This is a genomic window from Burkholderia sp. SCN-KJ, from assembly GCF_024656005.1.
Taxonomy (GTDB): Bacteria; Pseudomonadota; Gammaproteobacteria; order Burkholderiales; family Burkholderiaceae; genus Burkholderia.
In genome coordinates, this window is the sequence record NZ_JANKOG010000021.1 from 1 (window position 1) to 57,671 (window position 57,671).

A 57,671-nucleotide genomic window follows, 5' to 3' on the forward strand; every position below is an offset into this window, starting at 1 on the left:
AAGCGACCTCTTGCGTATCCAGGCCTGCACCGCGCAGGATGCCGGAGCGTGGAGAGAAATTGAAGAACATCGGCAGCGTCGCGGCGCCGATCGCGCCGGCGTCGGCGCCGAACGAGCCGCGCACGAGTTCCGGCGCGCTGCGGGCTTCCGGCGTGATGTCGGCGAGCGCCACGCCCAGGCGTTGCATGAGCGTGTCGAGCAGGCCGGCGTCAACGTCCGAATCAAGGACGACGACCGGCAAATCGAGTACGGATAGCGCCCCGCGCAGCGCGAACGCGAGCGCATCGACGCAATCGTCGATCCATTCGTCGACGGCCGGCACGTTGCGTGCGATGCAGTCGTTGAGATCCGCGCGGTTCTCGACCTTCTCGCCGCAATGGCGGAGATGGCGAATCAGCGCGCTCAACGACGCACGCGTCAGGAGGATGTCCCAGGCGCCGTGCGGCGCGGGCGCCGAGGGCAGGCGGCTCGGGTGTACGGGCATCACGGCGAAATCGCCGGCGTTGCCGGTGCGGCCGTGCAGGCAGTCGCCGTCGATCGCGATCCCGCCGCCGATCACCGGTCCGAGGAACAGATAGACGAAATTGTCGCGTTGCCGGCCGCAGCCGTAAAAGAGCTCGGCGATGGCGGCCGCATTGCCGTCGTTTTCGCTGAACACCGGCAGCGGAATGACATTGGCGAGTTCCCGGGCCAGGTCGATCTCGGCCCACGCGCGGAAGGCTTCGGCCGGCAGGCCGAGTTCGCGCAGCCAGCTCCCCAGGTTGAACGGGTGAGCCACGCCGACGCCCGCCAGCCGGTCGCGATCCTGCGCGGGCAGCAGCCGTTGCATCGCTTCGATGTCGCTGCGAACCAGTTCGAGCACGGTCGCGGGCGGAGGGAGCAGGGTGTCGTGGGAGCGGCAGCCGATGATCTCGCCCGCGAAGTTGACCAGCGCCGTTTCGATGCGCATGCGGTCGATGCGGACGCCGATGCCGAATGCGCCGCGCGGATCGAGGCGGATCAGCGACGCCGGCTGGCCGCGCTGGCCTTCGGTGCGGCCGGCGAATTCGATCAGTTTCGCGTCGGCGAGCGACGCGATGATGCCGCCGACAGCCGCACTCGTCATGTTCGCGTGGCGGGCGAGGTCGGCCTTCGACGCGCTGCCGGTACGGCGCAGCGTCTTCAGCAGCAGGCGCTCGTTGTAACGGCGCACGTTGACCGAGTTGCTGCCCTGGCCGATGTGCGGGCTTCGCATGGCGTCTCCCTCCATGTGGCGCCGCTTTCGGCGCATTAAATAAATCAAGTTGATTTATTTAAGCATGCGCTCGGCGTCCAGTCAGTTAGGTAAACCCCGGAAAGACATGCTTGCGGAAGATGGCGGGTGCCAGGTCTTGATCGGTCAGGTGTTTACCGGCACAAATTCTGCTTTATGGGGCCGGATTGGAATGCCTTACGGGCATTGGCTCACGGCACAGGCGCGATGCAAAGACCCACGCTGTCCAGTGCGATCTCTGCCGACCCGAGCCTGATGTTGTCCGGGGCGCCAACAAAAAAGCTTGACGATGAGAGCATATGCTCCTAACCTTCGTCTCAAGGGAGCATATGCTCTCACTTTCGAACGGAGCGAAGCGATGAACGAGCCTGAGATTCTTGTGAGCGGTGCAACCGGACGCACCGGCGGTATTGCCATTGACGAGCTGCTCAAGATGCACAAACGCGTGCGGGCCTATGTGCGCACGGACGATGATCGGGCGGCAGTCCTGAGGCAGCGCGGCGTCGATGTCGCGGTCGGGGACTTCACCGACATCGACGCCATTCGGGCAGCGATGGAAGGCATCCGCTCGGCGTATTTCCTTCATCCGATCGCGCCGGGAATCATCGGGGCCGCGGCCTATTTCGCGCAGGCAGCAAAGGAAGCGGGCGTCACGGCGATCGTCAACATGTCGCAGATTTCCGCGCGCCGGGAGTCACTTAGCCACGCGGCACAGGATCACTGGGTTTCCGAGCAGGTCTTCGATTGGTCGGGTGTCGCGACGACGCATTTGCGCCCGACGTTCTTCGCCGATTGGCTCGTCTATCCGCATTTTGCGCGGGAGATATGGGCCACGAAGAAGATCGAATTTCCGTTTGGCGACGGCCGTCACGCGCCGATTGCCAGCGACGATCAGGGCCGCGTGATCGCCCACATCCTCGCCAGCCCCGAAGGCCACGAGGGCAAGACCTACACGCTCCACGGCCCCGTCGAGATGAACCACGTCGAGATCGCCGCCGCGATGAGCGAGGTTCTCGGCGCCCGGATCGAATACGCGCCGACTTCCATCGAGGCATTCCGAAACAAGATGGAAACCCTTTACCAGTTTCCGCCGTTCCTCACGCAGCATCTGGTCGAAGTCGCGCAGAACTACCACGACGGCATCTTCTCGGGCACCAACGACGTCGTCGAGAAGGTCACCGGAACGCCGCCGCTCTCGGTTCAGCAGTTCGTCGAGAAGTATCGGGCCGCATTCGTGTGAACACGTGCTTGAAACGAATCGGGAGGTTTGAAAATGTCACCCGTCCAACCTGATCGTCATCCGTTTCTCGATGATCTGACGGCCGACGCCGAGCTGGTCAGCTCGGTATTGCGCGCGCCCGTAATCGGGCGCGACGAAATCCGGCTCGCCGTCGACGCCGTCGGGACCTTTTACGTGTCGCAGACGCCAACGTTCGTTCAAGCCGTCGGCTCGCGGCTTTTTCTCGAATACGAGGCCGTTCTGACGAGCGGCGAGACGTTGAGCGCGGTCGTGGTCGCCGATCGCAACGCCGACGGCTCGGTGCCGCGAGTCAGCGTGCGGATGAGCCCGCTTGGCGCCGTGCTGACTCTCGCGACCCGTCTGCGCGAGTCGCTTTCGAAGCAGTTGCCGGAACACGTCTTTCTTTGAACCAGGCACCCGCGCGCTCGTGGCTGGAGTCGACACTCTCCCGGCACGCGGCTTTTAAAAAAGGAGCTTGTCATGGATATCAAGAACGCCGCCGTCTTCATCACCGGTGCCAATCGCGGCCTGGGCCTCGCTTTTGCGCGCGAGGCGCTTCGGCGCGGGGCGGCGAAGGTGTACGCGGGTATGCGCAACACGAGCGGTTTCGACGAGCCGGGCATCGTGCCGGTCAGGATCGATGTCACGGATCCGGCGTCGATCGCCGAGGCGGCGAAACAGGCGGCCGACACGACGCTGCTGATCAACAACGCGGGCATTGCCGCGCTGATCGACGGGCCTTTGTCGGCCGACGTGGAAGCGCAGTCGGCCCGCCTGTTCGATACCAACTACCACGGCGTGGTGCGCGTCACACAGGCCTTCGAACAGATCCTGGCGGCCCGGCCGCATGCCGCGATCATCAACGTGCTTTCCGACATCGTGTGGCTCCCGCGGCCCTATCTGACACCGTATGCCGCGTCGAAAGCCGCCGCCTGGAGCTACACGAACCAGCTTCGTTTTCACCTGCGCGAGCGTGGCATCCAGGTTCTCGGCCTGCACGTCGGGTTCGTGGATACCGATCTGACCAACGGCATCGACGTGCCCAAAGCCAGCCCCGAGGACGTCGTGCGACGGACCTACGACGCGCTCGCCGCCGGCAAGAGCGAGGTCATGGCCGACGAGGGGACAGCGGTGCTGAAGCGCACGCTCGCGGCCGAGATGCCCGGCTACATCACGCCGCCGGCAGGGCTTTGAACACCGCAGTCGACACGGGCCGGATTCGGCGGCGAGCCGCGAGGTGCGCAGATCGTAGGCCAGCGCCGTCGCTCCCGGCTATCATCGATAGCTGCCACCGTAGCTTCGCGCGACGCGCGCGTAGCGTTCGCGCAATCAACCGAAATCAGGAGTGCAACCGATGTTGCCCGTGAACCAGCCGCTCGGCATCGATCAATGCAACTGCTTCGCCGTGAGGAAGGCGAGCAGGCAGATCTCCCGACTCTACGATAGCCATCTCGAGCCGTCGGGTCTGCGCATCACGCAATTCCTCACCCTGGCCGCCCTGCACGAAGTGGGAAGTACCCCCGTCAACGCCCTTGCCGAACGGCTCGATATCGAACGAACGGCGATGGGGAAAATGGTCGGCTTCCTGGAGCGCGACGGCTTCGTCACGATCAGGCCCTCGCCCACCGACGGCCGAAGCCGCCTCGTCGAACTCACCGAGGAGGGCCGGCGCCTGCACGAAAGAGCATCCCCGCTCTGGCAGGCAGCGCAACGGGAGTTCGAGCGACTGAACGGTGCGGAGAATGTTACGGCGTGGCGAGAGCAGTTGAGAGGGGTGCTCGTCGGCGACGTGTCGATGGGATCGTCGCAAGATTGAGGCTTCCCGTCCGTCGCGCTCATGTCCATGTGTCGCCCGCATCGGGCATCCGGCTGCACGCAGTCGATCCCGGCCTTTCAGCGAAGGGCCTTCAAAGGCGGGGCATGCGGTTTGCAGGCTCGCTTGCCGGCCGTGCGCCGGCCGAGACGGTGGCGGACGGCCAGCCCAGGCAAGCCGTCGCGTCGCGGAACGCGTGCGCTCGTGGCAGCCGAGCTGCCGTTGCCGGCCGACCTGGCGCCTCGACGACGATCCCGCTACTTCACTGGCGTGAGAACCGGCGCGCCCTTGTTCTTGATCAGGAACACGACGAATTTCGCCGGCTTCGTGCCGCTGGCGTTTCGTCCGACCGTGTGCACGTCGTCGGGGCCTTCGTGGAACGTGTCGCCCGCGTGCAGCGTGACCGTCTTGCCGCCGTTCAGGCCCATCACGATGCTGCCGTCGAGCACATAGACGAACGCGTGCGCGTCGTGGCGATGAACGGGGTCGACGCTGCCGGGCGGATAATCGACGACGATCATCTCCACTTCCTTGCCCGGATACTCGGGCAGCGGCTCCGTGGTCAGGTGCGTCACCTTGGCCTGCGGCGCGGCGGCAGCCGGCGGAACGGGCATCAGCAGCGACAGCGCAAGCGGTGCAAGCGCGAGCACGATGCGTTTCATGTCGTTACTCCAGGTTGGCCTTGTCGAGACCGAACATCTTGTCGAACGAGCCGGGCACCATCCGGAACGCGACGTTCAGCCGGTTCCAGCAGTTGATCGCGCCGACGAGGACGGTGAGATCCGACAGCTCCTTCTCGGCAAAGTGTGCGCGCACGCGATCGTAGAGATCGTCCGGCACGCCGTGCGGCGAAAGCAGCGTCAGCGCTTCGGTCCATTCGAGCGCGGCGCGCTCGCGCGGCGAGAACAGCGGCGACTCGCGCCAGATCGCGACGTGATGCGCGCGCAGTTCGCGCTCGCCGTGGATCCTGGCCATCTTGATGTGCATGTCGACGCAGAACGCGCAGCCGTTGAGCTGCGACGCGCGAATCTCGACGAGCTCGCGAACCGGCACTTCGATCGAAGTCTTCTGAAGCAGCCCGTCGAGCTCGACGAGCTTCTTCGTCAGCTCCGGCGATTGCTGAAAGTAGTTGATACGTTGCGTCATGATACGTTCTCCTGATTGCTGAAGCATGGCTGTCGGCGCTGCGCATGACCATTCATTGCGCGAGCGGCCTGGCAACCATCGTAATTGCAGGTCCCACGGGCCAGTAGTGCCGGGATGGTGCGCACTCTATTGCCGCTTCGGAACCAATCGTGCGCCGGGTGTGGCGGCGCGCCGCCGACGTTCGTCAGTCCGACACCGCGACAACCCCGCGGATGCCCTGCCGTGCCATCTTCGTATAGGGACACAGGCGCTCCGTATCGCGGACCAGGCGTTCCGCAACCTGCCGGTCCACACCCGGCATGCGGATGGTGACGTTGGCGGCGAGCGCATATCCGCCGTCGACCGGATCGCGGCCGAACGATACTTCGACTGCGACGGTCGTGTCGCGGATGTCGATCCGCTCGCGTTGCGCGAGCAGGCTCAGCGCGCCGTGGAAGCACGCGGCGTAGCCGGCTGCGAGCAGTTGCTCGGGATTGGTGCCGCCGCCCGGGCCGCCGAGTTCGCGCGGCAGGCGCAGATCGAGGGCGAGACAGCCGTCGTCGGATCGCGCGACGCCCGATGCGCGGCCGTGTGCCGTCTTGCCGCCGGACACGGTGACCGTGGTCGTGTAGAGCGCGACGAATTCGTGTCCGCGGTATTTGTCGAGCAGTGTCGGTGACGGAGGCTGCAACCTCTCGTTCTCCATATCCCTCCCGGGTACCTGTATTGACCGACGCGCGGGTTCCGGGCCGTACGTATCGGCGCGGCGCTTGCCCGCAGGTCGTTCCCCATGACCGCCATCCGAAGGATGGTCGTTGCGCACTTGCATGCTAGGCAAAGACGCGTCGCCGGGCCAGATCATTCAGGGATGCATGGTATTGCCCGCTTCGCACCAATGCGGCGAGAACGCCGCGTATCGGTTGCGTCGGCCTTTCCACCGGCTGCAGCGGTGCCGCCGATGGGGCAGACGCGAGCCGCCGACGCGCTACAGCGCAATGACCGTGCGGCCCGACGGATCGCCGGCGCGTTCGCCGAGCATCGCTTTCAGGTCGCGCTCGATCGTGCTGCACAACGTGGAAATGGGCACGTCGTTCGCGCCGCCCTCGAACGGGTTCTCGGTGCTTTCGCCCACCTGCTCGAGCGAGGTATACATCCAGGAAACGGCGACGCTGCACGGCACGACGAGCCAGACCATGTTGCCGTGCATGAAGCCGCTCACGCCGTCGTTCAGCCGGTTGAATTCGTTCAGAAGACCGAACGGAAGCGACAGGCAAAAGAACCGGACGAACAGCGAGCTCACGGTCGCGTACTGGCGCGGATACGGAAAGTTCTTGAACCGTTCCGAGCGGGCCTGGAGATCGATGAAGTCACCGATCGTCCTTTGAAGCTCCATATAAAAATTCGAATTCAGATGGCCGGCCATGTGAAGCGTCCTGAGCGACGTGCCCTGCAGGCTCAGCACGAACGTGGCGACGGAAGCGGAGGCCAGCGCCTGTTCCGTCTCGGCCGGCGACAGGTATTCCGGCAGCAATTCCCGGATGTCCTTTTCCCACTCCGGCACACGATAGAACCGGCGGTACTCCGCGTTGTAGCGTTTGCTCGTGCTTTCCCAGATCAGCGGGCGGCGCAGGTCGTAGCGCAGTGCGGTCAGCCAGGCAAGGTGCCGATAGACCAGCTTCCGGGCGCTCTCGTCGTCGCTGACGAAGTCGCGCGCGAGCTGGCCCCAGCGGCGGCTTTTGCTCAGGATCTCGGTCCAGATTTCCAGCGCGTCCATCGCGCGGTTGTAGGTCTGAACGTTCTTGAAGCCGACGATGAACGACGTCGCGGTGCCGAGCAGCGCCACGATCGTCAGCGGTATCGACAGCCACGTCACGGAGAAGAACTGATACAGCACGACCGGCACGGATCCGAAGATGAGCAGCTCGTAGATTTTCCAGCGCGTCCAGATCAGGAATTCCGAGAGCTTGTACGATTTCCCGAGATGCATGGTTGGCCTCGTCGTCGTATCAGTCGACGACGGTCACGATGTTGACGGTGCCTTGCCGCGCCATCTTTGCGTACGGGCACAAGCGTTCCGCGGTACGCACCCGTTCTTCCGCGACGTTTCGATCGACGCCGGGCATCCGTACCCGGACGTCGACGAGCAACGCGTAGCCGCCGTCCATCGGATCGCGGCCGAACGAAACCTGCACCGCCACAGCGGTATCGGGCGTCTCCAGTCCGGCGCGCGTCCCGAGCAGGTTGAGCGCGCCGTGGAAGCAGGCGGCGAAGCCCGCCGCGAACAGCTGCTCCGGATTGGTCCCGGTGCCGGGGCCGCCGAACTCGGTGGGCAGGCGCAGATCGACGGCGAGATTGCCGTCGTCCGAGCGGACCACGCCGGAGGCCCGGCCGTGTCCCGTTTCGCCGCCGGACACGGTGACGGTCGTGGTGTAAAGCGGTTGGAAATCCTGGCCGCGATACCGGTCGAGGAGCGAAAGCGGCGGGGCCTGCAGCGTGTTGTCATCCATGATGCGTGCTCGAATTCGGCAACGCGCGCCGACCGTCGGTCATTCGATCGTCGAAACGTGCCGCGAAGGGGCAGGACTGCCCGGGCAAAAAAGCGTCTTCAACGAATGACGGGCGCGGTCGATGGCATGAGGAATGCGGCAAGCGTCCGGTGCAGCCCGGCTCCGGGCTCGTCTGCGCGAGAAAGACGCTGCCATGCTAGCGGCGCGCACCGGTGGGCGGTACGGCCGTTCCGTGCGATTGTCTGTTTCCCGTTCGACACCAATCGGACCCCCCATCCGGGATCGGCCGCGCCTGTCGACGCGGCGCACGCCATCGCCGCAAGCCGCACGCCGCACGCCGCGTTTCAGCCGCCGAGGCACGCAAGGAGCGTCCGTGCGTGACGGCGCGCTTCGTCCGCGTCGGCGACGTTCGCGAACCCGATGACGAGGCCGCGCGGCGTTTGCTGCGTATGGCTGTTCGTGTACCAGATCGACAGCGGCACGACCGCGAGCCCCGCGTCGCGCGCGCGTGCGGCGACGGCGACGTCGTCGACCGGCCCGTCGGGGCCGTCGGTGAACCGCACCGCGAACTGGATGCCGCCCACCGGCAGTTCGACGATCATCCGCTTGCCGAACACCTGTCGCAACGCGTTCACGATCAGCGTGCGGCGCTCGCCGTACAGCGTGCGCATGCGTTTCAGGTGCCGGGCGAAGTGCCCCTGTTCGATGAAATCCGCAAGGGCCGCCTGCAGGAGCGTCGGCGAGCCGGCGTTCATGCTGCAGGCCACGCGTTCGACGCGTTCCACCGCACGTTCCGGCACGACCGCATACGCGAGCCGCAAGCCGGGAAACATCGCCTTGCTGAAGGTGCTGCAATAAATCACGTGATCGCGCCGGTCGAGACTCTTCAGCGCCGGCAGCGGGCGGCCGAGATAGCGAAACTCGCTGTCGTAGTCGTCCTCGACGATCCAGCCCGACGTCTTTTCGGCCCAGTCCAGCAGCGCGATGCGCCGCGACAGCGACAGCGTATGGCCGAGCGGGCTCTGCTGCGACGGCGTCACGAGCGCGAAGCGCGCGTGCGCGTCCAGCTGCAGGCCGCGCTCGACGTCGATTCCGTCGGCGTCCACCGGCACCGGGACGAGTTCCACGCCGGTCTCGGACAGGAAGCTGCGTGCGAGCAGATAGCCGGGATCCTCGAACCACACACGGTCGTTCGGGCGCGCGAGGCTGCGCAGCACGAGTTCCAGCGTCGCGCGGTAGCCGCCGGTGACGAACACCTGTTCGGGCACGCAGGTGACGCCGCGCGACAGCCCCAGATAGGTGGCGATGTGCTCGCGTAGCGGCCGGTAGCCGGCCGGATTCGGGTAGCCCAGCAGCGCGCGGTCGGCGCTGCGTGCGCGCAGCGACACGAGCCGGTGCCATACCTTGCGCGGAAACGCGTCGAGCGCGGGCAGCCCGGGCTGCAGCGGGCGCGGCTCGCCGCTCAGCGCGACGGCGATCGGTTGCGCGCGCGGCGGCGGCGGGCTGTCGCGTGACATGCCCGGCGGCTGGGGCCGGCCGGCGTCCTCGGCGTGCCGGGCCGGATCGTCGGCACGCGAGGACGCCGCCCGCGTCACCGATTTCGGCAGCGACGGCGAGACGAACGTGCCGGCCGCGCCGCGCATCTGCAGATAGCCTTCGTCGACCAAGATCGTGTATGCCTGTTCGACGGTGCCGCGCGCGGTGTTCAGTTGCGTCGCGAGGCCGCGCAGCGCGGGCACGCGATCGCCGGGACGCAGGTGGCCCGCGGCGATCGCGGTTCTGAACCGCTCGCAGATCTGCAGATAGATCGGCAACTGATGCTGCCGGTCGATTTCGATGGTCAGGGTGGAGGGTTGCTCAGACATGACGGTCTCGCAGATGACGGGGACCGGCACGGCATGGACCAGTCCGATCGACGATTCTTGGCACTGCTGGATAGGACATGATTCTTCCACAATTGCGCCAAGCGATGGACGGTCATCGCCGCGTTCACCCGATCCGGCAGCCGTCACGCCCCCGTCACATTCCACTGCAGTTCATTCGTCAGGAGATTTTGCGATGAAGATCGTCGTCATCGGCGGTTCGGGCCTGATCGGCTCGCGAGTCGTCACGCTGCTCGAGGAAGCCGGCCACCAGGCGCTCGCCGCATCGCCGCGCACCGGCGTCAATACCATCACCGGCGAAGGCCTGACCGATGCATTGACGGACGCGGACGTCGTCGTGGACGTCGCGAATGCGCCGTCATGGGAGCCGCAGGCGGTGCTCGATTTCTTCCGCACGTCGGCCCGCAATCTCGGCAAGGCCGAAGTGGCCGCGGGCGTGCGCCATCACGTCGCGCTCTCGATCGTCGGCTGCGACCGCATGCCGGAGAACGGCTATTTCCTCGCAAAGGTCGCGCAGGAGCAGGCGATCGAGGCGGCGGGCGTGCCGTACACGATCGTGCGCGCGACGCAGTTCATGGAATTCATCGGCGGCATCGCAGATGCCGGCACGGAAGACGGCACCGTGCGCATCGGCGACGGGCTGTTCCAGCCGATCGCCGCGGAGGACGTGTCGGCCCTCGTCGCGCAGGCCGCGCTCGCCGGGCCGCAAAACGGCACGATCGAAATCGCGGGCCCGGATCGCGCGCCGTTCGCGGAAATCGTCGCGCGCTATCTGAAGTCGGTCGGCGATACACGCGCGGTGGTGACCGATCGCGACGCCCGCTACTACGGCGGCCGTGTCGAGCCAACGTCGCTGGTGCCGCTCGGCGCGGCGCGGCTCGGGCGCATCGGCCTCGACGCGTGGCTGGCAGAGCACTGAATCACGTTCGCACGCAGGCGGTCGGCCGGCGCATGCCGGCGACGCGCCGATCCGTATGAGCAGCATGCTTGGGGGCAGCGGAAATGAATCATTCGGAAACATCGGAGCACGGCGTTCGTCGCGACCTGGCCGGTCGCGCCGATGCGCTGTCGGCGAGCTTCGGTGCGAGCTATGCGGGCATCCTCGCGTTCGTTGCGGTGGCGAGCGAGGGGAGCTTCACGAAGGCCGCCGAACTGCTCGGCGTCGGGCGCCCGGCCGTGAGCCGCAACGTGCAGAAGCTGGAGGCGCAACTGAGTACGCGGCTGTTCCAGCGGACCACGCGCACGACCGAGCTGACGTGCGAGGGCCGGCGATTCTTCGAGAACTGCCATCAGGGCGTGGCGCAGATCGTCGAAGCGATGAACGACATGCTGGAGTTGCGGCAGGGGCCGCCGCGCGGCCTCATCCGCATCAGCTCGGCCGCGGGATTCGGCAGGAAGATCGTGGCGCCGCTGCTGGAGAAGTTCGCGGACGCCTATCCGGACATCATCGTCGATCTGCTGCTCGACGACCGGCCCGTCGACCTGGTGTCCGAGCGGATCGACGTGTCGTTCCGCAACGGGCGCATCGAGGACTCCAGCATCATCGCCCGGCAACTGATTCCGATGCAGATGGCGCTCTGCGCGGCGCCGTCGTATGTGGCGGCGCACGGGCTCCCGCAACGCATCGAGGACCTCGACCGCCACGCGTGCATCAATTTCCGGTTCGCGAGCGGGCGCCTGTTCGAATGGGAATTCAACGTGGACGGCCGCGTGCAGAAGTACCTGCCGACGGCGCGCCGCACGTTCAACGACGCCGACCTGGTGCTGCGTGCGGTGCTGAACGGATCGGGCATCGCGCAGATGGCCGGCTACCAGATCCGCGACCATCTCGCGTCGAACGAACTCGTCGTCGCGCTGGCGCAGCATGTGCCGCAGGATCGCGGCCACTACATCTGCTATCTGAGCCGGCAACACCTGCCGACGCGCATCCGGATCTTCGTCGACTTCATGACGGAGCAGATCCGCGCGCTCGACCTGAACTGCATGACGCGGTTCAATCCGGAGATTCCGGCGGATGCGGCTGCTGCGGTGCAGGGGCTGGCTGCCTGACGATTCGAGGTGGCCGGATGCGCGCCCCGGCGAGTCGACGCATCGCCGAATCGACGCATCGCCGCATCGCCGAATCGCCGAATCGCCGAATCGCGCCCCGCGCCAGCCCGTCGACGCGCCGCGCCGGCCTAGAACGAATACGCCAATGACGCGAACAGGCTGCGCGGCGCGCCAGGCGTGACCCACAGGCTGTTGTACGAGCTGACGTAGTACGTGCGGTTGAACAGGTTGTTCAGCACGACCGACGCGCGCAGGTGCTTATTGACCTGCACGTAGCCGTTGAGCTGCACGGTCGCGTAGGCGGGCAGGTCGAAGCCGTCCTGCGTGTTCGCGGTGTTGCCTGCGCGGCGCCCGACGTAGATCACGCCCGCGCCCGCGCCGGCCTTGTCGACGAGCGGCAGCGCGGTTTCGTACATCAGCAGCGCGCTGCCGCTCAGGCGCGGAATGTCGACGAGGCGCGCGCCCGGCGTCAGGACGGTGTCGCGCGTGACCTGCGCGTCGACGTAGGCGAGGTTGACGATGCCGCGCAAGCCGTGGCCCAGTTCGCCGTTCCATTCGAATTCGACGCCGCGGCTGCGTACTTCGCCGGCCGCACGCGAGAACCCGGCATTCGCCGGATCGGCGGTCAGCACGTTGCGCTTGTTCACGTAGAACGCGGCGACGGTCGCGAGCCAGCGCGTGCCGGCCCACTTCACGCCGGCTTCATAGCCGTGCCCCTTCTCGGGATCGAACGCGCGGCCGTTCGCGTCGGCGCCGTTGTTCGGCCGGAACGAATACGCGGTGTTCGCATACAGCGACAGCGCGGGGCTGGCCTCGTACACGATGCCGAGCCGCGGGCTCAGCGCCGTTTGCAGCTGGCTCGTCGTCACGCCCTTCAGGCGATTATCGACCGACTGGTGAAAGCGGTCCCAGCGCAGCCCGGCGAGCACTTTCCAGTGCGGCCCGAACGCGAGCGTGTCCTGCGCGTACAGGCCCTGGCCGTCGTCGCGCTCGAGCAGGTTCGTCGCGGTGCGCGGCACGGGCGCCGGCTGGCCGTACACCGGATCGAAGATGTCGATCGCATACGGCGCCGCGGCCGTCGGCGTCGAGCGCGCGACGAACTGGTCGTAGTTGAAGCGATACGCATCGACGCCCATCACGAACGCATGGTCGATGGCGCCCGTGCGGGCCTTGCCGGCCACTTCGACGCGCCCCTGCACGTCGTTCGAGTGAAACGCGACCTGCCGGTAGCGGCGCCACAGCGTGCGGCCGTCCGGCTGCAGCGCGAACGCTTCGGACGAGCGGCCGGACAGGTCGGTGTCGCGCTGCGCGAAGCCGGCGTTGACCGACCAGTCGGCATTGAAGCGATGTTCGAGCGTGAACTGGTGCCCCGAGTTGCGCACGTCGTAGTCGCCGTCGCGCGGCTCGCCCAGGAACCGCGACGCCGGCACCGCACCGAGCTGCCCGCCGACCGCGACGACGCCGCGATCGAGCGGCGCGCGCTGGCGCGCGGTCTCGAATTCGTAGTGGAGCGTCGTGTCCGCGCCGATATCCCAGGTGAACGACGGCGCGAACAGGTAGCGCTTGCTCGATACCGTGTCGCGGAAGCTGCCGTTGTCCTCGTTCATCGCGATGAAGCGGTACGCGAGCGACTGCGTGACGGGGCCGGTCGAATCGAGCGTCTCGCGCAGCGCGCCGTAGCTGCCGGCCGACACGCCGATCGTGTTCGAGCGCTTGAACTGCGGCTGCTTCGTCGTGTAGCTGATGAGCCCGCCGGGGTCGCCGCGGCCGTACAGCGCGGACGCGGGGCCCTTGAGGACTTCCATGCGCTCGAGCGTCGCGGTGTCGCGCGGCACGCTGATGCCGCGATTCCACGAGAAGCCGTTGACGAGGTAGTCGGTGCCGGACGTGTTGCCGTCGCCGGCAAAGCCGCGCACCGCATAGTTGTCCCACAGCCCGCCGAAGTTGTTCTGCCGCGCGACGCCCGCGACCCAGTCGTACAGGTCTTCGCCCCGGGTGGCGGCCACGGTCTGGATCAGCTTCGTATCGACGCTGCTGACCGCGAACGGGATCTCCATCACGTCCGCCTCGGTGCGCGTCGCGCTCGTCGAGTCGGGCGCGCGAAACGGTGCCTTCGTGCGCTGCGCCGAGATTTCGACGGCCGGCAGCACCAGCTCCTGCGCATTGGCGACATTCAGCCCGACCGTGCCGACGGCGATGGCCATCGGTGCGGCCGCCCAGTTCTTTCTGCTCATACCCGTCCCTGAGAAATTGGTTCGCGTTCGGGTACCACGAGCCGCGTTGCGCCGGCATCCGTGTTCCAAACGGTACATTTGCGGGCCGGAATTTAATGCAAATGAGATTTATTTTCAATCGTAAGTTTGCGGTTGTTGTGTCCGGGTTGAATCGCGCAGCGACGCCCATCGGCATGACTGACGGATCGGCGGGCGGCGCAGCACCGTGCCGGCATCGCGGCTGACGGCCGGCCTGCGATGCGGCGGGTCGGACGGCTAGTCGGGGGTGACCACGGAATCCCGCGCTCGGCGCGGCCGTCGATCTGCTGAAACGCAACGGCGGCACGGCGCTCCTGTCCGAAACGCCGGAAATTTACGGCGCGGAGCATCTGCCGATCGTGCGCGCGGCTTCGGGCGACGTGGCCGGCCGTCTGGTCGACAGGTTTCAGGTGGGAGCGCTACGTCGCCGACGACGGCGGAGAAAGGAACGACAACCGTTTCCCTCACTGCGGGATTCGTCGACCGCATGACCTGGCAGATCCGCGTACGCGAGCGGCGCTCGCGTGACGCGGTTCAGTCCGGAAGTTCCGGCGATGGCGATGGCGATGGCGGAGACGGCGGCTCGGCCGGCGTGTCGCCGCAGCGCCACGCACGTTCGTCCGCGATCCAGTCGCCGAACAGATGGATCTTCTGCTGCTGTTCGGACCCGCGCGGATACACGAAGTAATAACCCATCCCCGTCGGCAACGCGATGTCGAACGGCATCACGAGCCGGTGCGCGGCCACGCTCTCGTCCACCAGCGTCCGGTCGCCGATCGCGATGCCGTAACCGTCGATCGCCGCGTGTGTGGCGAGATCCAGCGTCTCGAAGCTCAACCCGCGCGTCGAGTCGACGTGCGGCGCGCCCGCATGGTCGAGCCACCGCTTCCAGTCGCGGTGATCGCGTGTCGGATGCAGCAGCGTGTGACGGAGCAGGTCGTCGAGACTCGCGAGCGGTTGCCGGTCCAGCAGGCTCGGCGCACAGACAGGCGTGAGCCGTTCCTCGAACAACGGGATCGCATGCATGTCGGGGCCGGCGCCGGGCGCATAGATCACCGCGGCGTCGAACGGCTCCATGCGAAAATCGACGTGATGCTCCCAGGTAGTCGTGATCTGCACCTGGAGTTCGGGATGCTCGGCCTGGAACCGCATGATGCGCGGCAGCATCCACTGCATCATGCAGGTCGGCACCTTCAGCGCGAGCTCGGTGCGCCTGCGCGACAGGCGCATCGACACTTCCTCGATGCGCGCGAAGCTTTCGCGCACCGTCGGCAACAGGAGCTCGCCCTCGGCCGTCAGCGTCAGCCCCTTGGGCGTGCGCTTGAACAGCGGAAACTGATAGAAGCTTTCGAGCGCGAGGATTTGCCGGCTCACGGCGCCCTGCGTCAGGCACAGGTGCCCGGCGGCGCGCGTGAAGCTGCCGTGACGCGCGACGACGTCGAAGACCTGCAGCGCATTGAGGGAAGGCAGTCGTTTCATCGGGAGCATCGGCGTGGGACGGGCGGCGGCGCGGGATCGCTCAGTGCAGGATTTTCGCGAGGAAGTCCTTCGCGCGGTCCGACTTCGGATTCGAGAAGAAATCGTCCTTGCGGTCGTCCTCGACGATCGCGCCTTGGTCCATGAAGATCACGCGATGGGCGACCTTCTTCGCGAAGCCCATCTCGTGCGTGACGACCATCATCGTCATCCCTTCCTGCGCGAGTTCGACCATCACGTCGAGCACTTCGTTGATCATCTCGGGATCGAGCGCGGACGTCGGCTCGTCGAACAGCATCGCGATCGGGTCCATCGACAGCGCGCGCGCGATCGCGACCCGCTGCTGCTGGCCGCCCGACAGCTGGCCCGGAAACTTGTGCGCATGCGCCTTCAGGCCGACGCGATCGAGCAGCTTGATGCCCTTCTCGGCCGCTTCGTCCTTGCCGCGGCCGAGCACCTTGACCTGCGCGAGCGTCAGGTTCTCGGTGATCGACAGGTGCGGGAACAGCTCGAAATGCTGGAACACCATCCCGACCTTCGAGCGCAGCGTCGACAGGTTCGTCTTCCTGTCGCCGACCGACTGGCCGTTCATGCGGATCTCGCCCTGCTGGAACGGCTCGAGGCCGTTCACGGTCTTGATCAGCGTCGACTTGCCCGAGCCGGACGGGCCGCACACGACGACCACCTCGCCTTTCTTCACCTCGGTCGTGCACTCGGCGAGGACCTGAAACTGGCCGTACCACTTGGAAACGTTGCTGATGGAAATCATGAAAGTCCCTGCATCGTAATGAGGCGCGCGCGGCGCCGGTTCAGCGCGCCTTCGCGACGCGATAGCGGCGCTCGAGCGTGCGCGCATACCACGTCAGCGGGAAGCACATCGCGAAGTACAGCAGCGCGACCATCGCGTAGATCGGAAACGGCTTGAATACCGCGTTGGTGATGATGTTGCCGGTCTTGGTCAGTTCGGTCAGCCCGATGATCGACGTGAGCGCGGTGCTCTTCACCGCCTGCACGAGGAAGCCGACGGTCGGCGCGAGCGCGATCTTCCACGCCTGCGGCCACACCACGTAGCGCAGCCGCTGGGTCCACGTCATGCCGAGGCTGGCCGCCGCGTGCCACTGGCCGTGCGGGACCGCGTCGACGCAGCCGCGCCAGATGTCGGCCAGACAGGCGCTGGCGTTCAGCGTCAGCACGACCGACGCCGCGACCCACGGCGTCACGTCGATGCCGACGAGCGGCAATCCGAAGAAGCCGAGGAACAGTTGCATCAGCAACGGTGTGCCCTGGAACAGTTCGATGTACAGGATCACGAAGCGGCGCAGCGCCGGCACGGGCGAGATGCGCATTGCCAGCAGCGCGAACCCGGCGAGGCCGCCGCCGGCGAACGTGATCAGCGACAGCAGCACGGTCCAGCGCGCGGCGAGCAGCAGGTTCCATGCAATGTCCTGGAAGGTGAATTCGATCATCGCGCACGTTCCGTCGGCAGGTGGGTTTCAGGGGAGCGGGCGCGCCACGTGAAGCGGGCGACCCGCGTGCGCCGCGGTGCGGCAGCCGCGCCGTGGCGCGTGCGACCGGCGAACAGCCGCCGGCCGACGCGATTGAGCAGCATGCGCAGCGCGATCGACAGCAGCAGGTAGATCGCGGTCACGACGATGTAGATCTCGAACGCGCGGAAATTGCGCGACTGGATGAAGTTGGCCGCGTAGGTCAGGTCGGGCACCGAGATCTGCGACACGACCGCCGAGCCTAGCATCACGATCAGGACCTGCCCGAGCAGCGCGGGGTACACGTTCGCGAGCGCCTGCGGCAGCACGACGTGGCCGAACACCTGCCGGCCGTGCAGCCCGAGCGCCCGCGCGGCCTGCACTTGCCCGTGCGGCACCGATTCGATCCCGGCGCGCAGGATCTCGACCGCATAGGCGCCCAGGTTGACCGTCATCGCGAGCACGGCCGCCTGCGCTTCGTCGAGGTGTACGCCGAGCGTGGGCAGCCCGAAGAAGATGAAGAACAACTGGACCAGGAACGGCGTATTGCGGATCAGCTCGACGTAGGACGCGACGAGCGCGCGCGCCCAGCGCGGGCCGGCGAGCGCGATCCACGCGCCGCCGGTGCCGAGCAGGCCGCCGAGCACGGTCGCGGCCGCGGTCAGGCCGAGCGTCACGCCGACGCCGCGCGCGAGCATGCCGGCGTAGAGACCGAAATCGCTGAAGTCGAACACGTAGCTCATCGCGATGCCTTGGGTCGAGCGTGCGGGGCGAAGGCGCGGCGCATCACAGGTCGGCCGGCAGGGCAGCGTGCAGCCACTTCTGCGACAGCGTGTTCAGCGTGCCGTTCTTCTTTGCGCCGGCGATCGCGTCGTTGACCTTCTGCATCAGGCGCGGCTCGTTCTTGTTCAGGCCGACGTGGTCGGGCGAGCTGAACAGCGAGAACTTCTGTTCCGGATCGATCGACGGATGACGCGCGATGATCGTGGCGCCGACGTCGTTGCCGACCACCAGCAGTTGCGCCTGTCCCGACAGGAACGCCGCGATCGCGCCGTTCGGGTCGTCGAAGCGCTTGATCGTCGCGCTCGGCGGCGCGACCTTGCTGATGCTCAGGTCCTCGAGCGTGCCGCGCGCGACCGCGACCGATTTGCCGGCGAGATCGGCGTTGCCCTTCACGGCGAGCGACTTCGGGCCGAACACCGCGAGGTAGTACGGCGCATACGCGTTCGAGAAGTCGATCACCTTCGCGCGCTCCGGCGTCTGTCCGACCGACAGCAGCATGTCGGTCTTGCGGTCGGCGAGATACGCCATCCGGTTGTCGCCGGTGACCTGCACGAGTTCGACCTTCGCGTTGAGCGCCTTGCCGATCAGGTTCGCCATGTCGATGTCGTAGCCCTGCGGCTTCATGTCGGGGCCGATCGAACCGAACGGCGGGTAGTCCTCGAACACGCCGATGCGCACGACGCCCGATTTGGCGATCGTGTCGAGCGCGTCGGCGTGCGCGAGTGGCGCGACGGCGGCCACGCCCGTGGCGCAGGCGCAGAGGAGGGCGGTGCGGGCGAGCAGGCGTCGCACGAGACGGTTGGCTTGGGTCGATGCGTTCATGGCGGGATCCTTGTTGCTGCGTTGGGGAACGAAAGGAAAATCAGGCGCCGCGTGCGGCGATCAGCTTGCATGCGTGTGCCGGCAGTTCGGCGGCAACCGGCATGCCGACGTGCAGGTCGGGCGTCTCGCGCGGCGTCGTCGCGGCCGTCAGCGTGAAGCCGAGGCAATCGATCGTTGCTTCGATCGATGCGCCGACGTCGCGCACGAACGTGATCGTGCCGGCGAGCGTGTTCGGCGTGCCCGACGCCGTCGCGCCCGGTCGCACGCATACGTCCTCGGGGCGAATCAGCAGGCGCACGGCGTCGGGTGCGCGTGGCGTGTCCGGCACGCGCCCGATCGAGAGGCGCTGCCCGCCCGGCAGGACGATCGCGTCGTCGCCGTCGCGCGCGACCGGCAGGATGTTGCCGAGGCCGATGAAGTCGGCGACGAATTCGTTGACCGGGTCGCGATAGATGTCGAGCGGCCGGCCGACCTGCTGGATCCGGCCTTTCTCCATCACGACGATCTCGTCGGCCATCGTCATCGCTTCGCGCTGGTCGTGCGTGACCATGATCGTCGTGATGCCGAGCCGTTGCTGGAGCAGCCGGATCTCGACCTGCATCGCCTCGCGCAGTTTCGCGTCGAGCGCCGACAGCGGCTCGTCGAGCAGCAGCAGGCGCGGCGACGACGCGATCGCGCGCGCGATCGCGACGCGCTGGCGCTGCCCGCCCGACAGCTGCGTGACGAGCCGGTCGGCCATGTGCGGCAACTGGATCAGCTCCAGCAGCTCGGCGACGCGCCGCGCCTGCGCGGCCCGCGCCGTCTTGCGCAGCCGCAGCGGGTACGCGATGTTCTGCGCGACCGTCATGTGCGGAAACAGCGCGAGCGACTGGAACACCATGCCGAAGGCGCGCCGGTTGGCGGGTACGTGCGTGAGGTCGCGGCCGGCGAACGTCACCGTGCCGGAGGTCGGCGTGTCGAGGCCGGCGATGATCCGCATCAGCGTGGTCTTGCCGCAGCCGGACGGGCCGAGAAAGCAGACGAGCTTGCCGTCCGGCACCGACAGGTCGACGTGATCGACCGCACACGCCTGATGAAAGCGCTTGGTCACGTTCTGGAGGATGAGCTGGGTCATGAAGGTTCCTTGCACGGGCGAGGGCGAGGCCGTGCGCGCATCAGAGCGCGACGCCCTTGTCGCCGACGAGTTTTTCGAGCATCCAGATCAGCGCGAAGTCGATCGCGACCGTGAACACGGCGAAGCAGAACACGGTCGGGTCGAGCGACGACACGGTGCGGCTGTAGAGCCAGACCGGCAGGGTCATCGTGTCGATGCTGTACAGGAAGAACGTCACCGTGAATTCGTTGAACGACACGATGAACGCGAACAGCATCCCGGCGAGAATCCCGGGCCGCATCAGCGGCAGCACGACGTCGACGAGCGCGCGCCACGGGCTCGCGCCCATCACGCACGCGGCTTCCTCGAAGTCGGGGCCGATCGACGCAACCGAGGCCGCGCAGTTCTTCACGGTGAACGGCAGCGTCAGGATCACGTGCGCGACCACGAGCCGCACGATGCCGAGCTCGACCGGCAGCGCGTTGAACACGATCAGCAGCGCGAGGCCGAGCATCACGAGCGGATAGACGATCGGCAACGCGACGAGCTGCTCGACGAGCGCCTTGCCGCGGAAGCGGCAGCGCGACAGCGCGTAGGCCGCGGGCACCGACACGGCGGTCGCGATCAGCATCGTCGCGACCGCGACGACGAGGCTGGTCGTCAACGCGGCGCCCATCGACTGCGCGCTGCCCGCATCGGACGACACGAACGTCTGCCAGGCGGCGCGATACCAATGCAGCCTGAACTCGCGCGGCGGGAATTCGAGCGTGCCCGACGCGCCGAACGACATCGTGATCATCGTCAGGATCGGCAGCGCGGCGAGCAACAGCACGAGCGTCGCGAGCGCAGCCGTCGCGCGGCCGAGGCGGCCGGGCAGGGGCGCGCGCAAGAGCAGGGTATTCATCGGCTCACCTCGCCGGCACGTTGCAGGGTGCGCACGAGGCGCTGGGACACCGCCATCACGACGAGCGTCGCGGCCATCAGCACGACGCCCGATGCCGACGCGGCGGGCCAGTTGAGCAGCGGCGCGACCTGGTCGTGCACGAGCACCGCGAGCATCGGCACGCGTCGGCCGCCGAGCAGCAGCGGCACCGCGAATGCGCTGGCGTTGTACGCGAACACGAGCAGCGCGCCGGCGACGAGGCCGGGCATCGCGAGCGGCAGCGTCACGTGCCGCAGCGTCTGCCAGCGGCTCGCGCCGAGCGTCGCGGCGGCTTCGTCGTAGGCGCGGGACACCGCGCGCAGCGCGCTCGACAGCGGCAGCACGGCGAGCGGGAACGCGGTCTGGATCAGCCCGAGCAGCACGCCGTGCTCGCGGTACAGCAGTTGCAGCGGCCGATCGACGACGCCCGAGGCCAGCAGCGCGCGATTGAGCAATCCCGCCGGGCCGAGCATCACGAGCCAGCCATAACCTTGCAGCAGCAGGTTCACGAGCAGCGGCAGCAACACGCCGGCGAGCATCAGCCGGCGCGCGAGCCGCGATTCGGTGCGCGCCATCGCGAGCGCGACCGGGATCGCGAGCAGCACCGCGCACACCATGCTCTGGAACGCGAGGCGCAGCGTGAGCCACAGCGATTTCGTGAAGTACGGGTCCGCGAGATCGGCGTAGTTCTGCAGCGTGAAGGTCCGCCATTCGTCGCCGGATACGCCGACGCTCATGCGCAACACGGTGAGCGTCGCGGCGGCGAGCACCGCGAGGAACGCGAGGATCGGCGCGAGCAGCAGCCACGGCGGCACGCCGGCCAGCGCGGGCCCGGCGTCCGAGCCGGCGCCGGCCGGTGTGCCGGCGGCCGGCGCCGCGTCGCGGGGGGAGGACAGGGAGGCCATGTCGTTACGCCGCGAAGAGGCCCGTGTAGCGCTTGATCCATGCCGGCTGGACGACGGCGAGCGCCTTGTCGTCGTGCAGCACGGCCTTCTCCGCGATCTGCTGCGGCGACGGCACGAACGCGCGGCTTTCCGCGGGAATCACGGCCTTCCCGTTCACGGGCCCGTTGAGCACGTCGGCCGCCATCCGGCCCTGCACGCCCGCGTCGAGCGAATGGTTGATGAACGCGTGGATCAGGTCGAGGTCGCCCGGATGCGCCTTCGGGATCACCGTGAACATCAGTTGCGTCGCGAAGCCTTCCTTCATGCCGTACGTCACGCCCATCTTGTAGTCGGGCTTGCGGATCTGGTCCGGGAAGAACGCCGGCGAATAGATGCCGCCGATGTCGAGCGAGCCGGTGCGGAACAGGTCGGCGACCTGGTTCGGGTTCTCGCCGAGGGTCATCACGCGATCCTTGAGCAGCGCGAGCTTCCGGAACCCGGGATCGATGTTCTGCTGCGAGCCGCCGGCCAGCTTCGCGGCGATGATCGCGAGGTCGACCGCTTCGGCCCACTCCGGCGGCGGCAGGAACAGCCGCCCCGCATATTTCGGATCCCACAGTGCCTCGTAGCTCGACGGCGCGCTCTTCACGGTCGCCGTGTTGTAGATCAGCCCGTCCGACCACAGCAGGTAGCCGATGCCGAAGCCGTTCGCGCCCGTGCAGTATTGCGGCGCGACGTCCTTCAGGTTCGGCAGCCGGTTCAGGTCGGGCTTCGCGAGCAGGCCGGCGTCGGCGAGGCCGGCCGCGCCGACGCCCGCGAGCGTGATGACGTCGTAGGTCGGCCGCTCGCCCGCGGCCTTGACCTTCGCGACCATCCCCGACGTGCCGTCCGCGCGATCGGCGATCACGCGCGCGCCCGTCTGCTTGCTGAAGGTTTCCGCGATGTTGCGCAGCGCGGCCGCGCCGGTATCGTCGGACCAGGTGAGCAGGCGCAGCGTCTTGCCCGCGAAGCTGCTCGACTGAGCCTTCGCAGTCCTGATGAACGGCATCGGAATGGCGGATGCGGCGAGTGCCGTGCCGAGGGTTTTGATCACCTGCCTTCTGCCCGCCTTGAAGTGTTGCATGGCCGTCTCCTGATGAACGATGCCGTGTGGTTCGATGCCGGTCGCCGGATGGCGGCGCGGGGGTTGGATGAACTGTAGGGAGGTCAAATTTCCGCAACAAACGAAATATCCGCATGCGCGCCATGACATAAACGCATGGGTCGCCGGCCTCAGCGGGCCGCCGTCATGACCTGCTTGATCTCCTGGAAGGCAGCCAGCCCGAACGGGCCAAGCTCGCGCCCGACGCTGCTGCGCTTGTAGCCGCCCCATGAGGTTTGCGGATAGATCAGTTGCGGCGTGTTGATCCACACGACGCCCGCCTCGAGCGCATTGGCGACCCGCCTGCCGCGCGCGGCGTCGCGGGTGACGACGGTTGCGACGAGCCCGTATTCGGTATCGTTGGCGGCCGCGATCGCGTCGTCCTCGGCGTCGAACGCGCGCACGCACAGCACCGGCCCGAAAATCTCGTCGCGCCATAGCGCGCAGCCGGCCGGCACGTCGGCGAACAGCGCGGGCCGGATGAAGTAGCCGGGGCCGGCGAGCGCGTCGCCGCCCGTCACGAGCCGCGCGCCGTCGGCGCGGCCCTGCGCGATGTGGCGCTGCACGCGTTCGTATTGCGCGCGGTTCGTCAGCGGGCCCATCTGCACGCCGGGTGCGAACGGCGGGCCGACGACGGTCGTCTCGATCCGTCGCGCGAGGCGCGCGATCAGGTCATCGGCGAGCGGGGCGGCCACGAGCACGCGCGAGGTCGCCGAACACATCTGCCCGGCGTTGAACAGGCCGCCGCCCGCGATCAGTTCGACCGCGTGATCGAGGTCGGCGTCGTCGAACACGACGATCGACGATTTGCCGCCGAGTTCGAGACCGACGCCCTTGATCGTGTCCGCGGCCGTCTTCATGACCTGCGCGCCGACCGCCGTGCTGCCGGTAAACGACACCTTCGCGACGAGCGGATGCGCGCACAGCCGGGCACCGACCTCGTGGCCGGTGCCCGTCACGACGTTCAGCACGCCGGGCGGCAGGCCCGCGTCGGCGACGATCGCGGCGAGTTCGAGCTCGGGCAGCGGCGTGATCTCGGACGGCTTCAGCACGACGGTGCAGCCGGCGGCGAGCGCGGGCGCGAGCTTCCATGCGGTCGTGACCATCGGGAAATTCCACGGCACGATCAGCGCGGCGACGCCGGCCGGTTCGCGCCGGATCCACGCGCGATGGTCGCCGCCGGGCAGCGCGATCTCGGTTTCGCCGTCGGTGTCGAGGGCATCCGCGAGGCCCGCGTAGTAGTCGAAGGTGGCGATCACGTCGGCGACGTCGATCTCGGCTTCGGCGAACGGCTTGCCGTTGTTGAGCGACTGCAGTGTCGCGAGCCGCGTGCGCCGTGCGTCGACGCCGCGCGCGATGGCACGCAGCAGCGCCGCGCGCGTGGCGCCGGTCGTGCGTTTCCAGCCGGGAAACGCGCGCGATGCTGCTTGCACGGCACGCTCGACGTCTGCCTCGCCGCCTGCGCTTACGTCGGCGATGATCATTTCCGTCGACGGGTCGACGACGGGTAGCGTCGCGCCGCCGAAGCTCGTGCGCCACGTACCGTCGATGAAATGGCGCGTGTGCAGCGGCGGATCGAACGCGAGATCGGGCGTCGTGCTCATGGCCGCACCTGACCGAACCAGGTTGCCTCGTCGATTTCGATCACGGTCGGCATCGGGCGTGCCGTCGCATCGCGCAGCGCGTCGGCCAGCGCGTCGGGCGTCGCGGCCGCCTGCGCCGCGCAGCCGAAGCCGCGTGCGAGCGTCTGGAAATCGGGCGTATACGGATCGACGCCGACCGGCGTGATGTCGCGCTCGACCATGTATTTGCGGATCTCGCCGTAGCCGCGGTTGTTCCAGACGATCACGATCACCGGCACGCGAGCCTCGACCGCGCTCGCGAGCTCCGGCAGCGTGAACTGCAGGCCGCCGTCGCCGATCAGGCACACGACGGGCCGCGCAGGCGCGGCGAGCTTTGCGCCGATCGCGGCGGGCAGCCCGTAGCCGAGCGTGCCGTAGCCGGTCGACGAATTGAACCAGCTGCGCGGTGCCGGCGCATCGTGCGTGAAATTGCCGACGTAGACGGGGCTCGTCGAATCGCCGGCGATGATCGCGCCGGGCAGCGCGGCGACGATGGTGTCGATCAGCCGTGCCTGGGCACGCGCGGCGCCGTCGTGGCCGGCCGCGATCGCGGCGCGCACGGCGGCCACCCGCGGCGCGCCCCAGCCGGGCTCGGGTGCCGGCGCCGGCCGTTCGTGCAGGCGGGTCGACAGCGCGCCGAGCGCCAGCCGCGCATCGCCGGCGATGGCGATTTCCGCGCGCGCATTGCGCATCAGCTGTTGCGCGTCGATGTCGATGCGGATCACCCGGCCGTCGATCGCGAAGCCGCCGTCGAACGTGACGTCGTAATCGGTTTCGCCGAGTTCGGTGCCGACCGCGAGCACCACGTCGGCCTCGCGGATCGCCGCGCGCGTGGCCGGCAGCGACTGGGTGGAGCCGATCAGCAACGGGTGGCCGGCCGGTAGCAGGCCCTTCGCGTTGATCGTCAGCGCGACGGGCGCGTGCAGGCGTTCGGCGAGTTCGCGCAGTTCCGTCGCGGCGTGGATCGCGCCGCCGCCGGCCAGGATCAGCGGCCGCCGGGCCTGCGCGAGCAGGTCGGCGGCTGCCGCAAGGGCGTTCGCATCCGGCGCGGGGCGCGCGGGCAGCGCGAGCGGCGCGGCGGGCAGCGCGGGCGCCGGCATCACGATCACGTCGAGCGGGATCTCGATATGCACGGGCCGCGGACGCGCGCTTTCGAACACCGCGAAGGCGCGCGCGAGGACCTGCGGCAAGTCGGCCGCGTCGAGCAGCGTGTGCGAGAACGCGGTGAGCCCGGCGAACACGTCGCGCTGCGACGGCAGCTCGTGCAGGCGGCCGTCGCCGCTGCCGAGTTCGCGCCGCGCGTTGACGCTCGAGATCACCAGCATCGGAATCGAGTCCGCGTAGGCCTGTGCCATCGCGGTCGCGATATTGGTCATCCCCGGCCCGGTGATGATGAAGCAGACGCCCGGCCGGCCGGTGACGCGGGCATAGCCGTCGGCCATGAATCCGGCCCCCTGTTCGTGGCGCGGCGTCACGTGACGGATCGACGATGCGGCGAGGCCGCGATAGAGCTCGACGGTATGCACGCCGGGAATGCCGAACACGCATTCGACACCCTGGCGTTCGAGGAGGTCGACGAGCGCTTCGCCGCAGGTGCGGGGGCGTGAATGGAACGGGGCGGCCGTGGCCGCGCAGGCCTCGGCAATGCAGGAGACAGGGGCGGGATGGTTCATGGATCGTGACGTGCCGATTGGGAGGGGGAGTGGCCCGTACCGCAAGCAACGGGCATGAAGCGGATTGTCGGGGTCGATCGGCGCTGCCAACAATCGATAAGTTTTCATGCAGCGCATGAGCGCCGTGCATGGCGGCGTCGAGGCTCGCCGACGGCCGGACGCTTGCCGCGGCGAGCGGTCGGCATGCGCGGGAACCGTTCGGCCCGCGCACGATTCCCCGCGTACTGCTGCTTCGATCTCCATCGGTCACGCGCGTGACCGGATGTCCGTGGTTGCCGGGCCGGACCCGTCACCGGCATGCCCGGCCCGGCCCGGCCTGCAAGCGAGCCCGCGACGGTCAGTGCGGCTCGCTAAAGCGCGGATCGATATACGCGTCGACGTCCTGCGACTGTTTGTACACGGCGTTACGCACGTTGAACGCATTCGCGTTGCGCGTCGAGCCATAGATCGAGTCGAGCCCGTCGCCCTTGCGGAACGCACGCTTCGCGGCAGCCTCGTCGAGCAGGTGCGTGCCCTTCAGCAGCGGAAGGTATTGTTCCGGCGCGAGCCCGACACGCGCGGACATGATCCTGACCGCGTCGGCCTGCGTCTTCGGGTCGTTGATGTACGCGACGCAGCGGTACCAGACCTTGACCACCTTCGCCCAGTCGGCCCGGCGCGCGGCGAGGCTCGCCGGCGCGACCGTGATCGCATCGTAGATCAGCCCCGGCGCATCCGCCGACGTGAAGATCGCCCGTGCGCCCGGTGCGCGCTTCAGCGCCTCGCCCGCGTTCGGCTGCCAGGCGGCCACCGCGGCGATGTCGGACGACGAGCCGAGCACCTGCGGCAGTTCGTTGGTTTTCGCATTCACGAGTGTGACGTCGCCGTCCTTGAGCCCGTGCTTCTGCAGCGCGGTTTCGAGCAGCAGGTGATCGACCAGGCCGAGCTCGACGCCGACCTTCTTGCCCTTCAGGCCTTCGACGGTGCGCAGCGGCGGCTTCGCGACGATCATGTCGTTGCCGGCCGAATAGTCGGTCAGCAGGATCATCACGTTCTTCGCGCCGGCCGCGCCGGTGACGAGCGCATCGCCGTTGGTCGCCGCGACCGCGTCGAGCTTGCCCGCGGAAAACGCGTCGAGCGACGCCGAATAATCGAACCATTCGAAGTCGACGTCGACGCCGGCTTCCTTGAACCAGCCCTTGTCGAGCGCGACCTGGAACGCGACCCAGCCGGGCCAGTCGCTGTAGCCGATCTTCAGCGGCGCGGCCGCGTGCACGGCGGGCGCCGTCAACAGCGCGGCGGCCGTGACGGCGGCCCCCAATGCATGACGGACGAAACGGAGGGACGGCAGGCGGCGGAACGCCAGGGCGGGACGGGTCATCGTTGTTCTCCAGGAGACCGGGATCGGGATCGTCGATTCGGACCGTGCCTGTGCGCGGTCCGGCCGCGTGGCCGGTTCCTGCGGATGCGGAACGAACGAAGCGGCCACGGAGAGGCGCGACGGCCGTTGCCATCGCCAATCTCCCGGGCTTTTGTCCCGCCGTGTAGCACGGGTGCGTCCGGTCTCGCGATCGGACGCACCCGCGCCGGGCTGCTCTCGGACCAGACGTTCGATGAACCGGAACCCTAGCACCCCTAAGATGCGACGCTGCCGCACCTCTCGGCGTCATGCCGAGCGAGAAGCGTGCCAATGGCACGCGGCCACGCGATTCAACGGCGCCGCGCGGCGCGCTGAAGTTCGATGAAGCGGGCGGAGAACAGCGCGCTCAATGCGCGCCGGAGCAGGTCGAGCTTGTTCATGACGCGTGAGATATCGAGTGACGATGCATCCGTTCAGCAATGCCCATGCCATTGCCGAACGCGCGGCGCAGGTGCGCACCATCCGCACTGCGCCGGTGCGCGATCGCATGCGCATGGTGCGCCGCACGCCCGCTGCGAGGGCAAGCCGCCGCCGCCACCGATTCGTGCATGCCGCGGGTCGTCGCGCCGTCGTGCCGCGTCGTGCGGTCGTTGCGCGGTCGTCGTGTGGTCATTGCGCGGCGGCTGGCACGCAACTCGCTAGATTGACGCTCGAGAGGTGCGAAGCAATTTGCATCATCTTCAGGATCGCTAGGGTTCCGGTCGTGCGGCGTTCGCGCCGCGCGATGACTGGTCCGAGAGCAATCCGGTCTTGCCTTCGCCTCGCTTCGAGGAAACGGCGAGGCTCCACGGAGGGATAAAAGCCCGGGAGGTCGCGATGTCGTTCGGTCGCCCTCTCACGCCTTTTGTCCAACCCTCCACGGAGCCGCCATGTCGCCGAGCCCCCAAGCCCTCCTTGCCCCGCCGCCGCACGTCGTGTGGGAAACGCTGATTCCCGCGGGAACCCACTGGTCCGGCATCCTGCGCCGCGGCCTCGCGCTGCGCCTCGTCGACGTCGACGGCGGCGCGAACCTGTCCGCCGTGTTTCATCGCCAGGAAGACCCGCTCGAACGCTACAACATGGCCGATACGCTGAAGGCGCAGCACACCGCGCATCTCACGCGCGGCCATGCGCTGTACACGGACATGGGGCGCGTGATCGCGTCGATCACGGCCGACACGCTCGGCTGGCACGACCCGCTCGGCGGCGTCGGCGATGCGCGCTTGTTCGCGCACAAGTACGGCACGAGCTCGTACCAGGCCGATCGCAACGCGATGATCCGCAACGGCCGCGACAGCCTCGTGCTCGAACTCGCGAAATACGGACTGTCGGCGCGCGATCTCGCCGCGAACGTCAACTTCTTCAGCCGGCTCGACACGCGCGACGACGGCACGCTCGATTTCGTCGCCGGACATTCGCCGGCCGGCAGCGCGCTCGACCTGCGCTTCGAGATGAACACGCTCGCGGCGTTCTCGACCGCGCCGCATCCGCTCGATCCGCGGCCGGACTATGCGCCGAAGCCCGTGAAGCTGATCGCGTACCGCGCGTATCCGGCGGACGGCGCCGCGCCCGAGGACGACCCGTGCCGGCGCGCGTGTGCCGAGAACATGCGCGGCTTCACCAACACCGACCGCCTGTTCGCGTAAGGAGCCGGACCATGCCGATCATCGAAAGCCGTCTCGACCCGCGCGACGCGATCCACGACACCACGCTGAACGCGGGCGAACCGTGGCTGCACGACCTGAAACGCGGCCAGGTCTTCCGTATCCTCGACCTGGAAGGCAACCAGGCGGTCGACACCTTGTTCTACCGCACCGACGACACCGAGGAGCGCTACAGCGCGCAGGACACGATTCGCGCGCAGCGCAACCTGTACCTGAGCGCGGGCAGCGTGCTGCTGTCCAGCCGGGGCAATCCGATGGTGACGATCGTCGCCGACACGTGCGGGCGCCACGACACGCTCGGCGGCGCGTGCGCGGCCGAGAGCAACACCGTGCGCTATGCGCTCGACAAGCGCTACATGCACAACTGCCGCGACAGCTTCCTCAACGCGATCGCGCACTGCACGTGCGGCGCGGGTGCGCGGCTCGGCAAGCGCGACCTCGTCGGCAACGTCAACTTCTTCATGAACGTGCCCGTCACGCCGCTCGGCGGGCTCACGTTCGAGGACGGCATTTCCGCGCCCGGCAAGTACGTCGAGATGCGCGCGGAGATGGACGTCACGGTGCTGATCTCGAACTGCCCGCAGCTCAACAACCCGTGCAACGGCTACAACCCGACGCCCGTGCGCCTCACGATCTGGGAGGCCGAATGAACCTCGCCCACGCTCGCCATCGTTCGCGGGAGGCCGCATGAGATTCGCCAAAGTCCTCGTCGCGAACCGCGGCGAAATCGCATGCCGCGTGATCCGCACGCTGAAGCGGCTCGGCATCGCGTCGGTCGCGATCTATTCGGACGCCGATCGCGACGCGCGTCACGTGGCGCTCGCCGACGAAGCCGTGCGGGTCGGGCCGGCGCCGGCCGCCGACAGCTACCTGAACGTCGCGGCGATCCTCGCCGCCGCGCGCGAGACCGGCGCGCAGGCCGTGCATCCCGGCTACGGCTTCCTGTCCGAGCATGCGGGCTTCGCCGATGCATGCGAAGCGGCGGCCCTGCGCTCCATCGGCCCGCACGGCGATCACATGCGCGCGTTCGGCCTCAAGCACACCGCGCGCGCGCTCGCCGCCGCACAGGGCGTCGCGCTGCTGCCGGGCACGGGCCTGCTCGACGACGTGGCGACGGCGCTCGCCGAAGCCGGCGCGATCGGCTATCCGGTGATGCTGAAAAGCACCGCCGGCGGCGGCGGGATCGGCATGTCGCTCTGCCGCGATGCCGCGCAGCTCGAGGCAGCGTTCGAATCCGTCGTGCGGCTCGGCAACGCGAACTTCGCGCATGCGGGCGTCTATCTCGAGAAGTTCGTCGAACACGCGCGGCACATCGAAGTGCAGATCTTCGGCGACGGCCGGGGTGGCGCAATCGCGCTCGGCGAACGCGATTGCTCGGTGCAGCGCCGCAACCAGAAGGTGATCGAGGAAACGCCCGCGCCGGACCTGACCGATGCCGAGCGCGACGCGCTGCACGCGAGCGCGGTGCGGCTCGCCCGCGCGGTCGGCTACGCATCGGCCGGCACCGTCGAATTCGTGTTCGACGCGAACGCGCGCCAGTTCTATTTCCTCGAGGTGAATACGCGCCTGCAGGTCGAGCATTGCGTGACCGAAGCGGTGACGGGCGTCGATCTCGTGGAATGGATGATCCTGCAGGCCGAAGGCGACCTGCCGCCGCTCGACACGCTCGCGGTCGCGCCGCGCGGCGCGAGCATCCAGGTGCGGCTGTATGCGGAGGATCCGCACAAGCAGTTCCTGCCGAGCGCCGGCCTGCTCACGCACGTCGCGTTTCCGGACGACGTGCGCGTCGACGGCTGGATCGAAGCGGGCACCGAGATCAGCGCGCATTACGATCCGCTGCTCGCGAAGCTGATCGTGCGCGGCGATACGCGGCGCGACGCGCTGGCCGCATTGCAGGCCGCGCTCGCGCGTACCGAGCTGTACGGGATCGAGACCAACCTCGACTACCTGCGCGCGATCGCCGGCTCGGACACGTTCGCGCGCGGCGCGCCGACGACGGCATTCCTGTCGCGCTTCGCGTTCGCGCCGCACACGATCGACGTGCTCGACGGCGGCGTGCAGACCACCGTGCAGCAGGCCCCCGGGCGGGTCGGCTACTGGAGCGTCGGCGTGCCGCCGTCCGGGCCGATGGACGATCGCGCGTTCGACCTCGCGAACGCGCTGCTCGGCAACGCGCGCGATGCGGCCGGGCTGGAATTCACGATGGTCGGCGCGACGCTGCGCTTCAACACGGCGACGCTGTTCGTGCTCGGCGGCGCGCCGCTCGCGGCCACGCTCGACGGCGAGCCCGCGCCGTTCTGGCAGGTGCTGCGCGCGCGGCCCGGCGCGGTGCTCAAGCTCGGCGGCGTGACCGGCGCGGGCGTGCGCGCATGCCTGGCCGTGAAGGGCGGGCTGCAGGTGCCCGACTATCTCGGCAGCAAGGCGACCTTCACGCTCGGCCAGTTCGGCGGTCACGCGGGGCGCGCGCTGCGCAAGGGCGACGTGCTGCATCTGCACGCGGACGCGGGGCGCGGCGACGCGGGCGCGACGCTGGCCGCGACCGAGGTTCCCGCGCTGACGCACGCATGGACGCTCGGCGTGCTCGACGGTCCGCACGGCACGCCGGACTTCTTCACGCCCGACGACATCGCGATGCTCTACGGCACGCAGTGGACGGTCCATTACAACTCCAGCCGCACCGGCGTGCGGCTGATCGGCCCGAAGCCGCAATGGGCGCGGGTGGACGGCGGCGAGGCGGGCCTGCATCCGTCGAACATCCACGACAACGCGTATGCGATCGGTGCGGTCGATTTCACCGGCGACATGCCGGTGATCCTGGGCCCCGACGGTCCGAGCCTGGGCGGCTTCGTGTGCCCGGTGACGGTCGTGCGCGACGAGTTGTGGAAGCTCGGGCAGTTGCGGCCGGGCGACACCGTGCAGTTCGTGCGCGCCCGCGTGTCGCCCGCGCCTGCCGCTGCCGCGGTCGTGCCGGCGGCTTGCGCCGGCGCGCCGGACGATTGCGTGCTGCATCGCGATCCTGCGGCCGGCGGCGGCATCGGCGTGGTGTACCGGCGCTCCGGCGATCGCAACGTGCTGGTCGAATACGGGCCGCTCGTGCTCGACCTGAACCTGCGCTTTCGCGTGCATGCGCTGATGTGCTGGCTCGACGCGCACCGGCTGCCCGGCATGCTCGACCTGACGCCGGGGATTCGTTCGCTGCAGGTGCAGTTCGACGCGCGGACGCTGCCGCTCGCCACGCTGCTCGCGCATCTGCAGGCAGCCGAGCGCGAACTGCCCGACGTGGCCGACATGCGCGTGCCGAACCGCATCGTGCATCTGCCGCTGTCGTGGGACGACCCGTCGACGCGCGTCGCGATCGAGCGCTACATGCAGTCGGTGCGGCCCGATGCGCCGTGGTGCCCGAGCAATATCGAGTTCATCCGGCGCATCAACGGGCTGGCGAGCATCGACGACGTCAAGCGCATCGTGTTCGACGCGCGCTACCTGGTGATGGGGCTCGGCGACGTCTATCTCGGCGCGCCGGTCGCGACGCCGATCGATCCGCGGCACCGGCTGGTGACCACGAAGTACAACCCCGCGCGCACCTGGACGCCGGAGAACGCGGTCGGCATCGGCGGCGCGTATCTGTGCGTGTACGGGATGGAAGGGCCCGGCGGCTACCAGTTCGTCGGCCGGACCGTGCAGATGTGGAACCGCCACCGCACCACGCGCGAATTCGAGGCCGGCAAGCCGTGGCTGCTGCGCTTCTTCGACGAGATCCGCTTCTACGAAGTCAGCGAAGCCGAGCTGACCGCACTGCGCGCGGATTTCATCGCGGGCCGTGCAGCGCTGAGGATCGAGGAATCCGTGTTCGATCTGGGCGCATACAACCGCTTCCTGCGCGACGAGGCCGATTCGATCGCGACGTTCAAGGCCGCGCAGCAAACCGCGTTCGAAGCCGAGCGCGAGCGATGGCGGGCGGCCGGGCAGGCGGAATACGTCGGCGAAGCGGAGCCGGGCGACGGGCAGGCGGCGCGCGCGGCGGGCGTGCTCGACGACACGCAGCGGGCGATTGCCGCGGACGTGTCGGGCAGCGTGTGGAAGGTGCTGGTCGAAGCCGGCGAGCGCGTGACCGAAGGACAGGTCGTCGCGATCGTCGAGTCGATGAAGATGGAGGTGGCGGTGACGGCAACGGAAGACGGCACGATCGAGACGATCGATTGCGCGCCGGGCGCGGCGGTGGTGGCCGGCCAGCGGCTGATGGTGATGAAGGCGGGCGCTGCCGAGGAGGTCGCATGAACACGACGGAACGCTCCCTCCTGCCCGGGCTGCGCTCGATTGCCGCGCTGCGCGCGCGCTATGAAGCGGGCGACCTGACGCCGCATGCGCTCGTCGACGCGATCGCCGCGCATTTGGACGCGGGCGACCCGCATCACGCGTGGATCCGGCCGCTGTCGCGCGCGGAGATGGCGCGGTATGCCGACGCGCTCGCCGGGCGCGACATCGCGACGCTGCCGCTGTACGGCGTGCCGTTCGCGATCAAGGACAACATCGACCTCGCGGGCATCCCGACGACGGCGGCCTGTCCGGCTTATGCGTACACGCCCGCACGCAGCGCGCCCGTCGTCGAGCGGCTGATCGCGGCCGGCGCGATTCCCGTCGGCAAGACCAATCTCGACCAGTTCGCGACCGGGCTCTCGGGGCAGCGCTCGCCTTACGGCGCGTGCCGCAATGCGCTCGATCCGCGCTATGCGTCGGGCGGGTCGAGTTCCGGGTCGGCGGTGGCGGTCGCGCTCGGCGTCGCGACCTTCTCGCTCGGCACCGATACGGCCGGCTCCGGGCGCGTGCCGGCCGCGTTCCACGGCCTCGTCGGGCTCAAGCCGACCCGCGGCGTGGTGAGTACGCTCGGTGTCGTGCCGGCCTGCCGCTCGCTCGATTGCGTGTCGGTGTTCGCGCACTCGCCGGCCGATGCGCGGGCCGTGTTCGACGTCGCGCATGGCGTGACCGAAGGCGATCCGTACGGGCGCGCGTGGCAGCCGCTGCCGGGCGCTAGCGGACTGCGCGCGCATCCGGGGCGGCCGCTCGCGCAGTTGCGCTTCGGCGTGCCGCGTGCCGATCAGCTCGAGTTCTTCGGCGACGAATCGTATCGCGCGGCGTGGGGCGTGGCGCTCGAACGCCTGCGCGCGACCGGCGCGCGGGTCGTCGAGATCGACTTCGCCCCGTTCCTGGCCGCCGCGCGGCTGCTGTACGAAGGCCCGTGGGTGGCCGAGCGGCTCGCCGCGATCGGCGCATTCGCCGCGCGGGAACCCGATGCGCTGCATCCGGTGATCCGCGAGATCGTCGGCGGTGCGTCGCGTTTCAGCGCGGCCGATGCGTTCGCGGCATTCGACCGGCTCGCGACGCTGCGCGTCGAGGCCGATCGCGCATGGGGCGGGCTCGATGCGATCGTGATGCCGACCTCGGCGACGACCGCGACCGTCGACGCGCTCGAAGCCGACCCGATCGGCGTCAACTCGCGCTTCGGCTACTACACGAATTTCGTCAACCTGCTCGACCTGTCGGCGATCGCGGTACCGGCCGGCACGTGCGAAAGCGGACGGCATGCGGGCTTGCCGTTCGGGATCACGTTCGTCTGCCGCGCGCACGACGATGCGCGGCTGCTGGATCTCGCGCAGGCGTGGGGCGGCGGCGCCGTCGCGGGCGGCGATGCGGGCGTCGGCGATGCGGTTGTCGGCGATGCCGGGGCGTCAGTGCCGGCGGCGCCTGCGCCCGGCGCATCGTCCGGTGTGTCGTTTGGCGCATCGTCTGGCGCGTCGTCCGATGTGTCGTCCGGCGTGCTGTCCAACGAGTCGTCCAACGCGTCGTTCAACGTGTCGTCCAACGCGTCTTCCAACGCGTCGTCCGGTGTCGTGCGCGTGGCCGTCGTCGGCGCGCATCTGCGTGGCGAGCCGCTGAACGGGCAGCTCACGGATCGGGGCGCGCGTTTCGTCGCCGCGACGACGACGGCCGCCGCCTATCGCCTCTACGCGCTGTCCGCGGCGGCCAGCGGCGGCGTCGCCAAGCCGGGCCTCGTGCGCGTGCCGGACGGTGGCGCGCCGATCGCGGTCGAGATCTGGGAGATGCCGGTCGACGCGTACGGCAGCTTCGTCGCCGGGATCGCGGCGCCGCTCGGCATCGGCACGCTGACGCTCGCGGACGGCTCGCGGGTGCAGGGTTTCCTGTGCGAAAGCGCGGCGCTCGACGATGCGCAGGACATCACGCGCTTCGGCGGCTGGCGGGCCTACCGCGCCCAGACCGCCGGCGGCGCATTGCAATGAACGCCCGGTCGCGCGTGGCCCCACGGCGTCGCGCGACCGGCACCCGCAACGATACGGAGATTCCCATGTCAATGACCCGCAACACGACCGGCTGGCTGGCCGTGCGCCGCGAACTGACGACGCGCGGCAAATGGACGCTCGGCCTCGCGTCGTTCCTGCTGCCGTGCGCCGTCTGGTGCCTGATCAGCTATGTGCCGTTCGTCTGGCATCCGCAGATGCGCATCACCAATCCCGGGAGCGTCGACTATTTCCAGGCCGGCATGCAGATCGACCGCGACGTGTTCGACGACGAGCTCGCGCATGCGCGTGCGACGCACGCGGCCGTGCCCGAAGGCGTGCGCGCGAACCCGGTCTACCTGCCCGCGCCGCACCAGGTGCTGCGCGCGTTCTACACGGCATTCACGACGCCGCCCGCATCGCGCGACGGCGTGTGGCTGCACGAGAGCCTGTGGCACAGCATCCGGATCATCTTCTGGGGCTTCGTGATCTCGTCCGCGATCGGCGTGCCGCTCGGCATCGTCTGCGGCACCTTCAGTGCGCTCGCGCGGCTGCAGGAGCCGTTCCTCGAGTTCTTCCGCTACCTGCCGGCGCCGGCGTTCGGCGCGCTGATGGTCGCGATTCTCGGCATCTACGACGCGCCGAAGATCGCGATCATCGTGATCGGCACGTTGTTCCAGCAGGTGCTGATCATCGCGAACACGACGCGCAAGCTCGAATACGGGTTGTTCGAGGCGGCGATGACGCTCGGCACGAAGAAGCTGAAGCTGCTCACGCACGTCGTGATTCCAGGCGTGCTGCCGGACCTGTATCGCGACCAGCGGATCCTGCTCGGCTGGGCGTGGACCTACCTGATCGTCGCCGAACTCGTCGGCACGAGTTCGGGCATCACGTGGTACATCAGCCAGCAGGCCCGCTACCAGCATTTCGACAACGTATACGCGGCGATCCTGATGATCGGGATCATCGGCCTCGGCACCGACATCGTGCTCGGGCTGCTCGGCCGCAAGCTGTTTCCGTGGGATCGCACGCTGAAGGCGTGACACCCGTCGACGCGCATCCATCGACCGATTTTCGCAGAGGGCATCATGCAGAATCCGCAAGCCGTTCCCGATTACCTGATTCAATCCGACGCGGTGCGCGAGCGCTTCGCGCGGCTGAAAACCCGCGACGTGATTCTCGACGTGCGCCATGTCGGCAAGCGTTTCGCGACGCCGCAGGGCGAGTGCGTCGCGCTCGACGACATCAGCTTCCGCACGCACCGGCGCGAGTTCGTGTGCGTGATCGGCCCGTCCGGCTGCGGCAAGTCGACGTTGATCCGCATCCTGGCCGGGCTCGACGCGCAGACGAGCGGCGAGGTGCTGCTGGACGGCAAGCCCGTGCAGGGGCCGGGCGCCGACCGCGGGATGGTGTTCCAGGGCTATACGCTGTTTCCGTGGCTCACCGTGAAGAAGAACGTGATGTTCGGCCTGCGCATGAACGGCAGCAGCAGCGGCGAGGCCGAGCGCGAGGCGCTGCAGTGGCTCGATCTCGTCGGGCTGACGCGTTTCGCCGACGTGTATCCGCACCAGTTGTCGGGCGGGATGAAGCAGCGCGTGGCGATTGCCCGCGCGCTCGCGAACCGACCGCGGATCCTGCTGATGGACGAGCCGTTCGGCGCGCTCGACGCGCAGACGCGTGCGCGGATGCAGACCCACCTGCTCGACATCTGGCGCAATATCGACGTGACGATCCTGTTCATCACGCACGACCTCGACGAGGCGATCTTCCTGGCGGACCGGATTCTGGTGCTGAAGGCGAACCCGGGCGGCGTGCAGGAACTGATCGAGGTGCCGGTGCCGCGGCCGCGCGATTATGCGCAGGTCAATACGCCCGAGTTCATTGCAACGAAGGCGCGGCTCGAAGCGCTGATCCATCCGAAGGAAGCGGTGGCCGCGGACGACGAAGGCGTCAAGCCGCACATGATCCGGATGACGGACGTCGCGGACAATGTCGAGTAGCGGGGAGGCCGGGTGCGCGTGCGCGCCCGGGATCTCGTACCGGGCGTGATCAGTGCGACTGCATGACGGGATCCCGGCCACGCACGAGTGCGAACATTTGTCGTCAGTCGTTTTGCTGCGGATTTTTTCTTGATCTCTCGCGGTGGAATGCGAGATGAAATAATCCCGTTACACGTGTGGTTCGGTAATGGCGAGGTTGGATTCGATTCGCGCGAGTCTTTTTGTTTCTGTTTTGCGTGAAATGCGAGATTCAATTCACATATATGCGCATCAAGGTCGCGCGTTCGTCCCGGAAAATGGCGGCGTTAATAAAAATATTATTGAAACGCTGAAATACTCCTTGTTGGGTCTGCGCCCCGCCTGACGCGTGCTTGCCGCATTTGAACCGCGCTCCCCCGTGTCCGGCGAAGGCTTCGCCCCGGATGCGCCGATTTTGCAGTATTGAAAATCATGTGAAATATCGATTCAATCCGGAATATTGTTTTCACAAATTGACGTCCTTATAAAAAATAATCGAGAACTGTCAGCATTTACAGGTTCATTGGATTAACCGCTCGATGTAAATTCGAGTCGCGGGACAAATTGATGTTTTCAAGGTTTCGTGCGAATCGATCACCCGATCGGTGATCGAAGGTCGCATGGAACGGTCCACGCACCGGCAACCCATCTACCTGAACGGGAGCTTCTATGTCACGCGTTACCGATGTGCTCGTCTCGATCGATACCGAAACCATTCTCCAGAAATATCCGAATCCCAGCCGGGATCCGAAAAACCCGACGCTGATCGACTGGAAGCACGTGTACATGGTCACGAACCAGGACAACGTCGTGTCCGGGCAGGCAGGCGGCGAACTAGACCTGCGAGCCCAGGTCGGCGACCTGATCCGATGGCGCGAAACGAGCCTGTCGCTGGGCTTCGAGAAGCAGGTGGTCTTCTACGGCTTCATCGCCAACCAGGGCCGCGACCTGATTTCGACGCCGACGCCGCGCAAGGCCACCGCATCGATCCCGATTCCGAACCCGAGCTCGCCGTCGACGCCGACCTGCCAGAAGGTGGACAACTACTACTGGTCGTCGGAAACGCTGTCGGAAGGCCGCGTCACCTACCACTTCTACTTCCAGATCATCGATCGCAACTGCCAGTCGCTGGGTTGCTATCAGTGGGACCCGTTCATCTCGATCCACAACTGATCTCGGCAGGCGGGCGGCCGCGCGACGGTCGCCTGCGTCATTGTCCCGTTCCGGAGGAAGCGCCATGCCTGGTCTTCGTTGCGATGTGCTTGCGATCGTCGATGCCGTCACGCTGCTGTCGGCCTATCCCGATGCGAGCCGGAACGCCGATGCGCCGACCGTGATCGACGGCCGGCACATCTACGTGGTGAGTCCCGGCGACACCGGGCCGCTCGGCCGCAACGACAGCCGGCTCTTTGCCGGCCTGTCGCCGGGCGACCAGCTCCGCCTGCGCGAAACGGCGCTGGCGCTGCGTGCCGAAGTGAGCGTCCTGTTCATCCGGTTCGCCTTGCGGGACGCCGGCATCGTCGCGCCGATCGAAGCGCAGGTACGCGACGCCGCGACGCCGGTGCCGTCCGACGACGACCTGCTCCATCCGCAGTGCCGGCCGATGCCGGACCATTACTGGCGCAGCGACGTGCTGGCTGTGGGCGCCACCACGTGCACGGCCGATTTCGCCGTGCTCGATCGTGGCGGTGCGGTGTCCGGCTACTTCCGCTGGGAGACGTCGATCGAGATCGCCGGCGGCCGCGCGGATTCGTAGCAGCCCGGTTGCAAGCCGTCGCCGGACCGCGACGGCTGCGCCAGCCTGGCGTCCGATACCGGCTTCGGGCGATCTTCTGCGCGAATGCCGATTTCAGGCAGGATGCCGAACCGTTTGACTCACGGGCCGCTCGTGTTTCATCGGCAGCCGGCCCGCCCGAATCAGTTTCGTTCCCGTTCGAGCCAGCGTCGTTGCGAGGCGTGACCACCCGAGCGCGCCGCGTCCGTCGCGGGCCGGTTCCCCGCATTTGCCGCCCGCTGATCCAATCCGGAATTTGTCTAGTCATCCTTGCGATTGGATCGTACGAGATGCACCAAACGCGTGCCTGAATTCCCCACGACGAGGCACGTCAGAGCCCCGAAATTAGGGGATTTCCCGCGTTTACCCGGTTTTTTTTGATCGCTGCTTGTCGCGCTGTTTTTCTTCTTGCATGCTTGTATAGACAAATTCCTGAGGCGGCTTGCTGCAGCACCGAAGGGATGACGAACCTCAACGCAAGGAGAAATCTCGTGAACGGCAAGCGGATCAAGTGGGCAATCAGGACGATCGGTGTCATCGCGGCTGCGGCGGCAACGCTCGGCGCACCGGCGCAGGCGAAGGAATGGAAGACGGTGACGGTCGCGCTCGAAGGTGGCTACGCACCGTGGAACCTCACGCTGCCGGGCGGCAAGCTGGGCGGTTTCGAACCGGAGCTGCTCGCCAACGTGTGCGAGCGGATCAAGGTGCAGTGCAACATGGTCGCGCAGGACTGGGACGGGATGATTCCCGGCCTGCAGGCCGGCAAGTTCGATATCCTGATGGATGCGATTTCCATCACGCCGGAGCGCGAAAAGATCCTGCTGTTCTCGCGTCCGTATGCGGCGACGCCCGCGACGTTCGCCGTCACCGATACCAAGATCCTGCCGAAGGCCGCGCCCGGCGCGCCGATGGTCAAGCTGACGGGTGACGCGAACGCGGACAAGCCCACCGTCGACGCGCTGCGCAAGCAGCTGAAGGGCAAGACGATCGGCATCCAGTCGGGCACCGTCTATACGAAATTCATCAACGACAGCTTCAAGGACATCGCGTCGATTCGCGTGTACAAGACCTCGCCCGAACGCGACCTCGACCTCGTCGCCGGGCGCATCGATGCGTCGTTCGACGACGTCACGTACTACGCGGCGAACAACACGAAGAAGGACACCGCGTCGATCGTGCTCGCGGGGCCGAAGCTCGGCGGGCCGATCTGGGGGCCGGGCGAAGGGCTCGCGTTCCGCAAGCAGGATGCCGACCTGAAGACGAAGTTCGATACGGCGATCGGCGCGGCACTCGCGGACGGCACGGTGAAGAAGCTGGCCGACAAGTGGTTCAAGACCGACGTCACGCCGTAAGCACGCCGCCGCCGCGCGAGCGACTCGAACGACTCGAACGACGCGCGGCGGCACGCATCCTGCCGATTCACTCAACGCTTGCCGGGAGGCACGCATGGCGATTCTCGAAATGCTCGGCTTCGGAACCGAAGGCTGGGGCGGTGTGCTGCTGCTCGCCGCACTGATGACGGTCGCGCTGACGCTCGCCGCGCTCGCGGTCGGCGCGGTGATCGGCGCGGCGATCGCGGCGGCGAAGCTGTCGCGCTATCGCAGCGCCCGCCTGCTCGGCGACCTGTACACGACGGTATTTCGCGGCGTGCCCGAACTGCTCGTCATCTATCTGTTCTACTTCGGCGGCTCGACGCTCGTCACGGCCGTCGGCCAGTGGTTCGGCGCGGAAGGCTTCATCGGCGTGCCGCCGTTCGTGATCGGTGCGCTCGCGGTCGGCATGATCTCGGGCGCCTACCAGGCGGAGGTGTATCGCGCGGCGGTGCTCGCGGTGTCGAAGGGCGAGCTCGAAGCGGCGCGCGCGATCGGCATGCCGCGCAGCATGGTGCTGCGGCGCATCCTGGTTCCGCAGGTGCTGCGCTTCGCGCTGCCCGGGATCGGCAACGTGTGGCAGCTGAGCCTCAAGGACTCGGCACTGATCTCGGTCACCGGGCTCGCCGAGCTGTTGCGCACGAGCCAGATCGCCGCCAACTCGACCCACCAGTACTTCGTGTTCTTCGTCGCGGGCGGTGCGTTGTATCTGCTGATGACGGGCGTGTCGAACCGCGTGTTCAACCGCGCGGAAGCGATTGTCGGCCGGTCGTTCCGCCGCAATTTCGCGCGCAACTGACGGAGAACGTGCATGTCCTTCGATTTCGCTTTTCTCTTCGATACGCTGCGCCAGCTGCTCGCGGCCGTACCGACCACGCTCGGCCTGTTCTTCGCATCGCTCGTGCTCGGCGGCCTGCTGTCGCTCGTGATCGTCACGATGCGCGTGTCGCCGCGCTGGCTGCCGAACCGCTTCGCGCGGGCCTACATCCTCGTGTTTCGCGGCTCGCCGCTGCTGATCCAGATGTTCCTCGTGTATTACGGGCTCGGCCAGTTCGGCGTGATCCGCGAGAGCTTCATGTGGCCGCTGCTGCGCGAGCCATACGTCTGCGCGGTGCTGTCGCTCGCGCTGTGCACGGCGGGCTACACGGCCGAGATCCTGCGCGGCGGGCTGATGGCCGTGCCGGTCGGGCAGATCGAGGCCGGCTATTCGATCGGCCTGTCGGGCTTCGCGCTGCTGCGGCGCGTGATCGGCCCGATCGCGTTGCGCCAGTGCCTGCCCGCGTATTCGACCGAAGCGGTGCTGCTCGTCAAGTCGACCGCGCTGGCGAGCCTCGTCACGGTATGGGAAGTGACGGGCGTCGCGCAGCAGATCATCCAGCAGACCTATCGGACGACCGAGGTGTTCGTCTGCGCCGCCGTGATCTATCTGGGCCTGAACTTCATCGTCGTGCGCCTGCTCGGCGCGCTCGAATGGCGGCTTTCCGGGCACCTGCGTGCGCCGAAGCCCACCGGTGCGCCCGCCGCGGCGACGCGCAATCCTCAACGCGTCGCACCCTGAGCGTCCCCGTCCTTTCCAGGAGAATCCGATGAACACCGCTGCTCCCGTTGCGCTGTCGGTCAAGAACATCCACAAGTCGTTCGGCGACCATCATGTGCTGAAGGGCATTTCGCTCGACGCGCATGAGGGCGACGTCATCTCGATCCTCGGCGCGAGCGGCTCGGGCAAGAGCACGTTCCTGCGCTGCCTGAACCTGCTCGAGACACCCGACGACGGCTCCGTCGCGCTCGCCGGGGAAACGCTCGCGATGAAGCGCGCGCGCGACGGCAAGCTGCATCCGAGCGACCGGCGCCAGGTCGACCGGATCCGCTCCCAGCTCGGCATGGTCTTTCAGAACTTCAACCTGTGGTCCCACATGACGGTGCTCGACAACCTCGTCGAGGGGCCGCTGCGCGTACAAAAGCGCAGCCGCGCCGAAGCGGTCGAGGAGGCCGAGGCGCTGCTGGCGCGCGTCGGTCTCGCCGACAAGCGCGGCTACTATCCGGCGCACCTGTCGGGCGGCCAGCAGCAGCGCGTCGCGATCGCCCGCGCGCTCGCGATGCATCCGAAGGTGATGCTGTTCGACGAACCGACGTCGGCGCTCGATCCGGAGCTGGTCGGCGAAGTGCTGCGCGTGATGCGCTCGCTGGCGGAAGAGGGGCGCACGATGCTGGTCGTCACGCATGAAATGGGCTTCGCGCGGCACGTGTCGAATCGTGTGCTGTTCCTGCATCAGGGCGAAGTCGACTCGGACGGCACGCCCGACGACCTGTTCGGCGGCCAGTGCTCCGAGCGCTTCCGGCAATTCGTGTCGAGCCACCACGACCGCACCACCAACTGAGGCTGCCATGACCGTATTCCGTGCGGCCCGGCCGCTCGACTGGCGACAGGTTGCGGCGGTGGCGGCCGGCGAGCCGCTGGCGCTGGCCGACGAGGCACGCGCGCGTGTCGTTGCCGCGCGCGAACTCGTCGACGAGATCGTCGCGCGCGGGATTCGCGCTTACGGCGTCAATACCGGCGTGGGCGCGCTGTGCGACGTGATCGTGTCGCCGGCACAGCAGAGCACGCTGTCGCGCAACATCCTGATGAGTCACGCGGTCGGCGTCGGCATGCCGCTCGGCGCGGCCGAAACGCGCGCGATCGTCGCGGCCGCGATCAACAATTTCGCGCACGGGCATTCGGGCGTCCATGCCGACGTCGTCGACCAGCTCGTCGCGCTGCTCGAGCACGATTGCCTGCCGGAGGTGCCGGCGCACGGCTCGGTCGGCTATCTGACCCACATGGCGCACGTCGCGCTCGTCTGCATCGGGCACGGCCATGCGTGCCATCGCGGCGAACGCATCGGCGGCGCCGAGGCGCTGCGCCGCATCGGCCGCGAGCCGCTCGTGCTCGGTGCGAAGGAAGGGTTGAGCCTGGTCAACGGCACGCCGTGCGTCACGGGGCTCGCCGCGCTCGCGCTGGCCCGCGCGGAACGGCTGCTCGATTGGGCCGACTGGATCGCGGCGGCGAGCTTCGAGAATCTCGGCGGGCAACTCGCCGCGTTCGACCCGGCCTCGCTTGCGTTGCGGATCTCGCCCGGCATCGGGCATGTCGGCGCGCGCTTGCGGACGATGCTGGCCGACAGCCCGATGCTCGCCTCGGCGAGCGGGCGGCATACGCAGGATCCGCTGAGCCTGCGCACGATTCCGCACGTGCATGGCGCGGCGCGCGACGTGTTCGCGGTCACGGCGGACGTCGTCGATCGCGAACTCGCGTCCGTCACCGACAATCCGATCGTCGCCGGTACGCGCGATGCGCCGGCCGTTCATTCGCAGGCGCATGCGGTCGGCGCGGGCATTGCGCTGGCGATGGACAGCCTCGCGGCCGCGATGGCGCAGGTGGCGGCCATCGCCGAGCGGCGGCTGGACCGTCTCGTCAATCCGCTCGTGAGCGGCCTGCCTGCGTTTCTCGCGGCGCCGGGCGGCACGTGTTCGGGCTTCATGATCGCGCAATACACGGCGGTCGCGCTGGTCGCGCAGAATCAGCGGCTCGCGGCGCCGGCGAGCCTCGACGGCGGCATTACATCGGGGCTGCAGGAAGATCACCTGTGTCATGCGACGCCGGCCGCGCTGAAGGCGCTCGACATCATCGAGAACGCGACGCGCGTGCTCGCGATCGAGCTGCTCGCCGCCGCGCAGGCATACGACTTGCAAGCGAACGAAACCGGGCGGGCCGCGTCGACCGACGCGCTGTGGCGGCACGTGCGCGAACGCGTACCGGCGTATCGCGACGACCGGCCGCTCGCGGACGACATCGCGATCGCGGCCGGCATCGTCGCGGGGGCGCCGCCGCCGTTGCAGTGATGACCGGCGACGACGGGCGGATCATCCATTATTCATTCGGTCGAGGGTGCATGAACGAAACGGAGCGACAACTTACCGCACGGCCGGCGAGGGCATCGGGCGAGGCCGTGCCGGCGCGCGCGCTGCCGGCCTATCAACAAATCAAGCGCTACGTCGTCGAGCGGATCGCGAAGGGCGACTGGAAACCCGGCGGCGCGATCCCGACCGAGGCCGAGCTGGTCAAGGAATTCGGCGTGGCCCGGATGACGGTGTCGCGCGCGCTGCGCGAACTGACGAACGAACGCGTGCTGACCCGCATCCAGGGTGCCGGCACGTTCGTCGAGCGCCGGCATTACGAATCGACGGTCCTGGAGATCCGCAACATCGCGGACGAGATTGCGGAACGCGGTCATCGGCACAGCGCGCGCGTCGTGCTGATCGAGCGCAGCGTCGACCCGGACGCGATCGATGCGCTCGGGCTTCGCTCGGGGCCGGTGTTTCATTCGCGCATCGTGCATTTCGAGGAAGACGAGCCGATCCAGTTCGAGGATCGCTACGTCAATCCGGCGTTGTTTCCCGACTACCTGGAGCAGGATTTCACGATCGAGACGCCGAACCACTACATGGTGCGGCTCGCGCCGATCCAGCGCGCCGAGTTCCGGATCTATGCGGAGAAGCCCAATGCGCAGGTGCGCCGGCATCTCGTGATGGAAATCGGCGAGCCGTGCCTGGTGTTGAAGCGCCGCACCTGGGTCGGCGAGCACGTCGCGACGTCGGTCAGGCTGTGGCATCCGGCGTCGCGGTTTCACCTGGCGGGGAAGATGTAGGGACGCGGCGAGCGGCCCGGATCGAGCCGAGGCAATCGGCGTGGATGTCCTGCGCGTCGGCGAATGATGCGGCCGCTGACTCGACCCTGCGCGTCACAATCGCGAAGAGCGCCCATCGAACCGTTCGTTCCTTCGCCCGTCGGCATGCGTACGCGCATTCACCGACCTGAATACCGGCAGAGAGTGGCGCATAATGTTTTGAGGTCGACCCTTGGCTGGAAGAGGGTTTTATGCGCTGCACAATTTGCGGATCGGAGAATCCTCCCGGTGCGGGGTTCTGCCTGGAATGTGGGGCCGTGCTGTCCCGCACCTGCCCGCAGTGCGGGCATGACGCAGCGCCGGCAGCCCGCTTCTGCAGCCATTGCGGTGCGCCGCTGGCGACACCTGCCGCCATGCCGCCATCGTCCCGACCGCCGGCTCACGCGCCATCGCCCACCCCGATTCACTACACGCCCGATCATCTGGCCGAGCGCATCCGTGCCGAACACGCGGCGATGGAAGCGCGCGGCGAGCCCGCCGGCGAGCGCAAGACCGTTACCGCGCTGTTTGCCGACATGGCCGGGTCGACCGCGCTGATCCACGACCTCGATCCCGAAGTGGCGCATCGCCTGATCGTGCCGGTGGTCGAGCTGATGATGGAAGCCGTCCACTACTACGAAGGGTACGTCGCCAAATCGCTCGGCGACGGCATCCTCGCGCTGTTCGGCGCGCCGATCGCGCACGAGGACCACGCGCAGCGCGCGCTCTTCGCCGCATTGCGCATGCAGCAGGCGATGCGGCAGCACGGCGACCGGATTCGGCTTCAGGAAGGCATTCCTCTGCAGATTCGCGTCGGCGTGCATACGGGCGAGGTCGTCGTCCGTTCGATCCGCACCGACGACTTGCACACCGAATACGACCCGCTCGGGCATACGATCCACATCGCGTCGCGGATCGAGGGCATCGCCGCGCCCACGTCGATTCTCGTCAGCGAATCCACCCACAAGCTGGCCGAAGGCTATTTCGAGTTCAAGGCGCTCGGGGCCACGCAACTCAAGGGCATTCCCGCGCCGCTATGCGTCTACGAAGTGCTGGGGCTGGGCGCGTTGCGCACGCGCCTGCAGCTGGCGGCGCACCGTGGTCTCGCGCGGTTCGTCGGGCGCGAAACGGAACTGGAACACCTGAACCGGGCCCTGGAGACCATGCGGGCCGGGCACGGGCGCGTGGTCGGCGTGGTGGGCGAGGCCGGCGTCGGCAAGTCTCGCCTGTTCCACGAGTTCAAGGAGCGTTCACGGCGCGGCGCGCTGGTGCTGGAGACGTTTTCGGTATCGCACGGCAAGGCGTTTTCCAATTTGCCGCTGATCGAACTCCTGAAGAACTATTTCCAGATCACGCCGCAGGACGACGAGCGGCGCTGCCGGGAAAAGGTCATCGGCAAGGCGCTCGCGCTGGAGCGCGGTTTCGAGGACCTCGTGCCGTACGTCCTCTATCTGCTCGGCATCGGCGAGGGCGGCTCGGTGCTGGTCGAGATGGACCCGCAGATCCGGCGCGAGCGCACCTTCGACGCGATCAGGCAGCTGCTCGTGCGCGAGAGCCAGAATCAGCCGGTCCATTTGCTGTTCGAGGATCTGCAATGGCTGGACCGTGAAACGGAAGCATTCCTAAGCTACCTGATCGACCACGTGCCGGACGCACGCATCCTGCTGTTGGTGAACTACCGGCCCGAGTATCGGCCGGCGTGGGCCGGCGCGGTTCATTGCAGCAGGATCCGGCTCGAGCCGCTCGGCCCGTCCGATGCGCAGGGGCTGCTCACGGCGCTGCTCGGCGAGGATCGCACGCTCGTGCCGCTGAAGCAGCTCATTCTGGAGAAGACGGAGGGCAACCCGTTCTTCATGGAGGAAGTGGTCCAGACGCTCGTCGAAGAGAAGTCGCTGCTCGGCGAGGCCGGGCGTTATCGCATCGTGGAGACGCCGGCGACGCTGCATATCCCGACCACCGTGCAGGGCGTGCTGGCGGCCCGGATCGATCGGCTTCCCGTCGAGGAAAAGGAACTGCTGCAGGCGCTTGCCGTGATCGGCCACGAGTTTCCGTTCAGCCTGATCCGGCGCATCTGCGGCGAGGTGGCGGCGCGGGACGACGAACTGCGTCGCCTGCTCGCGCATCTGGAAGCCGCGGAGTTCATCTACGAGCGGCCCGCCTTTCCCGAGGTCAATTATTCGTTCAAGCACGCGCTGACCCAGGAAGTGGCCGGGCGCTCGTTGCTCACGGAGCGGCGCACCGCGCTGCACGAGCGTACCGCGCAGGCGATCGAGGTGCTGTTCCCGACGCGCATCGCCGATTACTGCAGCGAACTCGCGCATCACTACGGTCAGAGCGGCAACATTCCGAAGGCGGTCGAATACCTGCATCGTGCGGCCCAGCAGGCGCTGCGCCATGCGGCTCATCACGATGCGATGAATCACCTCGGCGCGGCGCTTGCGTTGCTGAAGGGCTTGCCGGACACACCGATGCGCGCGCATTGGGAGCTGACGCTGCTGCTGTCCCTCGGGCCGGTCCTGATGGATGTGCGCGGGTATGGCGCGACGGAGGTGGGCGCCACCTATACGCGCGCGCTCGAGTTGTGCGAGCGCACGGGCGAGGTATCGCAACGCTTCGCGACGCAGCTGGGATTGCGGATGCACCACGTGGTGCGCGGCGAGTATGCGCTCGCGACCGACCTGGGCCGGCAGATGCTCGGTACGGCCCGCGATGCAAACGACCCCGGCTTTCTCATCGAGGCGCATAGCGCGCTGGGTTCGTGCTTCTTCCTGCAGGGCGATTTCACGGCCGCCCGCACCCACCTGGAACAGGCGATCGCGATCTACGATCCGGAGCAGCATCAGGCCCACGTGTTCGCGCACGGGGTCGATCCGGGCATCCGGGCGCTCAGTTTCCTGGTGTTGACCCTGTGGATCCAGGGGTATCCCGACCAGGCGCTCAGGCGCAGCGTCGAAGCACTGGCGCTCGCACGGCACCTTTCCTATGGGCCGTCCCTGGCGTTCAGCCTGACCTACACGGCACACCTGCATCAGCTGCGGCGCGAGCCCGCGCTTGCCGCCGAGCGCGCGGAAGCGGTCATTGCCGTATCGACCGAGCACGGCTTGCCGTACTGGCTCGCATGGGGGACGCTCCTGCGGGGCTGGGCGATGAGCGCGCAAGGCAACATCCGGGACGGCATCGCGCAGATGCGGCTGGGCCTCGATGCGCAGCGGGCCGCCGGCGGCGAAGACCAGCGGCCCTATTCCCTCGCGCTGCTCGCCGACAGTTACTGGCGCGCGGGCGACCGGCGGGCAGCGCTGGACTTGCTGGAAGAGGCGACGACGCTCGTCGAGCAAACCGGTGAGCACTGCTTCGAGGCCGAGCTGTACCGGCTCACGGGCGTCTATCTGGCCGGCGGGGCGAGCGAGCAGGGGGCCGTCGCGGCGAGCGAAGAGGGGGCCGTCGCAACGTGCGACGAAGGGGCCGTCGCGGCGCGCGACGACAAGGCCGCCGGCTGCTTTCACCGGGCGATCGAGCGCGCGCGCCGCCAGGGTGCCCGAGCGCTGGAATTGCGGGCGGCGTCGGACCTTGCGCGGCTGTTGCAGCGGCAGGGGAAAACCGTGGAGGCGAGGCGAGTGCTGTCCGAGGTGCTCGCCTGCTTCACGGAAGGTTTCGATACAAGCGACCTGCGCGACGCGAAAGCGCTGCTGGATGCATTGGACGCGCGCGCAGCATGAATGGAACAACGGCGCACGGCGACGGATCGCGTGACGACGTGCGCTCGATGACCTGCCGCTGCTCCGCCTGCGCGGAGCGCCGAGGAGACGGGCATGGCAACCACGCACGCAAGACGCGGCAACGATGGCCCGCGCAAACCGATCGCGCTCGCGTTGCAGGGCGGCGGAATGCACGGCGCCTTCACCTGGGGCGTGCTCGACCGCATGCTCGAAGACGGCCGGCTCGACATCGAAGGCGTCAGTGCAACCAGCGCCGGCGCGATGAACGCCGCGGTACTCGCGTACGGGCTGCACAAGGGCGGCGAAGACGGCGCGCGTCAGGCACTGCACGACTTCTGGCACGCGGTCGCGCAATCGGCGGAGCGCTACAACCCGCTGCGCTGGATGCCCTGGCTGAAGGGCACGCACAGCTTCGGGCTCGATCATTCGCCGCTGTATGCGTTCGCCGACATGATGCTGCGGGTCTTTTCACCTTATCAGTTCAATCCGAACAACCTGAATCCGCTGCGCGAGGTGCTCGAAAGCCAGGTCGATTTCGACGCTTTGCGCAGGCACTGTCCGATCCGGCTGTACGTGTGCGCGACCAACGTCGAGACGGGGAAGATCCGCCTGTTCACCGGAGCGGACCTCAGTGCCGACGCCGTGCTGGCATCGGCGTGCGTGCCGACCCTGTTCCAGGCGGTCTCGATCGACGGCGAGTACTACTGGGATGGCGGGTACATGGGGAATCCGGCCATCTATCCGCTCATCTACAACTGCGCGACGCGCGACGTCGTGATCGTGCACATCAATCCGCTCGTGCGTCGCGGCGTGCCGATCACCGCCGCGGAAATCCTCAACCGGATCAGCGAGATCAGTTTCAATTCATCGCTGATGCGTGAGATGCGGGCGATCGCGTTCGTCACCGACCTGATCCAGCAAGGCAAGATACAACGCGGCGAGATGAAGGAAATGCTGATTCATTCCATTCGCGCCGACGATGCGCTGTCCGCGCTGAGCGTATCGAGCAAGTACAACGCGGATTGGGGATTCCTGAGCGAACTGCATGACCACGGGCGACGCGAAGCGGATGTGTGGCTCGCGCATCACTACGGAAACATCGGGCAGCGCTCGAGCATCGACATCCGCAGGGAATTTCTCTGAGTGCATCGCAGTCATGTCGGCATGGGGCGATTCCGCGCGGACGCCCCGGTCCAAGGAGCGAACGTGAACCGGATGCAGGCGCGGTTCGTCGCGTTGTGGTCGTGCAGCGGCGGGACCCATGCCGAGGAGGTCTATCGCAGGCTCGCGCAATGCTATGCGGAGCCGGTGCGCCATTACCATACGCTCGTGCATGTACGGCGATGCTTGCGTCATCTTGACCTGGCGCGCGACGCGATTCCCGCGCCGGACGCCGTCGAACTCGCGCTCTGGTTCCATGACGTGATCTTCGTGCCCGGCGCGAAGGACAACGAGCAGCGTAGCGCGGACTGGTTCCGGCACCAGGCCGGGGGGCGAATCCGCGCGTGCGACCCCGTCTGCGCGATGATCCTCGCGACGACCCACTCGGGCATTGCCGCGCAACCGGATACCCGCTTCACGTGTGACATCGACCTGGCCGCGCTCGGCGCTTCCCGCAGCCGGTTTCGCGAAGACGGCCGGCGTTTGCGGGCAGAGCGTCCCGATCTCGACGACCGGGCCTACGATTTTCATGAGCGGACGATTCTGCGCGGGCTGCTCGTGCGTCCGCGCATCTATCTGACGGAATTCTTCTACGCGCGCTGCGAGAGGCAGGCGCGCAGGAACCTGCGCTGGCGGCTGGGGTTGCCGGTTCCTGAACCGGAGTGACGACCCGCCGCGCCGGCGCAATGATCGATCGAAGCGGTGCCCGGGCGCCAGGGCAACCTGACCCGACAGACCCGCCGCGCGTGCGTCGCGCGCCAAGGGGACCGGTGCGCGCCCGCCGGTCGGGACCACGTTGCAGCGAACGGCGGCCCTCGGGCACTCTAGAATTGGCATGTAACGTATTGCAGTGGCCTGGCCCGGACGATTGTCCAGGTGTCGTTTCGATATCGCTTTGCCAGGCGATCTGCTCATTCCAACGGATACCAACATGCGCATCCCGCCGCTCAAGGCAATCATCGCGTTCGAAAGCGTCGCCCGGACCAAAAGCGTCAATCGTGCCGCGGAAGAACTGGGCCTGACCGCGTCCGCCGTGAGTCACCAGCTCAGCAACCTCGAATCGCAGATCGGCCAGCCGCTGTTCCAGCGATCGGGGCGCGGGCTCGTCCTCACGCCGACCGGCGAGCGCTATCTGGCGGACGTCACCGGCTCGCTGGCCGACCTGAGCCGCGCCACCGAGCGCGCGTCGAGCCGCGCCGAGGTCGATATCCTGCGCGTGCATTCGAGCCCGAGCTTCGGGCTGATGTGGCTGTTGCCGCGGCTGTCGTCGTTTCAGGAAGCGAACGGCGATATCCAGCTGAACCTGGCGTGCTCTTACGAAAACGTGTCGTTCTCGAACGGCTTCTACGATATCGACGTCCGCCACGGCTACGGCAACTGGGATAACCTCGAGGTGAAGACGATGCGCGGCGAGTTCATCGCGCCGCTCGCGTCGCCGCAGTACCTCGAACGGCATCCGGTCAACGCGCCGGAAGACCTCCTCGCGCATCGGCTGATCTATTCCGAAACGCCGCTGGTGCAGTGGAAACAGTGGTTCGGCCGGGCCGGCGTATCGCTCGCGGCCCGCAAGACCTTCGACTTTTCATTCGACCGGTCGTACATGTCGCTCGAAACCGCCGCGCTCGGCCTCGGCATCGCGCTCGAAAGCCTGATGCTCGCGTCGGTGAAGATTCGCGAAGGCGCGCTGGTGCCCGTGTTCGACGAGACGCATGCGGTGGAAGTCGGTGCGCATCATCTCGTTTACCCGCGGCAGAACGCGGAACTGCCTCGCGTGAAACGCTTCCTTGCGTGGATCGAGCGGGAGGTCGCGGCGCAGCGCCGCGCGAACTGAGCGTCGCGCGTCCGGGCCGCGTGCAATATTGCGTTGCAGCACGCCGGAACGGCCCGCGCGGCGTCATCTGAAATTTTCTCAACCATGCCTGAGCGTTTCCGCGTTGATGCGGGTGTCCGTCGAGCCGACACTCTGCACACACATCAACACAGGAGACGAACGATGTTGCTCGACAACAGGACCATCATCGTGACCGGCGCGGCATCGCCGCGCGGTATCGGCAAGGCCACGGCCCGCACGCTGGCCGCCCAGGGCGCGCGCGTGGCGATTCTCGACCTGCGTCGCGAGGACGCCGAAGCGGCCGCCGCCGAACTCGGGCCCGACCACCTCGGCCTGGCCTGCGACGTGACCGATCGCGACGCGTGCGTGGCCGCGGCCCGCGCGACGCTGGCGCGTTATGGCCGTATCGACGGCCTCGTGAACAACGCCGGCATCACGCAGCCGGTGCGCACGCTGGACATTTCCGGGCGCGACTTCGATGCGATCGTCGACGTGAACCTGCGCGGCACGCTGTACATGTCGCAGGCGGTGCTGCCGGCGATGAAGGAGCAGCGCGGCGGCAGCATCGTGTGCATGTCGTCGGTGTCCGCGCAGCGCGGCGGCGGCATCTTCGGCGGCCCGCACTACAGCGCCGCGAAGGCCGGCGTGCTCGGCCTCGCGAAGGCGATGGCGCGCGAATTCGGGGCCGACCGTATCCGCATCAATTCGATCACGCCGGGCCTGATCCAGACCGACATCACCGGCGACAAGCTGACGCCCGACATGCGCGAGGAGATCGTCAAGGGCATTCCGCTCGGCCGCCTCGGCGATGCCGCCGATGTCGCCAATGCGTGCCTGTTCCTGCTGAGCGACCTGTCGAGCTACCTGACGGGCATCACGCTGGACGTCAACGGCGGAATGCTGATTCACTGAGAACGGCGCCGCGACACGCGCGGCGCCGACCATCATGCACCCGGGACAACCCGGGGCCATGGCAGGAGACAAAGATGAGAGCAAAGTACCCCGCCTCGCCGGTTCAGGGCGAGCTGCTGCAACGGGACGATGCGCAGACGTTCGAAGCGGCGACCTATGCGAAGGTCGCGCGACGTCTGATCCCGTTCCTGATGTTGTGCTATCTCGGTGCGTATCTCGACCGCGTCAACGTCGGCTTCGCGAAACTGCAGATGCTCAACGACCTGCGTTTCAGCGAGACCGTGTACGGGATGGGCGCAGGCATTTTCTTTCTCGGCTACTTTCTGTTCGAAGTACCGAGCAACCTGATCCTGCATCGCGTCGGCGCGCGCCGCTGGCTCGCGCGCATCATGCTGACGTGGGCCGTGATTTCCGCGAGCTTCGTGTTCGTGAAGTCGCCCGCCGCGTTCTACGTGCTGCGGTTCCTGCTCGGCGTCGCCGAAGCGGGCTTCGCGCCGGGCGTGATCCTGTACCTCACGTACTGGTTCCCGTCGGCACGTCGTGCCAAGGCACTGTCGCTGTTCTTCATGGCGATTCCGCTCGCGGGGATCATTGGCGGCCCGCTGTCGGGCGCGATCATGCATTCGCTGCACGGCGCGATGTCGATGGCGGGCTGGAAGTGGCTGTTCCTGCTCGAGGCGTTGCCTTCGTTCGTGCTGGGCTTTGCGATCCTGCTGTATCTCGATGACGGCATTGCCGGCGCGAAATGGCTGACCGATGCCGAAAAAGCGTTGCTGGCGCGCAATGTATCGACCGACGCCGAGCACACGACCGCCCACCTGTCGATTCGTGCGTTCGTCGCCGACCGCCGCCTGTGGTTGATGGCCGCGATCTACTTCTGCGTCGTGCTCGGCCAGTACGGCCTCACGTTCTGGCTGCCCACGATCATTCGCAAGGCCGGCGTCGCCGATCCGCTGTGGGTCGGCCTGTTCACCGCGATTCCGTATGCGTGCGCGATCGTCGCGCTGCCGCTGATCGGCATGAGCGCGGATCGCCGCCGCGAGCGCCGCTTCCATCTCGCGGTGCCGATGCTGATCGCGGCGGCCGGCTTCGCGACGTTGCCGATGCTCGGCAGCGTCGGCGCGTCGATCGTGTGCCTGAGCATTGCGTCCGCCGGCATCCTCGCGTCGTCGTCGCAATTCTGGTCGCTGCCCACGGCGCTGCTCGGCGGGATGTCGGCGGCGGCGGGCATCGCCGCGGTCAACTGCTTCGCCAATCTCGCGGGCTTCTTCTCGCCTGCGATCGTCGGCTGGCTGAACGACCTGACCGGCAAGTCCACCGCCGGACTCCTCTTCATCTCCGTCGCGATTACGTTCGGCGCGCTGCTGGTGTTCCTCGTGCCGCGCTCCGTCAATCGCTGATCACCGCCGATTCGACCTGCATGCCTTCCGATCCAATACTGGAGCCAACGATGGATCCCGAAACCATTCATGAAGCGGTCACGCTCGCCGAGCGCGCGTACCGCATCCGCAGAAACGCCGTGCTGATGGGCGAAGTCCAGGGGCAGGGTTATGTCGGCCAGGCGCTCGACATCGCCGACGTGCTGGCCGTCGCGTATTTCGGCGCGATGCGCTATCGCCCCGACGATCCCGAGTGGGAAGGGCGCGACCGCTTCCTGCTGTCGAACGGCCACTATGCGATCGCGCTGTACGCGGCGCTGTTCGAAGCCGGCATCCTGCCGGCCGAGGAGCTCGAAACCTACGGCAGCGACGACAGCCGTTTGCCGATGTCGGGGATGGCGAGCTACACGCCCGGCATGGAGATGTCCGGCGGTTCGCTCGGCCAGGGCCTGACGATCGCGGTCGGCCGTTGTCTCGGGCTCAAGCGCAACGGCTCGGACGCATTCGTCTATACGCTGTTCTCGGACGGCGAGCTCGACGAAGGCGCGATCTGGGAAGGGCTGATGTCGGCCGCGCACTGGAAGCTCGACAACCTGATCGCGATCGTCGACGTGAACAACCAGCAGGCCGATGGCCCGTCGACGCAAGTCATGGCGTTCGAGCCTCTGGTCGACAAGCTCGAAGCATTCGGCTGGTATACGCAGCGAGTCGACGGCAACGATATCGACGCGGTAAAGCGCGCGTTCGACAACGCGCGCCGACATGACAGGCCGCAGCCGCGGATCATCGTCTGCGACACGAAGATGGGGTGCGGCGTGCCATTCCTCGAAGCACGCGAGAAGAGCCATTTCATTCGCGTCGATGCGCACGAGTGGAAGCTCGCGCTCGACGCACTCGAAGCAGGGAGACACGCATGAGCACCGTCGACAACAAGCCGCGCCTGAAGACTTCCGCGATGATCGCGTCCATCGCGGCCGAGGGGCAGGCGACCCGCGCCGCGCCGTTCGGCCATGCGCTCGCGAAGCTCGCGCGCACGAACGGCAACGTGATCGGCATGACGGCCGATCTCGGCAAGTACACCGACCTGCACATTTTCGCGAAGGAATTTCCCGAGCGTTACTACCAGATGGGCATGGCCGAGCAACTGCTGATGGGCGCCGCCGCCGGCTTCGCGCACGAAGGCGCGCAGCCGTTCGTCACGACCTATGCGGTATTCGCGACGCGCCGCGCGTACGACTTCATCCATCAGGCGATCGCCGAGGACAATCTCGACGTGAAGCTGGTGTGTGCATTGCCGGGCCTCACGACCGGTTACGGGCCGAGCCATCAGGCGGCCGAGGATCTGGCGCTGATGCGTGCGATGCCGAACATGACCGTGATCGATCCGTGCGACGCGCTGGACATCGAGCAGATGGTGCCGGCGATTGCCGCGCACCAGGGGCCGGTGTACGCGCGCCTGCTGCGCGGCAACGTGCCGGCCGTGCTCGACGAATACGATTACCGTTTCGAACTCGGCAAGGCGAAGCTGCTGCGAGACGGCAACGACGTGCTGCTGATCTCGTCCGGGATCATGACGATGCGTTCGCTCGAGGTCGCGAAGGCGCTTGAAGCCGACCGCATCGATGCAGCCGTGCTGCACGTCCCGACGATCAAGCCGCTCGATACGGCGACCATCGTTCGGGAGGCGTCGCGCAAGGGGCGCATGGTGATCGTCGCCGAGAACCATACGGTGATCGGCGGACTCGGCGAAGCGGTGGCGACTGCGTTGCTTGCGGCTGGCGTCGCGGCACCGTTTCGGCAGATCGCGCTGCCGGATGCGTACCTCGCCGCCGGCGCGTTGCCGACGCTGCACGATCGTTACGGGATCTCGGCCGGCGCGATGCGGACCAATATCAGGACGTGGCTCGGTTGATCGTTTCAAAGCACCGCGGCCCGCTCGGCGGGGGGAGGCATTCCCTCCGCAAGCCGGGCGGGCCGGCTTCAGGGTAGCGTACCTTGCGCCCGGCCATGCGCGGCCGGGGGCCGACCCGTCGGCAACGCCGCCGGCACGGCGCCCGGATCGCGCATGCGCGTCACTCGAACGTGACGAACTGGGCAGACGACCACACCTTGCTGTCGTTGCGCTGCCGCCCGAAGAAATAGACTGGGCGGAATCCGAACGACGCATTTTCCGCCGCGACTTCGATGCTGCCCGCGAGATCGACGGGAAGCACTTGGTCCGTCAACCGTTCGACCGCGACGAACAACTCGGTGCCGCCGAGCGCATGCGTGGCCGTTCCTTGCGCGAGCAGGTCCGCGCCGCTGATCTCGAAGCGGAACGTCGGCGCGTGCACGAACGGATTGCGCTGCAGCGGATCGCCGACCTTCGCGAAGCTGTCGATCGTGCCTTCGACCACGATCGTCGCGTCGGCGAGATTGCCGATGTCGAGCTCGATGCTGTCCGCATCACCATAGGTGTCGCTGCGGAACTCGACGTCGGTCGCGCCGGTACGCCATGCCGACTCCTCGACATGCTCGAAGCCGTTCGATCCGAAACGGTGGATCGTGCCGTTGACGACGCGGATCCGGCCGCGCCACGCGGCCCAGCGATAGCGGTCCCGGATGCGGGCGCCGCCCCAGCGCACGCGGATCAGGCGATCCGCGTAGCCGAGTTCCGCATGCAGGTTGCGTTCCCACACCCGTCCTTCGTGATCGTACGCGGCCACGTATTCCCAGCCGGACTGGCCGAGCAGCCGGTAGTCGAGCCGCGCCGGCCCGCGATGCGCGAACGCATCGCCTTGCCAGTGATCGCCGCAACGCACGAGCAGCGCACTGTGCTCGCCGGTGGTCGCCCAGGTGCGGCGCGCGCGCAGCGCCTCGCCGACGTGCTTGCGATCGAGCACGTCGGCGAGTACACCCGTCAGCCCGCCGTGCACACCGAACACCTGCACGCCGGGCGCGCCGCCACCCGGCCGGCCGCGATGTTCGTCGCCGCTGGCCGCGACGCCGAGCCGGTAGCCGCGTGCGATCACGTCCTGGTACAGCCAGCCGAAGTGCCCCCACGACGACGCGATCTCGACCAGCCGTTCGAGCTCGGGATGATGCCAGTCGGGAATGTAGCGGCGACCGCCCACGTGCGGCATCACCAGATGCTGCGCGGCAGCGTCGGCATACGCATCCCACAGTTCCTCGACGGGCCAGCGGCCGAGCTCGACCGCATGACCTTTCATGTCCTCGTTCCAGACCAGCGTACGGTTGTGTTCGCCGCGCGCGTTGTACGGAAAGTCCGGCCGCGCGTCGCCGAGGAACACCACGTTATGGTCGCCGCCCGCGGTCGAACTGCCGCACCATTCCTGTACCGGGTACACGACGAAGCGGCCCGGCTCGTTGAAGCGTTCGACCGCGTCGACGCCGAGCTGCCAGTTCTCGTCGGTGATCTGGAAATCGTTCGCGGTATAGCCGAGCACGTCGA

The 57,671-nt window shown here is 67.6% G+C and carries 49 protein-coding genes, 1 pseudogene and 2 riboswitches (1 of these 52 running past the window's edge); of the genes and pseudogenes, 29 read left to right on the forward strand and 21 right to left on the reverse strand.

What is annotated here, in order from left to right; genetic code table 11:
* The coding region (locus NQV17_RS28220; protein ID WP_257774793.1) for an ROK family transcriptional regulator at positions 1-1,234 on the reverse strand (1,234 nt) is incomplete at its 3' end.
* Between the two features lie 376 nt (positions 1,235-1,610).
* Here NQV17_RS28220 and NQV17_RS28225 point away from each other — a divergent pair.
* From NQV17_RS28225 to NQV17_RS28240, 4 genes are all read left to right on the forward strand, one after another.
* Positions 1,611-2,492: an NmrA family NAD(P)-binding protein gene (locus tag NQV17_RS28225; RefSeq protein ID WP_257774794.1), complete on the forward strand. Its 882-nt coding sequence runs from the start codon at positions 1,611-1,613 to the stop codon at positions 2,490-2,492.
* Positions 2,493-2,525: 33 nt separating this feature from the next.
* Positions 2,526-2,900, forward strand: a complete 375-nt coding sequence (locus NQV17_RS28230; protein ID WP_257774795.1) for a hypothetical protein — start codon at positions 2,526-2,528, stop codon at positions 2,898-2,900.
* Between the two features lie 72 nt (positions 2,901-2,972).
* Positions 2,973-3,686, forward strand: coding sequence for an SDR family oxidoreductase (locus NQV17_RS28235; RefSeq protein ID WP_257774796.1), 714 nt, complete (start codon positions 2,973-2,975; stop codon positions 3,684-3,686).
* A gap of 160 nt (positions 3,687-3,846) precedes the next feature.
* A complete protein-coding gene (locus NQV17_RS28240; protein WP_257774797.1) occupies positions 3,847-4,308 on the forward strand; it encodes a MarR family winged helix-turn-helix transcriptional regulator in 462 nt (153 codons plus the stop codon).
* 254 nt (positions 4,309-4,562) lie between these two features.
* Here the strand turns inward: NQV17_RS28240 and NQV17_RS28245 are convergent, their stop codons facing one another.
* The 6 genes from NQV17_RS28245 to NQV17_RS28270 form a co-directional block, all read right to left on the reverse strand.
* Positions 4,563-4,967, reverse strand: a complete 405-nt coding sequence (locus NQV17_RS28245) for a cupin domain-containing protein (RefSeq protein WP_257774798.1) — start codon at positions 4,965-4,967, stop codon at positions 4,563-4,565.
* Between the two features lie 4 nt (positions 4,968-4,971).
* Positions 4,972-5,451, reverse strand: coding sequence for a carboxymuconolactone decarboxylase family protein (locus NQV17_RS28250; RefSeq protein ID WP_257774799.1), 480 nt, complete (start codon positions 5,449-5,451; stop codon positions 4,972-4,974).
* Positions 5,452-5,635: 184 nt separating this feature from the next.
* Positions 5,636-6,136: an Ohr family peroxiredoxin gene (locus NQV17_RS28255; RefSeq protein WP_124522780.1), complete on the reverse strand. Its 501-nt coding sequence runs from the start codon at positions 6,134-6,136 to the stop codon at positions 5,636-5,638.
* 279 nt (positions 6,137-6,415) lie between these two features.
* Positions 6,416-7,417, reverse strand: a complete 1,002-nt coding sequence (locus NQV17_RS28260; protein ID WP_257774800.1) for a bestrophin family protein — start codon at positions 7,415-7,417, stop codon at positions 6,416-6,418.
* 19 nt (positions 7,418-7,436) lie between these two features.
* Positions 7,437-7,937: an Ohr family peroxiredoxin gene (locus NQV17_RS28265; RefSeq protein WP_257774801.1), complete on the reverse strand. Its 501-nt coding sequence runs from the start codon at positions 7,935-7,937 to the stop codon at positions 7,437-7,439.
* 344 nt (positions 7,938-8,281) lie between these two features.
* Positions 8,282-9,802 (reverse strand): PLP-dependent aminotransferase family protein, encoded by a 1,521-nt coding sequence (locus NQV17_RS28270; RefSeq protein ID WP_257774802.1) that lies wholly within the window; start codon positions 9,800-9,802, stop codon positions 8,282-8,284.
* A 193-nt stretch (positions 9,803-9,995) separates the two neighbouring features.
* Here NQV17_RS28270 and NQV17_RS28275 point away from each other — a divergent pair, with 193 nt between their 5' ends.
* Both NQV17_RS28275 and NQV17_RS28280 read left to right on the forward strand, forming a co-directional pair.
* A complete protein-coding gene (locus tag NQV17_RS28275) occupies positions 9,996-10,739 on the forward strand; it encodes an SDR family oxidoreductase (RefSeq protein ID WP_257774803.1) in 744 nt (247 codons plus the stop codon).
* Positions 10,740-10,822: 83 nt separating this feature from the next.
* Positions 10,823-11,869, forward strand: a complete 1,047-nt coding sequence (locus NQV17_RS28280; RefSeq protein WP_257774804.1) for a LysR family transcriptional regulator — start codon at positions 10,823-10,825, stop codon at positions 11,867-11,869.
* 128 nt (positions 11,870-11,997) lie between these two features.
* On the opposite strand, the gene NQV17_RS28285 is transcribed toward NQV17_RS28280, so the two are convergent.
* Positions 11,998-14,103 (reverse strand): TonB-dependent siderophore receptor, encoded by a 2,106-nt coding sequence (locus NQV17_RS28285; protein ID WP_257774805.1) that lies wholly within the window; start codon positions 14,101-14,103, stop codon positions 11,998-12,000.
* A 193-nt stretch (positions 14,104-14,296) separates the two neighbouring features.
* Here NQV17_RS28285 and NQV17_RS28290 point away from each other — a divergent pair.
* A pseudogene (locus NQV17_RS28290) lies at positions 14,297-14,586 on the forward strand (altronate dehydratase); the annotation flags it as partial.
* A 69-nt stretch (positions 14,587-14,655) separates the two neighbouring features.
* On the opposite strand, the gene NQV17_RS28295 reads toward NQV17_RS28290, so the two are convergent.
* The 12 genes from NQV17_RS28295 to NQV17_RS28350 form a co-directional block, all read right to left on the reverse strand.
* On the reverse strand, positions 14,656-15,600 hold the full coding sequence (locus tag NQV17_RS28295) for a LysR substrate-binding domain-containing protein (protein ID WP_257774806.1): 945 nt from the start codon (positions 15,598-15,600) through the stop codon (positions 14,656-14,658).
* 40 nt (positions 15,601-15,640) lie between these two features.
* A complete protein-coding gene (locus NQV17_RS28300) occupies positions 15,641-16,366 on the reverse strand; it encodes an amino acid ABC transporter ATP-binding protein (protein ID WP_257774807.1) in 726 nt (241 codons plus the stop codon).
* Positions 16,367-16,406: 40 nt separating this feature from the next.
* Positions 16,407-17,063, reverse strand: a complete 657-nt coding sequence (locus tag NQV17_RS28305; protein ID WP_044848710.1) for an amino acid ABC transporter permease — start codon at positions 17,061-17,063, stop codon at positions 16,407-16,409.
* Positions 17,060-17,824: an amino acid ABC transporter permease gene (locus tag NQV17_RS28310; RefSeq protein ID WP_257774808.1), complete on the reverse strand. Its 765-nt coding sequence runs from the start codon at positions 17,822-17,824 to the stop codon at positions 17,060-17,062. The genes NQV17_RS28305 and NQV17_RS28310 overlap by 4 nt, the downstream gene beginning before the upstream one ends.
* A 43-nt stretch (positions 17,825-17,867) precedes the next feature.
* A complete protein-coding gene (locus tag NQV17_RS28315; protein ID WP_124489561.1) occupies positions 17,868-18,686 on the reverse strand; it encodes a transporter substrate-binding domain-containing protein in 819 nt (272 codons plus the stop codon).
* A 40-nt stretch (positions 18,687-18,726) separates the two neighbouring features.
* Positions 18,727-19,800, reverse strand: coding sequence for an ABC transporter ATP-binding protein (locus NQV17_RS28320; protein WP_257774809.1), 1,074 nt, complete (start codon positions 19,798-19,800; stop codon positions 18,727-18,729).
* 40 nt (positions 19,801-19,840) lie between these two features.
* Complete coding sequence (locus NQV17_RS28325; RefSeq protein WP_257774810.1) at positions 19,841-20,683, reverse strand: ABC transporter permease; 843 nt, start codon at positions 20,681-20,683, stop codon at positions 19,841-19,843.
* Positions 20,680-21,606, reverse strand: a complete 927-nt coding sequence (locus NQV17_RS28330; RefSeq protein WP_044848705.1) for an ABC transporter permease — start codon at positions 21,604-21,606, stop codon at positions 20,680-20,682. The genes NQV17_RS28325 and NQV17_RS28330 overlap by 4 nt, the downstream gene beginning before the upstream one ends.
* Before the next feature lie 4 nt (positions 21,607-21,610).
* Complete coding sequence (locus NQV17_RS28335; protein ID WP_257774811.1) at positions 21,611-22,708, reverse strand: PotD/PotF family extracellular solute-binding protein; 1,098 nt, start codon at positions 22,706-22,708, stop codon at positions 21,611-21,613.
* A 149-nt stretch (positions 22,709-22,857) separates the two neighbouring features.
* Entirely contained in the window at positions 22,858-24,330 is a 1,473-nt protein-coding gene (locus NQV17_RS28340) for an aldehyde dehydrogenase family protein (RefSeq protein WP_257774812.1), read from the reverse strand.
* The gene (locus NQV17_RS28345) at positions 24,327-26,021 is read right to left on the reverse strand and encodes a 5-guanidino-2-oxopentanoate decarboxylase (protein ID WP_257774813.1); all 1,695 of its coding nucleotides are present in this window, start codon (positions 26,019-26,021) and stop codon (positions 24,327-24,329) included. Before NQV17_RS28345 ends, NQV17_RS28340 begins: the two co-directional genes overlap by 4 nt.
* A 337-nt stretch (positions 26,022-26,358) precedes the next feature.
* A complete protein-coding gene (locus NQV17_RS28350; RefSeq protein WP_257774814.1) occupies positions 26,359-27,381 on the reverse strand; it encodes an ABC transporter substrate-binding protein in 1,023 nt (340 codons plus the stop codon).
* A gap of 138 nt (positions 27,382-27,519) precedes the next feature.
* Positions 27,520-27,641, reverse strand: a riboswitch (guanidine-I (ykkC/yxkD leader).
* Between the two features lie 457 nt (positions 27,642-28,098).
* Positions 28,099-28,232, forward strand: a riboswitch (guanidine-I (ykkC/yxkD leader).
* A gap of 57 nt (positions 28,233-28,289) precedes the next feature.
* Here NQV17_RS28350 and NQV17_RS28355 point away from each other — a divergent pair.
* The 22 genes from NQV17_RS28355 to NQV17_RS28460 all read left to right on the forward strand — a co-directional run bounded on the left by NQV17_RS28355 (position 28,290) and on the right by NQV17_RS28460 (position 56,132).
* Positions 28,290-29,045: an urea amidolyase associated protein UAAP1 gene (locus NQV17_RS28355; RefSeq protein ID WP_257774815.1), complete on the forward strand. Its 756-nt coding sequence runs from the start codon at positions 28,290-28,292 to the stop codon at positions 29,043-29,045.
* An 11-nt stretch (positions 29,046-29,056) separates the two neighbouring features.
* Positions 29,057-29,713, forward strand: coding sequence for an urea amidolyase associated protein UAAP2 (locus NQV17_RS28360; protein ID WP_044848699.1), 657 nt, complete (start codon positions 29,057-29,059; stop codon positions 29,711-29,713).
* Between the two features lie 37 nt (positions 29,714-29,750).
* Entirely contained in the window at positions 29,751-33,341 is a 3,591-nt protein-coding gene (gene uca, locus NQV17_RS28365; RefSeq protein WP_257774816.1) for an urea carboxylase, read from the forward strand.
* A complete protein-coding gene (gene atzF, locus NQV17_RS28370) occupies positions 33,338-35,359 on the forward strand; it encodes an allophanate hydrolase (RefSeq protein WP_257774817.1) in 2,022 nt (673 codons plus the stop codon). Before uca ends, atzF begins: the two co-directional genes overlap by 4 nt.
* A 65-nt stretch (positions 35,360-35,424) precedes the next feature.
* On the forward strand, positions 35,425-36,399 hold the full coding sequence (locus NQV17_RS28375; protein ID WP_044848741.1) for an ABC transporter permease: 975 nt from the start codon (positions 35,425-35,427) through the stop codon (positions 36,397-36,399).
* 45 nt (positions 36,400-36,444) lie between these two features.
* A complete protein-coding gene (locus tag NQV17_RS28380) occupies positions 36,445-37,356 on the forward strand; it encodes an ABC transporter ATP-binding protein (RefSeq protein ID WP_257774818.1) in 912 nt (303 codons plus the stop codon).
* A 687-nt stretch (positions 37,357-38,043) separates the two neighbouring features.
* Positions 38,044-38,547, forward strand: coding sequence for an inclusion body family protein (locus tag NQV17_RS28385; RefSeq protein ID WP_257774819.1), 504 nt, complete (start codon positions 38,044-38,046; stop codon positions 38,545-38,547).
* Between the two features lie 64 nt (positions 38,548-38,611).
* On the forward strand, positions 38,612-39,130 hold the full coding sequence (locus NQV17_RS28390) for an inclusion body family protein (RefSeq protein WP_257774820.1): 519 nt from the start codon (positions 38,612-38,614) through the stop codon (positions 39,128-39,130).
* A 509-nt stretch (positions 39,131-39,639) separates the two neighbouring features.
* The gene (locus NQV17_RS28395; protein WP_257774882.1) at positions 39,640-40,500 is read left to right on the forward strand and encodes a transporter substrate-binding domain-containing protein; all 861 of its coding nucleotides are present in this window, start codon (positions 39,640-39,642) and stop codon (positions 40,498-40,500) included.
* A 94-nt stretch (positions 40,501-40,594) separates the two neighbouring features.
* Positions 40,595-41,317, forward strand: a complete 723-nt coding sequence (locus NQV17_RS28400; protein WP_044845491.1) for an ABC transporter permease — start codon at positions 40,595-40,597, stop codon at positions 41,315-41,317.
* Between the two features lie 12 nt (positions 41,318-41,329).
* Complete coding sequence (locus tag NQV17_RS28405) at positions 41,330-42,076, forward strand: ABC transporter permease (protein ID WP_124523418.1); 747 nt, start codon at positions 41,330-41,332, stop codon at positions 42,074-42,076.
* Positions 42,077-42,104: 28 nt separating this feature from the next.
* Complete coding sequence (locus NQV17_RS28410) at positions 42,105-42,896, forward strand: ABC transporter ATP-binding protein (protein WP_044845493.1); 792 nt, start codon at positions 42,105-42,107, stop codon at positions 42,894-42,896.
* 7 nt (positions 42,897-42,903) lie between these two features.
* Positions 42,904-44,397 (forward strand): histidine ammonia-lyase, encoded by a 1,494-nt coding sequence (hutH, locus tag NQV17_RS28415; protein WP_257774821.1) that lies wholly within the window; start codon positions 42,904-42,906, stop codon positions 44,395-44,397.
* A 50-nt stretch (positions 44,398-44,447) separates the two neighbouring features.
* Positions 44,448-45,203, forward strand: coding sequence for a histidine utilization repressor (gene hutC, locus NQV17_RS28420; protein WP_257774822.1), 756 nt, complete (start codon positions 44,448-44,450; stop codon positions 45,201-45,203).
* 230 nt (positions 45,204-45,433) lie between these two features.
* The gene (locus NQV17_RS28425) at positions 45,434-48,937 is read left to right on the forward strand and encodes an adenylate/guanylate cyclase domain-containing protein (protein ID WP_257774823.1); all 3,504 of its coding nucleotides are present in this window, start codon (positions 45,434-45,436) and stop codon (positions 48,935-48,937) included.
* 93 nt (positions 48,938-49,030) lie between these two features.
* Positions 49,031-50,080, forward strand: coding sequence for a patatin-like phospholipase family protein (locus tag NQV17_RS28430; protein ID WP_257774824.1), 1,050 nt, complete (start codon positions 49,031-49,033; stop codon positions 50,078-50,080).
* Positions 50,081-50,143: 63 nt separating this feature from the next.
* Complete coding sequence (locus tag NQV17_RS28435; RefSeq protein WP_257774825.1) at positions 50,144-50,764, forward strand: hypothetical protein; 621 nt, start codon at positions 50,144-50,146, stop codon at positions 50,762-50,764.
* Between the two features lie 265 nt (positions 50,765-51,029).
* Positions 51,030-51,929 carry a LysR substrate-binding domain-containing protein gene (locus tag NQV17_RS28440; protein WP_044845498.1) on the forward strand — a complete coding sequence of 300 codons (900 nt, stop codon included), beginning with the start codon at positions 51,030-51,032 and terminating at the stop codon, positions 51,927-51,929.
* A 162-nt stretch (positions 51,930-52,091) separates the two neighbouring features.
* A complete protein-coding gene (locus tag NQV17_RS28445) occupies positions 52,092-52,841 on the forward strand; it encodes an SDR family NAD(P)-dependent oxidoreductase (RefSeq protein WP_124488566.1) in 750 nt (249 codons plus the stop codon).
* A 74-nt stretch (positions 52,842-52,915) separates the two neighbouring features.
* Positions 52,916-54,241, forward strand: a complete 1,326-nt coding sequence (locus NQV17_RS28450) for an MFS transporter (protein ID WP_257774826.1) — start codon at positions 52,916-52,918, stop codon at positions 54,239-54,241.
* A 50-nt stretch (positions 54,242-54,291) separates the two neighbouring features.
* Complete coding sequence (locus NQV17_RS28455) at positions 54,292-55,137, forward strand: transketolase (protein ID WP_257774827.1); 846 nt, start codon at positions 54,292-54,294, stop codon at positions 55,135-55,137.
* Positions 55,134-56,132, forward strand: a complete 999-nt coding sequence (locus tag NQV17_RS28460; protein ID WP_257774828.1) for a transketolase family protein — start codon at positions 55,134-55,136, stop codon at positions 56,130-56,132. Before NQV17_RS28455 ends, NQV17_RS28460 begins: the two co-directional genes overlap by 4 nt.
* A 160-nt stretch (positions 56,133-56,292) precedes the next feature.
* On the opposite strand, the gene NQV17_RS28465 is transcribed toward NQV17_RS28460, so the two are convergent.
* Positions 56,293-57,671: the 3' portion of a hypothetical protein gene (locus tag NQV17_RS28465; protein WP_257774829.1), read on the reverse strand. The gene runs 1,030 nt beyond the window's last position; 1,379 of the gene's 2,409 nt are visible here — the last part of the coding sequence; its start codon lies off the right edge, out of view; it ends in the stop codon at positions 56,293-56,295.

Coding starts and splice junctions, on each gene's coding strand:
- NQV17_RS28225 (WP_257774794.1), top strand. CDS start 1,611: ATGAACGAGCCTGAGATTCTTGTGAGCGGTGCAACCGGACGCACCGGC.
- NQV17_RS28230 (WP_257774795.1), top strand. CDS start 2,526: ATGTCACCCGTCCAACCTGATCGTCATCCGTTTCTCGATGATCTGACG.
- NQV17_RS28235 (WP_257774796.1), top strand. CDS start 2,973: ATGGATATCAAGAACGCCGCCGTCTTCATCACCGGTGCCAATCGCGGC.
- NQV17_RS28240 (WP_257774797.1), top strand. CDS start 3,847: ATGTTGCCCGTGAACCAGCCGCTCGGCATCGATCAATGCAACTGCTTC.
- NQV17_RS28245 (WP_257774798.1), bottom strand. CDS start 4,967: ATGAAACGCATCGTGCTCGCGCTTGCACCGCTTGCGCTGTCGCTGCTG.
- NQV17_RS28250 (WP_257774799.1), bottom strand. CDS start 5,451: ATGACGCAACGTATCAACTACTTTCAGCAATCGCCGGAGCTGACGAAG.
- NQV17_RS28255 (WP_124522780.1), bottom strand. CDS start 6,136: ATGGAGAACGAGAGGTTGCAGCCTCCGTCACCGACACTGCTCGACAAA.
- NQV17_RS28260 (WP_257774800.1), bottom strand. CDS start 7,417: ATGCATCTCGGGAAATCGTACAAGCTCTCGGAATTCCTGATCTGGACG.
- NQV17_RS28265 (WP_257774801.1), bottom strand. CDS start 7,937: ATGGATGACAACACGCTGCAGGCCCCGCCGCTTTCGCTCCTCGACCGG.
- NQV17_RS28270 (WP_257774802.1), bottom strand. CDS start 9,802: ATGTCTGAGCAACCCTCCACCCTGACCATCGAAATCGACCGGCAGCAT.
- NQV17_RS28275 (WP_257774803.1), top strand. CDS start 9,996: ATGAAGATCGTCGTCATCGGCGGTTCGGGCCTGATCGGCTCGCGAGTC.
- NQV17_RS28280 (WP_257774804.1), top strand. CDS start 10,823: ATGAATCATTCGGAAACATCGGAGCACGGCGTTCGTCGCGACCTGGCC.
- NQV17_RS28285 (WP_257774805.1), bottom strand. CDS start 14,103: ATGAGCAGAAAGAACTGGGCGGCCGCACCGATGGCCATCGCCGTCGGC.
- NQV17_RS28295 (WP_257774806.1), bottom strand. CDS start 15,600: ATGAAACGACTGCCTTCCCTCAATGCGCTGCAGGTCTTCGACGTCGTC.
- NQV17_RS28300 (WP_257774807.1), bottom strand. CDS start 16,366: ATGATTTCCATCAGCAACGTTTCCAAGTGGTACGGCCAGTTTCAGGTC.
- NQV17_RS28305 (WP_044848710.1), bottom strand. CDS start 17,063: ATGATCGAATTCACCTTCCAGGACATTGCATGGAACCTGCTGCTCGCC.
- NQV17_RS28310 (WP_257774808.1), bottom strand. CDS start 17,824: ATGAGCTACGTGTTCGACTTCAGCGATTTCGGTCTCTACGCCGGCATG.
- NQV17_RS28315 (WP_124489561.1), bottom strand. CDS start 18,686: ATGAACGCATCGACCCAAGCCAACCGTCTCGTGCGACGCCTGCTCGCC.
- NQV17_RS28320 (WP_257774809.1), bottom strand. CDS start 19,800: ATGACCCAGCTCATCCTCCAGAACGTGACCAAGCGCTTTCATCAGGCG.
- NQV17_RS28325 (WP_257774810.1), bottom strand. CDS start 20,683: ATGAATACCCTGCTCTTGCGCGCGCCCCTGCCCGGCCGCCTCGGCCGC.
- NQV17_RS28330 (WP_044848705.1), bottom strand. CDS start 21,606: ATGGCCTCCCTGTCCTCCCCCCGCGACGCGGCGCCGGCCGCCGGCACA.
- NQV17_RS28335 (WP_257774811.1), bottom strand. CDS start 22,708: ATGCAACACTTCAAGGCGGGCAGAAGGCAGGTGATCAAAACCCTCGGC.
- NQV17_RS28340 (WP_257774812.1), bottom strand. CDS start 24,330: ATGAGCACGACGCCCGATCTCGCGTTCGATCCGCCGCTGCACACGCGC.
- NQV17_RS28345 (WP_257774813.1), bottom strand. CDS start 26,021: ATGAACCATCCCGCCCCTGTCTCCTGCATTGCCGAGGCCTGCGCGGCC.
- NQV17_RS28350 (WP_257774814.1), bottom strand. CDS start 27,381: ATGACCCGTCCCGCCCTGGCGTTCCGCCGCCTGCCGTCCCTCCGTTTC.
- NQV17_RS28355 (WP_257774815.1), top strand. CDS start 28,290: ATGTCGCCGAGCCCCCAAGCCCTCCTTGCCCCGCCGCCGCACGTCGTG.
- NQV17_RS28360 (WP_044848699.1), top strand. CDS start 29,057: ATGCCGATCATCGAAAGCCGTCTCGACCCGCGCGACGCGATCCACGAC.
- uca (WP_257774816.1), top strand. CDS start 29,751: ATGAGATTCGCCAAAGTCCTCGTCGCGAACCGCGGCGAAATCGCATGC.
- atzF (WP_257774817.1), top strand. CDS start 33,338: ATGAACACGACGGAACGCTCCCTCCTGCCCGGGCTGCGCTCGATTGCC.
- NQV17_RS28375 (WP_044848741.1), top strand. CDS start 35,425: ATGTCAATGACCCGCAACACGACCGGCTGGCTGGCCGTGCGCCGCGAA.
- NQV17_RS28380 (WP_257774818.1), top strand. CDS start 36,445: ATGCAGAATCCGCAAGCCGTTCCCGATTACCTGATTCAATCCGACGCG.
- NQV17_RS28385 (WP_257774819.1), top strand. CDS start 38,044: ATGTCACGCGTTACCGATGTGCTCGTCTCGATCGATACCGAAACCATT.
- NQV17_RS28390 (WP_257774820.1), top strand. CDS start 38,612: ATGCCTGGTCTTCGTTGCGATGTGCTTGCGATCGTCGATGCCGTCACG.
- NQV17_RS28400 (WP_044845491.1), top strand. CDS start 40,595: ATGGCGATTCTCGAAATGCTCGGCTTCGGAACCGAAGGCTGGGGCGGT.
- NQV17_RS28405 (WP_124523418.1), top strand. CDS start 41,330: ATGTCCTTCGATTTCGCTTTTCTCTTCGATACGCTGCGCCAGCTGCTC.
- NQV17_RS28410 (WP_044845493.1), top strand. CDS start 42,105: ATGAACACCGCTGCTCCCGTTGCGCTGTCGGTCAAGAACATCCACAAG.
- hutH (WP_257774821.1), top strand. CDS start 42,904: ATGACCGTATTCCGTGCGGCCCGGCCGCTCGACTGGCGACAGGTTGCG.
- hutC (WP_257774822.1), top strand. CDS start 44,448: ATGAACGAAACGGAGCGACAACTTACCGCACGGCCGGCGAGGGCATCG.
- NQV17_RS28425 (WP_257774823.1), top strand. CDS start 45,434: ATGCGCTGCACAATTTGCGGATCGGAGAATCCTCCCGGTGCGGGGTTC.
- NQV17_RS28430 (WP_257774824.1), top strand. CDS start 49,031: ATGGCAACCACGCACGCAAGACGCGGCAACGATGGCCCGCGCAAACCG.
- NQV17_RS28440 (WP_044845498.1), top strand. CDS start 51,030: ATGCGCATCCCGCCGCTCAAGGCAATCATCGCGTTCGAAAGCGTCGCC.
- NQV17_RS28445 (WP_124488566.1), top strand. CDS start 52,092: ATGTTGCTCGACAACAGGACCATCATCGTGACCGGCGCGGCATCGCCG.
- NQV17_RS28450 (WP_257774826.1), top strand. CDS start 52,916: ATGAGAGCAAAGTACCCCGCCTCGCCGGTTCAGGGCGAGCTGCTGCAA.
- NQV17_RS28455 (WP_257774827.1), top strand. CDS start 54,292: ATGGATCCCGAAACCATTCATGAAGCGGTCACGCTCGCCGAGCGCGCG.
- NQV17_RS28460 (WP_257774828.1), top strand. CDS start 55,134: ATGAGCACCGTCGACAACAAGCCGCGCCTGAAGACTTCCGCGATGATC.